Source organism: Mycobacterium sp. 852014-52144_SCH5372336, from assembly GCF_001665615.1.
GTDB classification, from domain to species: domain Bacteria; phylum Actinomycetota; class Actinomycetes; order Mycobacteriales; family Mycobacteriaceae; genus Mycobacterium; species Mycobacterium neumannii_A.
In genome coordinates, this window is the sequence record NZ_LZSW01000047.1 from 450,830 (window position 1) to 506,080 (window position 55,251).

Annotated in this window: 61 protein-coding genes and 2 tRNA genes (2 of these 63 only partly in view); 33 read left to right on the forward strand and 30 right to left on the reverse strand. The window is 67.6% G+C overall.

Translation table 11 applies throughout. The features are described from left to right. A protein-coding gene (locus tag A5759_RS12890; protein WP_068198083.1) for a DAK2 domain-containing protein crosses the window boundary here: on the reverse strand, positions 1-265 show its 5' end (the start). The gene continues 1,376 nt to the left of window position 1, outside the view; 265 of the gene's 1,641 nt are visible here — the first part of the coding sequence; it begins with the start codon at positions 263-265; its stop codon lies beyond the left edge, outside the window. Positions 266-512: 247 nt separating this feature from the next. Here A5759_RS12890 and rpmB point away from each other — a divergent pair, with 247 nt between their 5' ends. Both rpmB and A5759_RS12900 read left to right on the forward strand, forming a co-directional pair. Continuing rightward, a complete protein-coding gene (gene rpmB, locus A5759_RS12895; protein WP_064398602.1) occupies positions 513-704 on the forward strand; it encodes a 50S ribosomal protein L28 in 192 nt (63 codons plus the stop codon). A gap of 43 nt (positions 705-747) precedes the next feature. Then, positions 748-1,077: a hypothetical protein gene (locus tag A5759_RS12900; protein ID WP_068198085.1), complete on the forward strand. Its 330-nt coding sequence runs from the start codon at positions 748-750 to the stop codon at positions 1,075-1,077. Between the two features lie 2 nt (positions 1,078-1,079). Here A5759_RS12900 and A5759_RS12905 read toward each other — a convergent pair whose 3' ends face one another. Genes A5759_RS12905 through A5759_RS12915 form a run of 3 tightly spaced genes read right to left on the reverse strand, consistent with a single transcriptional unit; the run spans position 1,080 to position 3,019 of the window. Beyond that, positions 1,080-1,763 (reverse strand): uracil-DNA glycosylase, encoded by a 684-nt coding sequence (locus tag A5759_RS12905; protein WP_068198087.1) that lies wholly within the window; start codon positions 1,761-1,763, stop codon positions 1,080-1,082. After that, a complete protein-coding gene (locus A5759_RS12910; protein ID WP_068198089.1) occupies positions 1,760-2,050 on the reverse strand; it encodes a DUF1330 domain-containing protein in 291 nt (96 codons plus the stop codon). Before A5759_RS12910 ends, A5759_RS12905 begins: the two co-directional genes overlap by 4 nt. A gap of 15 nt (positions 2,051-2,065) precedes the next feature. Continuing rightward, positions 2,066-3,019 (reverse strand): thiamine-phosphate kinase, encoded by a 954-nt coding sequence (locus A5759_RS12915; protein WP_068198091.1) that lies wholly within the window; start codon positions 3,017-3,019, stop codon positions 2,066-2,068. 118 nt (positions 3,020-3,137) lie between these two features. On the opposite strand from A5759_RS12915, the gene A5759_RS12920 reads away from it, so the two are divergent. Next, positions 3,138-3,380: an Lrp/AsnC family transcriptional regulator gene (locus A5759_RS12920; protein ID WP_068198355.1), complete on the forward strand. Its 243-nt coding sequence runs from the start codon at positions 3,138-3,140 to the stop codon at positions 3,378-3,380. A gap of 9 nt (positions 3,381-3,389) precedes the next feature. Then, positions 3,390-3,956: a DUF3515 domain-containing protein gene (locus tag A5759_RS12925; RefSeq protein WP_068198094.1), complete on the forward strand. Its 567-nt coding sequence runs from the start codon at positions 3,390-3,392 to the stop codon at positions 3,954-3,956. A 28-nt stretch (positions 3,957-3,984) separates the two neighbouring features. On the opposite strand, the gene A5759_RS12930 is transcribed toward A5759_RS12925, so the two are convergent. The 3 genes from A5759_RS12930 to A5759_RS12940 all read right to left on the reverse strand — a co-directional run bounded on the left by A5759_RS12930 (position 3,985) and on the right by A5759_RS12940 (position 7,288). Then, positions 3,985-5,139: a D-alanine--D-alanine ligase family protein gene (locus A5759_RS12930; protein ID WP_068198096.1), complete on the reverse strand. Its 1,155-nt coding sequence runs from the start codon at positions 5,137-5,139 to the stop codon at positions 3,985-3,987. A gap of 61 nt (positions 5,140-5,200) precedes the next feature. Beyond that, a complete protein-coding gene (locus A5759_RS12935; protein ID WP_068198099.1) occupies positions 5,201-6,304 on the reverse strand; it encodes a cystathionine gamma-lyase in 1,104 nt (367 codons plus the stop codon). A gap of 3 nt (positions 6,305-6,307) precedes the next feature. Further along, on the reverse strand, positions 6,308-7,288 hold the full coding sequence (locus A5759_RS12940) for an NAD(P)H-dependent glycerol-3-phosphate dehydrogenase (RefSeq protein ID WP_094292317.1): 981 nt from the start codon (positions 7,286-7,288) through the stop codon (positions 6,308-6,310). A gap of 62 nt (positions 7,289-7,350) precedes the next feature. Here A5759_RS12940 and cofC point away from each other — a divergent pair, with 62 nt between their 5' ends. The 3 genes from cofC to A5759_RS12955 all read left to right on the forward strand — a co-directional run bounded on the left by cofC (position 7,351) and on the right by A5759_RS12955 (position 11,241). Then, entirely contained in the window at positions 7,351-7,995 is a 645-nt protein-coding gene (cofC, locus tag A5759_RS12945) for a 2-phospho-L-lactate guanylyltransferase (protein ID WP_068198103.1), read from the forward strand. Between the two features lie 54 nt (positions 7,996-8,049). Beyond that, a complete protein-coding gene (locus tag A5759_RS12950) occupies positions 8,050-10,239 on the forward strand; it encodes an RNA degradosome polyphosphate kinase (RefSeq protein ID WP_068198105.1) in 2,190 nt (729 codons plus the stop codon). Positions 10,240-10,317: 78 nt separating this feature from the next. Then, positions 10,318-11,241, forward strand: a complete 924-nt coding sequence (locus A5759_RS12955) for an NUDIX hydrolase (protein ID WP_068198108.1) — start codon at positions 10,318-10,320, stop codon at positions 11,239-11,241. A 126-nt stretch (positions 11,242-11,367) separates the two neighbouring features. Here the strand turns inward: A5759_RS12955 and A5759_RS12960 are convergent, their stop codons facing one another. The 3 genes from A5759_RS12960 to leuC all read right to left on the reverse strand — a co-directional run bounded on the left by A5759_RS12960 (position 11,368) and on the right by leuC (position 14,261). After that, on the reverse strand, positions 11,368-12,000 hold the full coding sequence (locus A5759_RS12960; RefSeq protein WP_068198115.1) for an HU family DNA-binding protein: 633 nt from the start codon (positions 11,998-12,000) through the stop codon (positions 11,368-11,370). Between the two features lie 189 nt (positions 12,001-12,189). Then, entirely contained in the window at positions 12,190-12,786 is a 597-nt protein-coding gene (gene leuD, locus A5759_RS12965; RefSeq protein WP_066844926.1) for a 3-isopropylmalate dehydratase small subunit, read from the reverse strand. A 14-nt stretch (positions 12,787-12,800) separates the two neighbouring features. Next, entirely contained in the window at positions 12,801-14,261 is a 1,461-nt protein-coding gene (gene leuC / locus A5759_RS12970) for a 3-isopropylmalate dehydratase large subunit (RefSeq protein ID WP_068198119.1), read from the reverse strand. Between the two features lie 38 nt (positions 14,262-14,299). On the opposite strand from leuC, the gene A5759_RS12975 reads away from it, so the two are divergent. Further along, positions 14,300-15,001, forward strand: a complete 702-nt coding sequence (locus A5759_RS12975) for an IclR family transcriptional regulator (protein WP_066844930.1) — start codon at positions 14,300-14,302, stop codon at positions 14,999-15,001. Between the two features lie 33 nt (positions 15,002-15,034). Here the strand turns inward: A5759_RS12975 and A5759_RS12980 are convergent. The 4 genes from A5759_RS12980 to A5759_RS12995 form a co-directional block, all read right to left on the reverse strand. Next, positions 15,035-15,107, reverse strand: a tRNA-Glu gene (locus tag A5759_RS12980). 62 nt (positions 15,108-15,169) lie between these two features. Continuing rightward, positions 15,170-15,244, reverse strand: a tRNA-Gln gene (locus A5759_RS12985). A 118-nt stretch (positions 15,245-15,362) separates the two neighbouring features. Next, entirely contained in the window at positions 15,363-16,838 is a 1,476-nt protein-coding gene (gene gltX / locus A5759_RS12990) for a glutamate--tRNA ligase (RefSeq protein WP_068198122.1), read from the reverse strand. Beyond that, entirely contained in the window at positions 16,838-17,647 is an 810-nt protein-coding gene (locus tag A5759_RS12995) for a fumarylacetoacetate hydrolase family protein (protein ID WP_068198124.1), read from the reverse strand. The genes gltX and A5759_RS12995 overlap by 1 nt, the downstream gene beginning before the upstream one ends. A gap of 116 nt (positions 17,648-17,763) precedes the next feature. Between A5759_RS12995 and A5759_RS13000 the strand changes: the two genes are divergently transcribed. After that, the gene (locus A5759_RS13000) at positions 17,764-18,969 is read left to right on the forward strand and encodes an MFS transporter (protein ID WP_068198129.1); all 1,206 of its coding nucleotides are present in this window, start codon (positions 17,764-17,766) and stop codon (positions 18,967-18,969) included. A gap of 248 nt (positions 18,970-19,217) precedes the next feature. Here the strand turns inward: A5759_RS13000 and A5759_RS13005 are convergent, their stop codons facing one another. Both A5759_RS13005 and serA read right to left on the reverse strand, forming a co-directional pair. After that, on the reverse strand, positions 19,218-20,228 hold the full coding sequence (locus tag A5759_RS13005; RefSeq protein WP_068198357.1) for a 3-isopropylmalate dehydrogenase: 1,011 nt from the start codon (positions 20,226-20,228) through the stop codon (positions 19,218-19,220). Between the two features lie 8 nt (positions 20,229-20,236). Beyond that, a complete protein-coding gene (gene serA, locus A5759_RS13010; RefSeq protein WP_068198131.1) occupies positions 20,237-21,823 on the reverse strand; it encodes a phosphoglycerate dehydrogenase in 1,587 nt (528 codons plus the stop codon). A 78-nt stretch (positions 21,824-21,901) separates the two neighbouring features. On the opposite strand from serA, the gene A5759_RS13015 reads away from it, so the two are divergent. The 11 genes from A5759_RS13015 (at position 21,902) to A5759_RS13065 (ending at position 31,547) form a co-directional block, all read left to right on the forward strand. Then, entirely contained in the window at positions 21,902-23,332 is a 1,431-nt protein-coding gene (locus A5759_RS13015) for an NAD(P)/FAD-dependent oxidoreductase (protein ID WP_068198132.1), read from the forward strand. A 194-nt stretch (positions 23,333-23,526) separates the two neighbouring features. Further along, positions 23,527-24,591 (forward strand): polyprenyl synthetase family protein, encoded by a 1,065-nt coding sequence (locus tag A5759_RS13020; protein ID WP_156616898.1) that lies wholly within the window; start codon positions 23,527-23,529, stop codon positions 24,589-24,591. Next, positions 24,591-26,099 carry a phytoene desaturase family protein gene (crtI, locus tag A5759_RS13025; protein WP_068198141.1) on the forward strand — a complete coding sequence of 503 codons (1,509 nt, stop codon included), beginning with the start codon at positions 24,591-24,593 and terminating at the stop codon, positions 26,097-26,099. Before A5759_RS13020 ends, crtI begins: the two co-directional genes overlap by 1 nt. After that, complete coding sequence (locus tag A5759_RS13030; RefSeq protein WP_068198147.1) at positions 26,096-27,043, forward strand: phytoene/squalene synthase family protein; 948 nt, start codon at positions 26,096-26,098, stop codon at positions 27,041-27,043. The genes crtI and A5759_RS13030 overlap by 4 nt, the downstream gene beginning before the upstream one ends. Positions 27,044-27,045: 2 nt before the next feature. Then, complete coding sequence (locus tag A5759_RS13035; protein ID WP_068198150.1) at positions 27,046-27,390, forward strand: lycopene cyclase domain-containing protein; 345 nt, start codon at positions 27,046-27,048, stop codon at positions 27,388-27,390. Further along, positions 27,387-27,716, forward strand: a complete 330-nt coding sequence (locus tag A5759_RS13040; protein WP_068198153.1) for a lycopene cyclase domain-containing protein — start codon at positions 27,387-27,389, stop codon at positions 27,714-27,716. Before A5759_RS13035 ends, A5759_RS13040 begins: the two co-directional genes overlap by 4 nt. Continuing rightward, positions 27,713-28,444 carry a class I SAM-dependent methyltransferase gene (locus A5759_RS13045; RefSeq protein ID WP_068198157.1) on the forward strand — a complete coding sequence of 244 codons (732 nt, stop codon included), beginning with the start codon at positions 27,713-27,715 and terminating at the stop codon, positions 28,442-28,444. Before A5759_RS13040 ends, A5759_RS13045 begins: the two co-directional genes overlap by 4 nt. Next, positions 28,441-29,952 carry an FAD-dependent oxidoreductase gene (locus A5759_RS13050; protein ID WP_068198159.1) on the forward strand — a complete coding sequence of 504 codons (1,512 nt, stop codon included), beginning with the start codon at positions 28,441-28,443 and terminating at the stop codon, positions 29,950-29,952. Before A5759_RS13045 ends, A5759_RS13050 begins: the two co-directional genes overlap by 4 nt. Continuing rightward, positions 29,949-30,956: a DUF5914 domain-containing protein gene (locus A5759_RS13055; protein ID WP_068198162.1), complete on the forward strand. Its 1,008-nt coding sequence runs from the start codon at positions 29,949-29,951 to the stop codon at positions 30,954-30,956. Before A5759_RS13050 ends, A5759_RS13055 begins: the two co-directional genes overlap by 4 nt. 38 nt (positions 30,957-30,994) lie before the next feature. Beyond that, positions 30,995-31,204, forward strand: coding sequence for a DUF2945 domain-containing protein (locus A5759_RS13060; RefSeq protein WP_064398548.1), 210 nt, complete (start codon positions 30,995-30,997; stop codon positions 31,202-31,204). Between the two features lie 4 nt (positions 31,205-31,208). After that, positions 31,209-31,547, forward strand: a complete 339-nt coding sequence (locus A5759_RS13065) for a DUF3140 domain-containing protein (RefSeq protein WP_231984622.1) — start codon at positions 31,209-31,211, stop codon at positions 31,545-31,547. Here A5759_RS13065 and idi read toward each other — a convergent pair. Both idi and A5759_RS13075 read right to left on the reverse strand, forming a co-directional pair. Further along, on the reverse strand, positions 31,508-32,065 hold the full coding sequence (idi, locus tag A5759_RS13070) for an isopentenyl-diphosphate Delta-isomerase (RefSeq protein WP_068198168.1): 558 nt from the start codon (positions 32,063-32,065) through the stop codon (positions 31,508-31,510). The two genes, A5759_RS13065 and idi, sit on opposite strands and share 40 nt — an antisense overlap. An 83-nt stretch (positions 32,066-32,148) precedes the next feature. Continuing rightward, a complete protein-coding gene (locus tag A5759_RS13075; protein WP_068198170.1) occupies positions 32,149-32,985 on the reverse strand; it encodes a MerR family transcriptional regulator in 837 nt (278 codons plus the stop codon). Between the two features lie 133 nt (positions 32,986-33,118). Between A5759_RS13075 and A5759_RS13080 the strand changes: the two genes are divergently transcribed. Further along, positions 33,119-33,556, forward strand: coding sequence for a hypothetical protein (locus A5759_RS13080; RefSeq protein ID WP_066844987.1), 438 nt, complete (start codon positions 33,119-33,121; stop codon positions 33,554-33,556). A 57-nt stretch (positions 33,557-33,613) separates the two neighbouring features. Here the strand turns inward: A5759_RS13080 and ilvC are convergent, their stop codons facing one another. From ilvC to A5759_RS13095, 3 genes are read right to left on the reverse strand one after another with little or no spacing between them, the layout of a single operon-like run. Beyond that, positions 33,614-34,615: a ketol-acid reductoisomerase gene (ilvC, locus tag A5759_RS13085; RefSeq protein ID WP_197506030.1), complete on the reverse strand. Its 1,002-nt coding sequence runs from the start codon at positions 34,613-34,615 to the stop codon at positions 33,614-33,616. Between the two features lie 51 nt (positions 34,616-34,666). Continuing rightward, positions 34,667-35,176 carry an acetolactate synthase small subunit gene (gene ilvN / locus A5759_RS13090; protein ID WP_066844993.1) on the reverse strand — a complete coding sequence of 170 codons (510 nt, stop codon included), beginning with the start codon at positions 35,174-35,176 and terminating at the stop codon, positions 34,667-34,669. Next, a complete protein-coding gene (locus A5759_RS13095; RefSeq protein ID WP_068198172.1) occupies positions 35,176-37,044 on the reverse strand; it encodes an acetolactate synthase large subunit in 1,869 nt (622 codons plus the stop codon). Before A5759_RS13095 ends, ilvN begins: the two co-directional genes overlap by 1 nt. Positions 37,045-37,350: 306 nt before the next feature. On the opposite strand from A5759_RS13095, the gene A5759_RS13100 reads away from it, so the two are divergent. Beyond that, positions 37,351-37,698 carry a PH domain-containing protein gene (locus A5759_RS13100; RefSeq protein ID WP_082962098.1) on the forward strand — a complete coding sequence of 116 codons (348 nt, stop codon included), beginning with the start codon at positions 37,351-37,353 and terminating at the stop codon, positions 37,696-37,698. Here the strand turns inward: A5759_RS13100 and A5759_RS13105 are convergent. After that, positions 37,695-38,522 (reverse strand): DoxX family protein, encoded by an 828-nt coding sequence (locus A5759_RS13105; RefSeq protein ID WP_066845163.1) that lies wholly within the window; start codon positions 38,520-38,522, stop codon positions 37,695-37,697. The two genes, A5759_RS13100 and A5759_RS13105, sit on opposite strands and share 4 nt — an antisense overlap. Positions 38,523-38,661: 139 nt before the next feature. Here A5759_RS13105 and A5759_RS13110 point away from each other — a divergent pair, with 139 nt between their 5' ends. Next, the gene (locus A5759_RS13110; RefSeq protein ID WP_068198360.1) at positions 38,662-39,783 is read left to right on the forward strand and encodes a PQQ-dependent sugar dehydrogenase; all 1,122 of its coding nucleotides are present in this window, start codon (positions 38,662-38,664) and stop codon (positions 39,781-39,783) included. A 21-nt stretch (positions 39,784-39,804) separates the two neighbouring features. Here the strand turns inward: A5759_RS13110 and sugE are convergent, their stop codons facing one another. Then, a complete protein-coding gene (gene sugE, locus A5759_RS13115) occupies positions 39,805-40,122 on the reverse strand; it encodes a quaternary ammonium compound efflux SMR transporter SugE (RefSeq protein WP_066845005.1) in 318 nt (105 codons plus the stop codon). Positions 40,123-40,128: 6 nt separating this feature from the next. Next, complete coding sequence (locus A5759_RS13120; protein ID WP_068198361.1) at positions 40,129-40,869, reverse strand: SDR family NAD(P)-dependent oxidoreductase; 741 nt, start codon at positions 40,867-40,869, stop codon at positions 40,129-40,131. Positions 40,870-40,970: 101 nt separating this feature from the next. Between A5759_RS13120 and A5759_RS13125 the strand changes: the two genes are divergently transcribed. Next, complete coding sequence (locus tag A5759_RS13125; protein ID WP_068198179.1) at positions 40,971-41,576, forward strand: TetR/AcrR family transcriptional regulator; 606 nt, start codon at positions 40,971-40,973, stop codon at positions 41,574-41,576. 75 nt (positions 41,577-41,651) lie between these two features. Here A5759_RS13125 and gatB read toward each other — a convergent pair whose 3' ends face one another. From gatB to gatC, 4 genes are all read right to left on the reverse strand, one after another. Beyond that, complete coding sequence (gatB, locus tag A5759_RS13130; RefSeq protein ID WP_068198181.1) at positions 41,652-43,154, reverse strand: Asp-tRNA(Asn)/Glu-tRNA(Gln) amidotransferase subunit GatB; 1,503 nt, start codon at positions 43,152-43,154, stop codon at positions 41,652-41,654. Between the two features lie 23 nt (positions 43,155-43,177). Next, on the reverse strand, positions 43,178-44,209 hold the full coding sequence (locus A5759_RS13135; protein WP_068198184.1) for an ATP-dependent 6-phosphofructokinase: 1,032 nt from the start codon (positions 44,207-44,209) through the stop codon (positions 43,178-43,180). A 78-nt stretch (positions 44,210-44,287) separates the two neighbouring features. Continuing rightward, positions 44,288-45,751 carry an Asp-tRNA(Asn)/Glu-tRNA(Gln) amidotransferase subunit GatA gene (gene gatA, locus A5759_RS13140; protein WP_082962099.1) on the reverse strand — a complete coding sequence of 488 codons (1,464 nt, stop codon included), beginning with the start codon at positions 45,749-45,751 and terminating at the stop codon, positions 44,288-44,290. 14 nt (positions 45,752-45,765) lie between these two features. Further along, positions 45,766-46,065 carry an Asp-tRNA(Asn)/Glu-tRNA(Gln) amidotransferase subunit GatC gene (gene gatC / locus A5759_RS13145; RefSeq protein WP_068198190.1) on the reverse strand — a complete coding sequence of 100 codons (300 nt, stop codon included), beginning with the start codon at positions 46,063-46,065 and terminating at the stop codon, positions 45,766-45,768. An 80-nt stretch (positions 46,066-46,145) separates the two neighbouring features. On the opposite strand from gatC, the gene A5759_RS13150 reads away from it, so the two are divergent. The 6 genes from A5759_RS13150 (at position 46,146) to A5759_RS13175 (ending at position 50,505) form a co-directional block, all read left to right on the forward strand. Continuing rightward, positions 46,146-46,802, forward strand: a complete 657-nt coding sequence (locus A5759_RS13150) for an amino acid-binding protein (protein ID WP_068198365.1) — start codon at positions 46,146-46,148, stop codon at positions 46,800-46,802. Positions 46,803-46,881: 79 nt separating this feature from the next. Further along, entirely contained in the window at positions 46,882-47,499 is a 618-nt protein-coding gene (locus A5759_RS13155) for a DUF4178 domain-containing protein (RefSeq protein WP_068198192.1), read from the forward strand. 6 nt (positions 47,500-47,505) lie between these two features. Further along, on the forward strand, positions 47,506-48,009 hold the full coding sequence (locus A5759_RS13160; protein WP_068198195.1) for a DUF2617 family protein: 504 nt from the start codon (positions 47,506-47,508) through the stop codon (positions 48,007-48,009). Then, entirely contained in the window at positions 48,006-48,440 is a 435-nt protein-coding gene (locus tag A5759_RS13165; RefSeq protein ID WP_068198368.1) for a DUF4247 domain-containing protein, read from the forward strand. The genes A5759_RS13160 and A5759_RS13165 overlap by 4 nt, the downstream gene beginning before the upstream one ends. 35 nt (positions 48,441-48,475) lie before the next feature. Beyond that, positions 48,476-48,931: a DUF350 domain-containing protein gene (locus A5759_RS13170; RefSeq protein ID WP_068198197.1), complete on the forward strand. Its 456-nt coding sequence runs from the start codon at positions 48,476-48,478 to the stop codon at positions 48,929-48,931. Then, positions 48,928-50,505, forward strand: coding sequence for a polyamine aminopropyltransferase (locus tag A5759_RS13175; RefSeq protein WP_068198198.1), 1,578 nt, complete (start codon positions 48,928-48,930; stop codon positions 50,503-50,505). The genes A5759_RS13170 and A5759_RS13175 overlap by 4 nt, the downstream gene beginning before the upstream one ends. Positions 50,506-50,509: 4 nt before the next feature. Here A5759_RS13175 and A5759_RS13180 read toward each other — a convergent pair whose 3' ends face one another. Together A5759_RS13180 and ligA are read right to left on the reverse strand one after the other, a co-directional pair. Beyond that, complete coding sequence (locus A5759_RS13180; RefSeq protein WP_064416829.1) at positions 50,510-50,764, reverse strand: hypothetical protein; 255 nt, start codon at positions 50,762-50,764, stop codon at positions 50,510-50,512. Between the two features lie 79 nt (positions 50,765-50,843). Further along, positions 50,844-52,928, reverse strand: coding sequence for an NAD-dependent DNA ligase LigA (ligA, locus tag A5759_RS13185; RefSeq protein WP_156616911.1), 2,085 nt, complete (start codon positions 52,926-52,928; stop codon positions 50,844-50,846). An 80-nt stretch (positions 52,929-53,008) separates the two neighbouring features. Here ligA and A5759_RS13190 point away from each other — a divergent pair, with 80 nt between their 5' ends. From A5759_RS13190 to A5759_RS13200, 3 genes are all read left to right on the forward strand, one after another. Then, a complete protein-coding gene (locus A5759_RS13190) occupies positions 53,009-53,413 on the forward strand; it encodes an MmcQ/YjbR family DNA-binding protein (RefSeq protein WP_068198203.1) in 405 nt (134 codons plus the stop codon). 38 nt (positions 53,414-53,451) lie between these two features. Beyond that, positions 53,452-55,059, forward strand: a complete 1,608-nt coding sequence (locus A5759_RS13195; protein ID WP_068198205.1) for a 4-coumarate--CoA ligase family protein — start codon at positions 53,452-53,454, stop codon at positions 55,057-55,059. Positions 55,060-55,196: 137 nt separating this feature from the next. Continuing rightward, on the forward strand, positions 55,197-55,251 hold the start of the coding sequence (locus A5759_RS13200) for a site-specific integrase (RefSeq protein WP_197506022.1). It continues 380 nt past the right edge of the window; only the first 55 of its 435 coding nucleotides appear in the window; the start codon lies at positions 55,197-55,199; the stop codon falls past the right edge of the window.

Sequence of the window (55,251 nt, forward strand, 5' to 3'; positions counted from 1 at the left end):
GGATCACGCCCGAGTTGCCCCGCGCCCCGTGGATGGCGCCGCGTGCCAGCGCCGCCGCGACTTCGGCGACGTCGTCGGCGCCGGCCAGCGCCTCGGCTTGCGCCCACGCCGAACGCATGGTGAACAGCATGTTCGTGCCGGTGTCGGCGTCGGCGACCGGGAACACGTTGAGCCGGTTGATCTCGTCGGTATGGGTGATGAGGTCACCAACCGCGGTATGCGACCACTTCTGCAGCATCGAGGCATCGAGCAGTCGAGCCGACATGCTTAACCTCCGCAGAAATGTGACGCTCCACGCACCCCGCCGTGCCGGTCAGCCTAGCGATTGCACCTGACAGCCCCGGCACGACGTTCTCGCCGGTCGGTCGCCTGGGCCAGGCTCGCACACAGCGCGGGACGGCATTTTGGCGTTCGCTGCGGCTGCCGGTATCCTGGTCAGGTTGTCGGGTCGAGCCGCGCCGGTCGCGGTGCCGCGACCCGGACCCCACGTACTGATCTGAGGAGTTCTGCATATGGCTGCCGTGTGCGATATCTGCGGGAAGGGACCCGGCTTCGGCAAGTCGGTCTCGCACTCCCATCGCCGGACCAGCCGTCGCTGGGATCCCAACATCCAGACCGTGCGCGCCGCCCGCCCCGGCGGCAACAAGCAGCGCATGAACGTGTGCACGTCGTGCATCAAGGCCGGAAAGGTCTCGCGCGGCTGACACGCCGCGATTGCCGCGACCGGCGACCGGGTAGTCGTGCTGCATGACCTCTCGTGCAGCTGCAAGATCCGCCCTGACCGCGCTGGCGTCCGGATGTGCGCTGGCCTTGCTGACCGCGTGCGGCGGCGGTGATTCCGCCGGCGACGAGACCACCACTACGTCGACGACATCGCCCACCACGTCGGTGGAAGTGACGGTGGAGACGAGCGCGCCGGAGACCACCGCACCGTCGCCGGAACTGCCGACCACCACCGAGGGCGAGGGCACTGACGGGGGGACCGTCGAGGTTCCGGTGCCCGACGTCCCGTCGCCGCCGGCGATTCCGTCACCTCCGCCGATTCCCTCGCCGCCGCCGATTCCGGGCGTCGGATAGCCTTAGGGAAGCCGCCAGTCGATCGGCTCGGCGCCCATCTTCTCGAGCAGTTCGTTCGCGTGGCTGAACGGTCGCGAGCCGAAGAAGCCGCGCGACGCCGACAGCGGCGACGGGTGCGGAGACTCGATCGCCACGCAGTCGGCTCCGTCCAGCATCGGTTTCAGCGTCGAGGCGTCGCGACCCCACAGCACCGCGACCAACGGCTGCCCGCGCGCGACTAGCGCGCGAATCGCGCACTCGGTCACCGCTTCCCAACCCTTACCGCGGTGCGACGCAGGCGTGCCCGGTCGAACGGTGAGCACCCTGTTGAGCAACATCACCCCGCGTTCGGCCCACGGCGTCAGGTCACCGGTGGACGGGGCGGGGTGGCCGAGGTCGCTTCCATACTCCTTGAAGATGTTCTCCAGGCTGCGCGGCAGCGGCCGCACCTCGGGCGCCACCGAGAAACTGAGGCCGACGGCATGACCGGGCGTCGGGTAAGGGTCCTGTCCGACGATCAGTACCCGCACCCTGTCCATCGGAAAGGTGAACGCGCGCAACACGTTCTGACCTGCGGGCAGATATCCGTTTCCGGCGGCCAGTTCGGCGCGGAGAAACTCGCCCATCTGTGCGACCTGACCCGCGACCGGTTCCAGCGCCGTGGCCCAGCCCTGCTCGACGAGCTCGTGCAGCGGCCGCGCCGTCATACCAAGCCCTCGATCAGCAACACCACCGAATCAGCGCCGGCCCGGCGGTCCTTCGAGATCTCTTGATACTCGGGCGAGTTCGCCCAGTCCCGAAACGAAGGCTCATCGGGAAACGACATCAACACGACCTTCTCGCGGTCCGACTCGCCCTCCAGAATCTGCGGCGACTCGTCGGCCGCGAGCAGCGTCCCCGAATACCGGTTGAAGACCTCAAGGAAACGGGCTTGGTAGCGGTTATAGGCCGCACGGTCCGTGAACCTCAGCTGGGCGATGGCGTACACGGTCACGAGTCGACACCCTAACTAGTCGAACGACTGCCACCCGGCATTCCCCTGCCAGGCCGCGCCGTCGACCGACACCCGCTCCGGACCCTCCTGCACGCGACCGATCTCCCTCCACCCGGACGGCAGCGTCCCCGGGAACGTCGCGACCAGCGCATGGTCCTCGCCACCGCCGAGGATCCACGCCCACGCGTCGGCGCCGACCGCTTCGGCCGCGCCTGCGAGCACGTCGCGGTCCGCGGTCAATGCCGTGGTGGACAGGTCGATGCTGACGCCGGACGCCTCGGCGATGTGGCCCAGGTCGGCCAGCAGTCCGTCGGATACGTCGGTCATCGCGGTCGCGCCGCTTTCGGCGGCGATGCGGCCCTGACCGTAGGGCGGCCGCGGCGCGAGATGGCGCTGACGTAATTCGTCGAACCGCTGAATATCGTTGCGCCACAGATTGAATCCGGCGGCCGAACGACCGATGTCACCAACGATGGCCACCACGTCGCCGGGTCGTGCCCCGCTGCGGCGCACCGGCTCGCGGCGGTCGAGATCACCGAGCGCCGTCACCGAGATCACCCATTGCGGCGCGCTGACGAGGTCACCGCCGACGATGCCCGCGCCCATCGACTCGGCCTCGCGCCACATGCCGTCGGCCAGTTGCAGCGCCTGGTGCGCCGGCGTATCCGGGGGTGCTCCGAACGCAACCACAAACGCGGTCGCACGTGCGCCCATCGCCTCGATGTCGGCGGCGTTCTGCGCGATCGCCTTGCGCCCCACGTCATACGGCGTCGACCAGTCCAACCGAAAGTGACGCTCGGCCACCAGCATGTCGGTGCTCACGACGGCCTTAACGTCGGGTGCGAACAGCACCGCGGCGTCGTCGCCCGGCCCCAGCGCGACGGCGTCCGGCTGGCGGCGCCCGGCCACCAATCGCCGGATCACGGCAAACTCACCCACTTGCGCCAGGGTTTCGGCGTCGGACGCCATGTCACCTCCCGTCGCGGCCGCACCTCATTCGTTTCGTGCGGCCTGAACACCGGCCGCACCTGCGGTACGTTAAGCGCCTGCGGCGTGGAGTCTATGCAGCGATGTGGAGGAACAGCGGGTGGTCGAGGCTTTCATGCTGATTCAGACCGAGGTGGGCCGCGCCGAGGTCGTCGCCAAACAACTCGCCGCGCTTCCCGGTGTGGTTTCCGCGGAGTCCGTGACGGGACCGTACGACGTGGTCGTGCGCGTGGGCGCCGACACCTTGGCCGATCTGAAAGCCACCGTGGTTCCCAATGTTCAACAGGTGACCGGTATCACCCGCACGCTGACCTGTCCGATCGACAACGGGGCGCCTCTCTAGAGTTGGACCGTGGCTTCGCAGACCGGTGACGGGCCGCCGCGGGCGCTGCTGATCGCCGCGCTGGTGGTGGCGGTCGCGGCGGTTGTGGCGATTCTGGTGATCGCCGCGCTGCGCCAGAATCCCGAGGAGCAACAGGCGGTGCCGTTGGTGCCGGTGCCCGCCCCGCAGGCCACGAGCGCCGAATGCGCCGACCTGATCGCCCAACTGCCGGACAAGCTCGGCGATCACACCCGCGCACCGCTGGCCGATCCCGCACCTGCCGGTGCGGCGGCGTGGCCGGCCGAGGGTCAGGGCGAACCGATCGTGCTGCGCTGCGGGGTGGAACGGCCCACGGAATTCGTCGTCGGTGCGCCGGTGCAGGTGGTAGACGACGTGCAGTGGTTCCGGGTGGCTGAGGCCGGCGTCGATGACGCGGGCGCCGAACAGGCGCGCAGCACGTGGTACGCCGTCGACCGCGGCGTGTACGTCGCCCTGACGCTGCCGCAGGGCTCCGGTCCGACACCGATTCAGCTGCTGTCCACGGTCATCGCCGAGTCGCTTCCGGCCAAGCCCGTCGCTCCCGCGCCGGTGCGTTGATCCTGCGCTGGGCCGCAGGTAACACCCGTCAGCGCAGACCGGTGCCGCGTTTAAGTGCGGTTTCGACCATCGTGGCCAGCAGGGTCGGGTAGTCGACGCCGCTGGCGGCCCACATCTGCGGGTACATCGAGATGGTGGTGAACCCCGGCATGGTGTTGAGCTCGTTGATCACGGGCCCGTCATCGGTGAGGAAGAAGTCGACGCGGGCCAGCCCCTGACAGTCGATCGCGTTGAAGGCCTGAATCGAGAGCCGTCGCACCGCCTCGGCAACCTCGTCGTCGACTTTGGCAGGGACGTCCAGTTCGGCGGCGTCCTCGAGGTATTTCGTCGCGAAGTCGTAGAAGCCGTCCTCGCGGCCGCGTACGCCTGCGACCCGGATCTCGCCGAGCGCGCTGGCCTCGATCCGGCCGTCGGGGAATTCGAGCACGCCGCATTCGAGTTCGCGCCCGGGCACCGCGGCTTCGACGATCACCTTCGGATCGTGACGGCGGGCCTGTTCGATCGCCGACGGCAGCTGATCCCACGCCGTGACCCGGCTGACGCCGATCGACGACCCCCCGCGCGCTGGCTTCACGAAGACGGGCAGGCCGAGCCGCTCGCGAGCCTCGAAAGCCAAGGTTTCCTGGCGGGGCCGCAGCACTTCGTGATCGCCGATCGGCAGGCCCGCGGCACCCAGCAGCTTCTTGGTGAACTCCTTGTCCATGCCCACCGCACTGGCCAGGACACCCGCCCCGACATAGGGCACCCCCGCCAACTCGAGCAGCCCCTGGATCGTGCCGTCTTCGCCGTACGGACCGTGCAGCACCGGGAAGACCACGTCGACCGCCGCCAGCATCTCCCCCGCCCCCTGGCCCAGCGACAGCAGTTGGCCGCCGCGGCCCGGATCGGCAGCCAGGGCCAATTCCGTACCCGACGCGGCGGTCACCTCCGGAAGTCGGCCGTCGGTGATCGCAAGGCTGTCCGGCTGCGCGTCGGTCAACATCCAGGCCCCTTCCGGGGTGATGCCGACGGCGACGACTTCGAACCGCTGCGGATCGAGGTTGCGCAGGATGCTGCCTGCGGATACGCAGGAGATCGCATGCTCGGAGCTGCGTCCGCCGTAGACGACGGCAACCCGGACGCGTCCGGTGCTCCTGTCCGATGTCGCCGGCCGGGCGGCTCCGGGCTCATGGCGGGCAGTCACAACCTAGAGAGGCTACCGCCCGCGTCGGCGGCCGGTTGTCCGGCGATGGCCCGTGGCGGTGTCAGCCCAGTGCCTGCTCGATGTCGGCGATCAGGTCGTCGGTGTCCTCGATCCCCAGCGAGATGCGCGCGAACCCGTCGCTGACGTCGTCGCCCCAGCGGGCGCGGCGGTCCACCGATGTGTGAATTCCGCCGAAACTCGTCGATGCGATCAGCAGCACGCTGCGCTCGACCAGGCTGTGCACAGCCGCAGCGTCGGCCAACTCCACGGCGATCAGGCCGCCGAACCGTTTCATCTGCGCGCACGCGATGCGGTGCGACGGATCGTCGGGCAGACCGGGATAGCGCACGGCGCGCACGGCGGGGTGGGCGTGCAGCGCCACCGCGAGCGCCGCCGCGTTGTGGCACTGCCGTTCGAAGCGCAGGCCGGCGGTGCCCAGGCTGCGCATCAGCAGCCACGCCTCGAAGGCGCCGAGGATGGCACCGGAGTGGAGTCGTTCGCGCGCCACCTCGGCCATCAGGTCGGTGTGCGCGCTCGCGACATAACCGGCGAGCAGATCGCTGTGGCCCGACAACGCCTTGGTCGCACTCGCGACGACCACGTCGGCGCCCAGCGAAAGCGGTTGCTGACCGAAGGGGGTGGCGGTGGTGTTGTCGACGACGAGCGTGGCGCCCCGGCTACGGCACTGCAGCGCGAGCCGGTGCAGATCCACTACATCCAGGCCCGGATTGGCCGGGCTCTCGGCCAGTACGACGTCCGCGTCCGCCGATGCCGCACACATCTCTTCGGTGGCGGCCTGCACCACCGTAACTCCTTGCTTGGCAAGGTATTCCGACGCGTACCGGCGGACTTGATAGTAGCCGTCGGCGGGCACGACGAGCTTATGTCCCGGCTTGGCGAGCACCCTCAGGACGGACGTGATCGCGGCCATCCCCGATCCGAAGGCCAGCGCGGACGGGGCCGCCTCCAGTTGCGCGAGCGCCGACTCGAGGTGGCGCCAGGTCGGATTCGAGCTCCGCCCATAGGAATCCGGGACGTCCGACGGATCGGATGACAAGTGGAAGGTGGACGCCGGGACCGGTGACGGTGCCACGGCCTGCCCCGGAACAGCTTCCGAGGCAACGGATTTGACGCTGCGAGTGGAGTCCCCGTACTGACCGTCCACCGGTCACTCCGGTTTGGTGCTGCGTCCGAGCAACAGGACGACGGCCTCGTCGACCGAGAGACCCCTGTGGCATACCCGGAATACGGCGTCGGTCAGCGGCATCTCGACGTCGTAGCTCTCGGCCAGCGCCAGCACCGATTGGCACGACGCGACGCCTTCGGCGACGTGGCCACCGGTGGCGAGCATCGCCGATTCCATTGTGCCGCCCTGGCCCAGGCGCAGCCCGAACGTGCGGTTACGCGACTGCCCGGATGTGCACGTCGCGACGAGGTCACCGACGCCGGCCAAGCCCGCGAGGGTCGCGGGCTTGGCGCCCAACGCGATTCCCAACCGCATGATCTCGGCCAGCCCACGAGTGATGATCGCCGCGGCGGTGTTCTCCCCCAGTCCGACCCCGGCCGCCATGCCGGACGCGAGCGCGATGACGTTCTTGCACGCACCACCGACTTCGGCGCCGATCACGTCGGCATTGGTGTACGGCCGGAAGTACGCCGTCGAAAGCGCCCGTTGCAATGCGACGGCCCTTCCGGAGTCACTGCAGGCGACCACGGTGGCCGCCGGTTGTTCGTCGGCGATCTCGCTGGCGAGGTTGGGACCGGAGACCACCGCAACGCGTGCCGGGTCGGCACCGGTCACCTGGATGATCACCTGGCTCATGCGCATGAGCGTGTCGAGTTCGATGCCCTTGGCCAGGCTCACCAATGTGACTTCGTCGTCGATCAGCCCCGACCACTGTTCGAGATTGGCCCGAAGCGTCTGGGCGGGCACCGCGAACAGCACCGTGCATGCGCCGTTGAGCGCCTCGGCCGCATCGCCGGTCGCCCTGATGGTCTTGGGCATTTCGGTGTCACCGAGATATCCGGAGTTGCGATGGGTGTCGTTGATCTCGTCGGCGACTTCTTGGTGACGCGCCCACAGCGTCACCTCGTTGCCCGCATCGGCAAGGACCTTCGCCAGTGCGCTCCCCCACGCACCGGCACCCATCACCGCCGCCTCGACCACGCCTTCAGCCTAACCCCCGCCGGACTGCTGGCAGGATGACGCACATGAGTGGGTCACCGGATGCCGAGATCGCATTGGTGATCGCGGTAAAGCGCCTGGCCGCGGCCAAGACCCGGTTGGCCCCCGTCTTTTCCGCAACCACCCGCGAGAAGGTCGTACTGGCGATGCTGATCGACACGATCACCGCCGCGTCGGCGGTTTCGGCCATCGGCTCGGTCACGGTGGTCACACCTGACGAAGTCGCCGCCGAGGCGGCGGGTCGACTCGGCGCGCGGGTGCTCACCGACCCGACCCCCGACAGCCACCCCGACCCGCTGAACAACGCGATCGCAGCCGCCGAAGCCGAAGTCCGTCATGAGACACCGAACGTCGCTGTGTTGCAAGGTGATCTGCCCGCATTGCAAGCCCATGAGCTGACCGCGGCCGTTGCCGCGTCCCGTAAACACCCACGCAGCTTCGTCGGCGACCGGCACGGCACCGGTACGTCGGCGTTGTTCGCGTTCGGGGTCGCCTTGAACCCGCAATTCGGCGCCGACTCCGCTCAACGCCACCGGCGTTCCGGCGCGCTCGAGCTCACCGGTGCGTGGCCGGGACTGCGCTGCGACATCGACACACCCGACGACCTGCTGGTGGCGCGCCGGCTCGGCGTCGGCGCGGCGACGACGGCGGCCATCACCGATTCGAGATGAACCGTTCAACTGCGCGCTGGCACGAAGACCGTTGGATAGGGGATCATCGCAGGCATGACGAAAGCCGGGATCGAGGTTCGCGACAGCGACGGTGAACCGCCGCCGCCGAGCATCCGGACGTTGCCGTCGGACTCCGGTAACTCGGCGCCCGAAGCCCCTCCCGCGGCGACCGCCCCCGCCGTCGAGAACGCGCTGCCCGAAGACCGCTACCTGAACCGCGAGCTGAGTTGGCTCGACTTCAACTCCCGGGTACTGGCATTGGCCGCCGATACGTCGCTGCCGCTGCTGGAACGGGCGAAGTTCCTTGCGATCTTCGCCTCGAATCTCGATGAGTTCTACATGGTCCGCGTCGCCGGACTGAAACGCCGCGACGAAATGGGGCTGTCGGTGCGCTCCGCCGACGGGCTCTCACCCCGTGAACAGTTGCGTCGAATCAACGAGCGAACCCAGCACCTCGCCGACCGGCACGCGCACGTATTCCTCGATTCGGTGCGCCCCGCGCTGGCCGACGAAGGCATCGTGATCGTCACGTGGGCCGAACTCGACGAGGCCGAACGCGCACGGTTGTCGACGTACTTCCACGAGCAGGTGTTCCCGGTGCTGACGCCGCTCGCCGTCGATCCGGCCCACCCGTTCCCTTTCGTGAGTGGCCTGAGCCTGAACTTGGCGATCACCGTCAAACATCCCGACGACGGTGGGCAGCACTTCGCCCGAGTCAAAGTGCCCGACAACGTTGAACGGTTCGTCGAACTGGCCGCCCGCGAAAGCGATGCCAGCATCGTTCGCTTCCTTCCGATGGAGGAACTGATCGCGGCGTTCCTTCATGTCCTGTTCCCCGGGCTGGAGATCGTCGAGCACCACGCGTTCCGCATCACGCGCAACGCCGATTTCGAGGTCGAGGAGGACCGCGACGAGGACTTGCTGCAGGCCCTCGAACGGGAACTTGCGCGGCGCCGATTCGGTTCCCCGGTCCGGCTGGAAGTCTCCGACGACATGACCGAGGGCATGCTCGAGTTGCTGTTGCGCGAACTCGACGTCGCCCCGGGCGATGTCATCGAGGTGCCCGGGTTGCTCGACCTGTCCTCGCTGTGGCAGATCTACGGCCTCGATCGTCCTGCACTCAAAGACCGGCCGTTCGTGCCTGCCACCCCGCCGGCGTTCGGCGAGCGCGAGACTCCCAAGAGCATCTTCTCGACGCTGCGCGACGGCGACGTGCTGGTGCACCACCCGTACGACTCCTTCTCCACCACCGTGCAGCGCTTCATCGAACAGGCCGCGGCAGACCCCAACGTGTTGGCGATCAAGCAGACCCTGTACCGCACCTCCGGCGACTCGCCAATCGTCAACGCGCTCATCGACGCTGCGGCGGCGGGTAAGCAGGTCGTCGCGCTCGTCGAGATCAAGGCCCGGTTCGACGAGCAGGCCAACATCAAGTGGGCACGTGCGCTGGAGCGTGCGGGCGTGCACGTCGTGTACGGGCTGATCGGACTCAAGACTCACTGCAAGACTTGTCTGGTGGTGCGCAGGGAGGGCTCACTGATCCGGCGCTACTGCCACATCGGCACCGGCAACTACAACCCCAAAACCGCGCGGCTGTATGAGGACATCGGGCTGCTGACCGCCGCACCCGACATCGGCGCCGATCTCACCGATCTTTTCAACTCGCTGACGGGCTACTCGCGCAAGGACTCCTACCGCAACCTTCTCGTCGCCCCTCAGGGGGTCCGCCGGGGCATCATCGAGCGCATCGAACGGGAGATCGTCGCCACCCGCGACGGCGCCGAGGGGCGGATCAGGCTGAAAGCCAACGCGTTGGTGGACGAGCAGGTCATCGATGCGCTGTACCGCGCGTCGCAGGCCGGTGTGCGGGTCGAGGTGGTGGTCCGGGGTATCTGCGCGCTACGACCCCATGCCCCTGGATATTCGGACAACATCGCCGTCCGATCGATCCTCGGCAGGTTCCTCGAACACTCGCGGATCATTCACTTCCGCGCGATCGACGAGTTCTGGATCGGCAGCGCCGACATGATGCACCGCAATCTGGACCGGCGCGTCGAAGTGATGGCCGAAGTCAAGGATCCGCGGCTCAAGGCGCAACTGCACGACATCTTCGAATCGGCGATGGACCCCTCGACCCGGTGCTGGGAGTTGGGCGTCGACGGTAAGTGGACGGCGTCACCGCAGGAGGGCCACACGGTCCGCGACCACCAGGTCTCGTTGATGGAACGCCACCGGCAACCATGACGGAATTCCTCAACGTCAGGAACTTTCAGCATTGTCGTCGTGGGCCGCGGGTGCCCAGAATGATCTGCAGGAGTTGAGGTGCCGAAGCGGACATCCGAGACCGGCTCCGATGCGGAGACGATCCTGGCCGGCGGGGCGGTGTTGTGGCGGCCCGACGGAAATCCCGATGCGCCGGAAGTCGCCCTGATTCACCGCCCTCGGTACGACGACTGGTCGCTGCCCAAGGGCAAGGTGGACCCCGGCGAGACCGAGCCCGTGACCGCCGTCCGTGAGGTGTGCGAAGAGACCGGGTACACCGCACATCTGGGCCGGCGACTCAGTTCGGTCAGCTATCCCGTCGAGGGCGGTAAGAAGAAGGTGCGCTACTGGGCGGCGCGCATGGTCGCCGGGGAGTTCCGCCCGAACGACGAGGTCGACGAGCTCAAGTGGCTACCCGTCCCGGCGGCGATCAAACAGCTCGATTATCGACACGACCGAAAGGTGCTGCGCCACTTCGCGAAGTATCCGGCCGACACCAAGACCGTGCTGATCGTCCGCCACGCCACCGCGGGCAGCAAGTCCCGGTTCAAGGGTGACGACCGCCAACGACCCTTGGACAAGAACGGTCGGGCGCAGGCGGAGTCACTGGTCGGGATGCTGCTCGCCTTCGGTGCCGACCGGCTGTTCGCGGCGGACCGAGTGCGCTGTGTATCGACGTTGGAACCACTGGCACAAGAACTCGGGACGTCGATCCAGCGTGACGAGCTGCTGACCGAGGAGGCTTACGCGGAGAACCGCAAGGCCGCCCGGCAGCGCTTCCTCGAGATCGCCGACACCGCTGGCACGCCGGTGATCTGCACTCAGGGCAAGGTCATTCCGGACCTTATCGAATGGTGGTGCGAGCGCGACGGCGTGCGGCCCGACAAGTCGCGCAATCGCAAGGGCAGCACCTGGGTGATGTCGCTTCACAACGGTCGGTTGATTGCGGCGGACCACATGGGCAGCCCGCTGGCCGTGAAATGACGCCCACACGTTGAATGCAAATTCCGGCGGACTCCCGCTCGGAAAGATTGAGCCGTAGATGTTTTGGTGGGGATGAAACGCGAACACGCCGTGGGTCGCGCAGACCCACGGCGTGTCCGGTCGAAACTACTTGCGCCCGCGCTTGGCCGGCGCCTTCTTGGCGGCCGACTTCTTGGCTGCGGTCTTCTTGGCCGGTGCCTTCTTGGCCGCCGACTTCTTGGCCGGTGCCTTCTTCGCCGCCGACTTCTTGGCCGGTGACTTCTTGGCGGCGGTCTTCTTGGCTGCCGTCCGCTTCGTCGCGGCCTTCTTGGCCGGTGACTTCTTAGCGGCGGTCTTCTTGGCTGCCGTCCGCTTCGTCGCGGCCTTCTTGGCCGGTGACTTCTTGGCGGCGGTCTTCTTGGCTGCCGACTTCTTGGCCGCCTTGCGGGCACTCCCCGCCGTAACGCCTCTCTTCACTGCTGGTCCTTCCGCCGGGAGGCGCTGCGCCCCAGAGACAACGGCTTTGAACTGAGCGCCGGGCCGGAATGCCGGCACAGAGGTGGGCTTCACCCGAACGGTCTCGCCGGTGCGCGGATTACGCGCGACGCGTGCTGCGCGGCGGCGCTGTTCGAAAACGCCGAAGCCGGTAATGGTGACGCTGTCACCCTTGTGCACCGCACGCACGATGGTGTCAACGACATTCTCCACCGCGGCGGTGGCCGACCGACGATCCGAGCCCATTTTCTCCGTGAGTACGTCGATGAGCTCTGCTTTGTTCATGCATAACCTCCGGAAACCAGTGGTCCTCTTTGGACCGACTAGAGGACACGGTAAACCCATTCCCCATTGATTTCCAAGAGCCACGCGCAGTTTCAGGCGAAGCCAGCGAACTTTCTTGCCCCCCTTGACCTCCAGAGGGGCCCCCGAGAACCGGGTCCAGTGACGGTGATTTCGGCTTACCGAGCGCCGTTATCCGGCCGGCAGAGTCCGCGGTTTCCAGTCCGGCCTGCGCGATTCATAAGCCGCGATATCATCGCATTTGCGCAGCGTAAGACCTATATCGTCGAGTCCGGAGAGCAATCGCCAAGCCGTATAGTCGTCAATTCTGAACGGCACCATGACCGTTCCTGCGGCGATGGTTCGATCTTGAAGATTCACAGTGATTTCCAGGCCTGGCTGCTGCTCGATGAGCTTCCATAAAATTTCCACATCATCTTGCGGAATTTCGGCCGCCAGAAGCCCGGCCTTGCCCGCATTGCCCCGAAAGATGTCGGCGAAGCGGGACGAGATGACGACCCGGAAGCCGTAATCCATCAGCGCCCACACGGCATGTTCGCGTGACGAACCGGTGCCGAAATCGGGGCCGGCGACCAATACCGAACCTTTGTCGAACGGGGGCAGGTTCAATACGAACGACGGGTCGTTGCGCCAGGCGGCGAACAAGCCGTCCTCGAAACCCGTTCGTGTAACTCGCTTCAGGTAGACCGCCGGGATGATCTGATCGGTGTCGACATTCGACCGACGCAGGGGGACGCCGATGCCGGTGTGGGAATGGAAAGCCTGCACGGGTTCTGCTCCTATCAGTCGGTCAGGTCTGCGGGCGAGGACAACGTGCCACGCACCGCGGTGGCCGCCGCGACCGCGGGAGACACCAGATGTGTCCGGCCGCCCTTGCCTTGCCTGCCCTCGAAATTCCGGTTGGAGGTCGACGCACAACGTTGACCCGGTGACAGCTGGTCGGGATTCATGCCCAGACACATCGAGCAGCCCGCCTGACGCCACTCCGCTCCCGCAGCGGTGAAGATGTCTCCGAGCCCTTCGGATTCGGCCTGCATCCGCACGCGCATGGACCCGGGCACGATCAACATGCGCACCCCGTCAGCGACCTTGCGTCCGCGCAGCACGTCGGCGGTCACCCGCAGATCCTCGATACGGCCGTTGGTGCACGAACCGACGAAGACGGTGTCGACCGTGATGTCACGCATCGCGGTGCCGGGCCGAAGGTCCATGTAGGCCAACGCCTTTTCGGCCGCTTGGCGCTGCCCCTCGTCGAATATCAATTCCGGGTCGGGCACCGAATCGGACAGCGGCACCCCCTGGCCCGGGTTGGTGCCCCACGTGACGAACGGGCTCAGGGTCGAGGCGTCGATGTAGACCTCGGTGTCGAATTCGGCACCCTCGTCGGTGCGAAGGTTGCGCCATGCGGCGACCGCTTCGTCCCACTGTCGGCCCTGTGGGGCGTGCGGACGCCCGCGCAGAAATTCGAACGTCGTGTCGTCCGGTGCCACCATGCCGGCCCGCGCACCGGCCTCGATGCTCATGTTGCAGATCGTCATCCGGCCCTCCATCGACAGCGATTCGATGGCGCTGCCGCGGTATTCGATGACGTGCCCCTGTCCTCCGCCGGTGCCGATCTTGGCGATCACCGCGAGAATGATGTCCTTGGCGCTCACTCCGTCGGGAAGTTCACCGTCGACGTTGACCGCCATGGTCTTGAACGGGCGCAAGGGAAGAGTCTGCGTGGCGAGTACGTGCTCGACTTCCGAGGTACCGATCCCCATCGCCAGCGCGCCGAACGCACCGTGCGTGGAGGTATGGCTGTCGCCACACACCACCGTCATCCCGGGCTGCGTCAATCCGAGCTGCGGTCCGATGATGTGCACGATGCCCTGCTCGGCATCACCCATCGGATGAAGCCGGATACCGAACTCTTCGCAGTTGCGCCGAAGGGTCTCCACTTGTGTGCGCGAGACGGGGTCGGCGATCGGCTTGTCGATGTCGACCGTCGGCACGTTGTGGTCCTCGGTGGCGATGGTCAGATCCGGTCTGCGTACCGGGCGCCCCGCCAACCGCAGCCCGTCGAATGCTTGCGGGCTTGTCACCTCGTGGACGAGATGAAGGTCGATGTAGATCAGATCGGGTTCGCGCGCAGCGCCCTCGCCGCCACCTTCGACGACGACGTGGTCGGCCCACACCTTTTCGGCCAACGTGCGCGGTGTGTCACCGCGGCCGCGGGCGGCACTGGAAACATCGGTGGACATCTTGACTATCTCACAATCTGGGACGCTAGTATCTCCTTGTGAGACAGGATAGCGGCATCGGCGTATTGGACAAAGCCGTGGGTGTGCTGCACGCGGTCGCCGATTCGCCCTGCGGGCTCGCCGAACTGTGCGAGCGCACGGGTTTACCGCGTGCCACAGCACATCGTCTTGCCGCGGGCCTGGAAACCCACCGCTTGCTGGCACGCAACGGTGACGGCCGCTGGCGGCTCGGTCCCGGCCTGACCGAGTTGGCCGGACAGGTCAACGATCCGCTCGTGGCCGCAGGAGCGGTGGTGCTGCCCCGGTTGCGCGAGATCACCGGCGAGAGCGTGCAGCTCTACCGCCGCGAAGGCACCTCGCGGATCTGCGTCGCGGCGCTGGAACCGCCTGCCGGGCTGCGGGATACCGTGCCGGTCGGCAGCACGCTCCCGATGACGGCGGGCTCTGGCGCCAAGGTCCTGTTGGCGTATGCCGACGCGGCCACCCAGCAGGCCGTCCTCCCGAACGCCAAGTTCACCGATCGCACTCTGGCCGAGGTGCGCAAGCGCGGCTGGGCGCAGAGCGCCGCCGAACGCGAACCGGGTGTGGCCAGTGTCTCGGCTCCGGTGCGTGACGGACGCGGCGTGGTCATCGCCGCGGTATCGGTGTCCGGACCGATCGACCGGATGGGCCGGCGGCCGGGTGCGCGGTGGGCCGCCGATCTGTTGGCCGCTGCCGACGCCCTGACCCGGCGCCTGTGAGATGTGACGCAGTTTCGCAGACCGCGAAATCTGTACCCCCGATGGGATTCGAACCCACGCTACCGCCGTGAGAGGGCGGCGTCCTAGGCCGCTAGACGACGGGGGCTAGAACTGGTTTCCGGATCGCCAGCATATCTCAGCGAGATTTGTCGGCCTAATCACGGTGGTTGGCTGGGGTACCAGGACTCGAACCTAGAATGGCTGAACCAGAATCAGCTGTGTTGCCAATTACACCATACCCCATCGGCAGTCCGTAACCGCAGGTCACGGGCTTATTTCGGCCCCCTTGCGCGGCGGGCGGAACCCATCGCGCGCGGTATCGGACCGACGTGCAGACTACCAAAGATTTTCAACGCGCTTTTCACGCCTCGGCTTCCGCGGCGGCTCGTTCGCGGCCGGCTCGTAGCCGGTCCAGGCTGCGTTCGCGCCCCAGCAGGTCAAGCGATTCGAATAGCGGCGGGCTGACCGAAGCGCCCGTGGCGGCGACGCGGATCGGGCCGAACGCCTTGCGCGGCTTCAGTCCGAGGCCGTCGAGCAGCGCCTCCTTGAGGGCCGCCTCAATCGCCGGAGTGGTCCAGTCGCCGACGTTCTCCAGTGCGCCCAGTGCGGCGTCGAGCACCGCGACCGCCTCGGGCTTCAACTCCTTGGCCGCCGACTTCTCGTCGAGCGTGAACTCCGCGTCGTTGAGGAACCGCAACAGGTCCCACGCGTCACCGAGCACCACGATGCGGGTCTGCACGAGCGCGGCGGCTTCGGCGAACCGGTCGTCGTCGAGGCCCGTGTCGTGACCGTGCTCGGCGAAGTACGCGCTCAGACGGGCCCTGAACTCCTCTTCGCTCAGCATCCGGATGTGTTCTGCGTTCAGCGCGTCGGCCTTCTTCTGGTCGAACCGCGCCGGATTCGAGTTGACGTCGGCGACGTCGAAGGCGGCCACCATCTCGTCGAGGCTGAAAACGTCCCGGTCCTCGGCGATTCCCCACCCCAGCAGGGCCAGATAGTTCAGCAGGCCTTCCGGAATGAAACCGCGCTCGCGATGCAGAAACAGGTTCGACTGGGGATCGCGCTTGGACAGCTTTTTGTTGCCGTCCCCCAGAACGCTTGGCAGATGCGCGAACTCGGGAATCCGGTCGGCCACGCCGAGCCGCATCAGCGCCTGGTAGAGCGCGATCTGGCGCGGGGTCGACGACAGCAGGTCCTCACCGCGCAGCACGTGGCTGATCTTCATCAGCGCGTCGTCGACCGGATTCACCAAGGTGTACAACGGCTCCCCGTTGCCGCGGGTCAACGCGAAATCGGGTACCGATCCGGCCGGGAACGTCGTTTCTCCGCGCACGAGATCGCGCCAGCCGATGTCCTCGTCGGGCATCTTCAACCGCACCACGGCGCGCCGGCCCTGGGTGCGGAATTCCGCCTTCTGTTCCTCGCTCAGGTCGCGGTCGTAGTTGTCGTAGCCCAATTTCGGATTACGCCCCGCGGCCAGATGACGCGCTTCGACTTCCTCAGGCGTGGAGAACGACTCGTAGGCGTCACCGGCCTGTAAGAGCCGGTTGATCACGTCGCGGTAGAGATCGAGCCGCTGCGACTGGCGGTACGGCCCGTAGGGACCACCGACTTCGGGGCCTTCGTCCCAGTCGAGTCCGAGCCAGCGCAGCGCGTCGAGTATCGCGCGGTAGCTCTCCTCGGAATCGCGCGCCGAGTCGGTGTCCTCGATGCGGAACACAAAGGTGCCGCCGGTATGGCGCGCGTACGCCCAGTTGAACAGTGCGGTGCGGATCAGGCCGACGTGCGGCGTACCCGTGGGTGACGGACAGAACCGCACCCGGACATCACTTGTCATCACTTCCCTTTGCGCACAACCGGATTCGTCAACGTTCCGATACCTTCGACGGTGATGCTCACGGTGTCGGAGTGTTCGATCGGGCCGACACCCTCCGGTGTCCCGGTCAGGATCAGATCGCCCGGCAGCAAGGTCATCACCCGGGAGATCCATTCCACGATCGCGCCGACGTCGTGGATCATCATCGACGTCCTGCTGTTCTGCTTGACGACGCCGTTGACCTCGGTGCGGATCTCCAGGTCCGCGGGATCGACGTCGGTGACGATCCACGGCCCGACGGGGCAGAACGTGTCATACCCCTTCGCGCGGGTCCATTGGCCGTCCTTGCGCTGCTGATCGCGGGCCGAGACATCGTTGGCGATCGTGTATCCCAGGATGTTCTCCGCGGCGCGCGCGGCCGACACGTCCTTGCACGGTCTGCCGATGACCGCCGCCAACTCACCCTCAAAGTGCACGGGATCGGCGTCGGCGGGTAACTGAATCGGCACGTTCGGTCCGACGATCGCCGTGTTGGGTTTCATGAAGATGATCGGGTCGTCGAACGTGGGGGGTTCCGAGCCGTCCCCGGCGGTTGCGGCCATCTCGGCGATGTGGGCGGCGTAGTTCTTCCCCACGCACACCACCTTGGTCGCAAGGATCGGGGCGAGCAGGCGCACGTCGGCCAGCGGCCACTGTCTGCCCGTGAACTGTGGATTACCGAACGGGTGCTCGGCGATCTCCCTCGCGATCGCCTGGGCGGGATCGTCGAGTGGACCCTCGACGCTGACGAAGGCGACACCATCAGGGCTGGCGATTCGGCCAAGGCGCATGGCGTTCAGCCTAGTAGTCGGCCCAGAAGCGGCGGCCGACCGCTCCCACGACAGCTTCGTCTCGGTATCTGAGATACAGATTCAGCATGGTGAGATCACTATGCCACGATGGACCGATGTCCGCCGAGTCGCTCAGCACCGCCCGGCGTTGGTCGTTACTGTGTATCGCGCTGGCAGCGACGACGAGCGCCAACGTGTTCATCAACGGCGTGGCGTTTCTCATCCCGACACTGCACAGCGAGCGGGGCCTCGACCTCGCGGCGGCCGGCCTGCTTTCCGCGATGCCGGGCTTCGGGCTGGTGATCACGCTGATCGCGTGGGGCTATGTCGTCGACCGTTACGGCGAGCGTCTTGTGCTGACGGTCGGGTCTGTGCTGATATCGGCGGCGGCGTTCGCGGCCGCCTCCTCCGAATCCCTGGTCGCCGTCGGCGCTTTCCTCTTTCTCGGCGGCATGGCGGCCGCGAGCAGCAATTCGGCCAGCGGGCGGTTGGTGGTCGGCTGGTTTCCGGTCGAACGACGCGGTCTGGCCATGGGGATCCGGCAGACGGCCACCCCGTTGGGCGTCGGGTTGGGCGCGCTGGTGATCCCGCGGCTGGCCGAAAGCCACGGTGTGACTGGCGCGTTGCTGTTTCCCGCGGCGGTGTGCGCGGTGTCGGCGCTGGTGTGCTTGGTCGCGGTGATCGACCCGCCACGACCGCCGCGTTCCGAGGCGCCGATCGAACATCTCACGAACCCCTATCGGGGATCATCGGCGTTGTGGCGGATCCACGCCGTCTCGGTGTTGCTCGTCGTGCCGCAGGCGATGGTGTGGACTTTCACGCTGGTGTGGTTGATGTCGGAGCACGGCTGGTCGGCAGGCTCGGCGGGTCTCATCGTCATGGCGGCCCAATTGCTCGGCGCCGCCGGACGCATCGCGGCGGGGTACTGGTCGGACCGGTTGGGTCAACGGCTTCGTCCGATCCGTGCGATCGCCGCCGCCGCGGCGCTGTCCATGGGGGCCCTCGCGCTGTCGGACTGGCTGAGCTCTCCGGTCGCGGTGGCGGCGATGGTGGTCGCCTCGGTGATCACGGTGTCCGACAACGGTTTGGCGTTCACCGCCATCGCAGAGATCGCCGGGCCGTTCTGGAGCGGCCGCGCCCTGGGCACCCAGAACACGGCCCAGCATCTGGCATCGGCCGTCGCGGCCCCCACGTTCGGGGCGCTGATCGGGGTTGCCGGTTATCCGGCGGCGTTCGCCGTCTGCGCGCTGTTCCCGCTGGCGGCGATACCGATCGTGCCCGCCGATTCCTCGGGATCGCCGGAACCTGCGCGGGGACTGTGATTCGACGATGGGAGTTTCGCGCGCGGCTGTTCACACTGATGTCATCAGTCTCTCCCGGAACCACTGCTGCCCTTGCCCACCTACGAGCGAATAAGTCGCTGGGAGCGAATTATTCGCTCAGAGGTGGGCAGTAAGGGAGGCAGTCCCCGGTGCTATCTGAGCGGGGTATCTGAGCGCCCGAGCGTCAGGCGGCCGTGACTGGGAAAATCGGTGCCGAGCTACAGGGTGCCGAGCTACAGGGTGCCGAGCTATAGAAATCCCGCGATCCGGTCGCCGATCGCGGTGGTGGACAGCTTCTCGTCACCGCGCGTGGCCAGATGCTGCTCGACGGCCTTATCGACGCGCGCGGCAGCGTCGGCTTCGTTGACGTGTGCCAGCAGCAGTGCGACCGACATGATCGCAGCGGTCGGGTCCGCGATTCCCTGGCCCGCGATATCGGGGGCGCTGCCGTGCACAGGTTCGAACATCGACGGATTGGTGCGGGTGGCATCGATGTTGCCGCTCGCCGCGAGGCCGATTCCGCCACACACCGCGGCGGCGAGATCGGTGACGATATCGCCGAACAAATTGTCGGTGACGATCACATCGAAACGGCCGGGATCGGTGACGAGGTGGATGGTCGCCGCGTCCACGTGCTGGTAGGCGATCTCGACGTCACCGAAGTCGGCGGCGACCTCCTGAACAGTGCGCCACCACAACGCGCCCGCGAAGGTCAGGACATTGTTCTTGTGCACCAGGGTCAGGTGCTTGCGACGCTGCTGGGCACGGACGAACGCGTCCGTCACGACGCGACGCACACCGAAGGCGGTGTTGACGCTGACCTCGGTGGCGATCTCGTGCGGTGTGCCCACGCGGATCGCACCGCCGGTTCCGGTGTAGGGACCCTCCGTGCCTTCCCTTACGACGACGAAGTCGATGTCGGGGTTGCCCGCCAGGGGGCTGTTAACCCCGGGGTACAGCCGGCCGGGGCGAAGGTTGATGTGGTGGTCGAGCGCGAACCGGATCCGTAGCAGCAGACCGCGTTCGAGCACGCCGCTGGGTACCGACGGGTCCCCGATCGCGCCGAGCAGGATCGCGTCGTGCCCGCGCAGTTCGTCGAGCACGGAGTCGGGCAGCACCTCACCGGTGGCGTGGTAGCGGCGCGCGCCGAGGTCGTAAGGCGTCTTGTGCACGCCGGGAAGCACCGCGTCGAGTACCTTGACGGCCTCCCCGACGACCTCCGGGCCGATCCCGTCACCGGCGATGATCGCCAGCTTCATGGCCGAAATCACGACAGATCAACCACTTCCAGCATCATCGCGCCGACTTCATCGGCGATCGTGGACCGGACCTCGGAGGGAACATCACGGTCGATGCGCAGCAGGATGGTCGCGCCGGGACCTTCGGCGTCCTCGCTCAACTGGGCGGCGTGGATGTTGATGCCCGCCGATCCGAGGATGGTGCCGATCTTGCCGAGCGTGCCCGGCTGGTCGACGTAGTTGATGATCAGGTAGACGCCCTCGGCCCGCAGATCGAAGTTGCGCCCGTTGATCTGGACGATCTTCTCGACCAGTTGGGTACCGGTCAGCGTGCCTGCGACATTGGCGGTCGTCCCGTCGGCGTAGACGGCCCGCACGTCCACCACGCTGCGGTGGTTGGGACTCTCGCTCGCGGTGCTGATCTCGGCCTGCACCCCCCGCTCGGCGGCGAGCGCGGGGGCGTTGACGAATGTGACGGGGTCTTCGATGATCGCTGAGAACAGCCCGCGCAACGCCGAAAGGCGAAGCACCTCAACGTCTTCGGCGGCAAGCTCACCCTTGACCTGCACCGCCAGCGACACCGGAAGCTCGTCGCACAACACTCCGACCAGCAGGCCGAGCTTGCGGACGAGGTCCAGCCACGGCGCAACCTCCTCGCCGACGACTCCCCCGCCGACGTTGACCGCGTCGGGAACGAACTCCCCGGCCAGGGCAAGCTTCACGCTGGCCGCGACGTCGGTACCCGCCCGGTCCTGCGCCTCGGCGGTGGACGCGCCCAGATGCGGGGTCACCACCACCTGCGGCAGGTCGAACAGCGGGCTTTCGGTCGTGGGCTCGCTGGCGAACACGTCGATGCCTGCCGCGCGCACATGACCTGAGCGCACCGCTTCGGCCAGTGCGTCCTCGTCGATCAAACCGCCGCGGGCGGCGTTGACGATGATCACGCCGGGCTTCGTCTTGGCCAGCGCCTCCTTGCCGATCAGTCCCGCGGTCTCCGGTGTCTTCGGCAGGTGCACCGAGATGAAGTCCGCGCGCTCCAACAGCTCGTCGAGGCTCAGCAGCTCGATGCCGAGCTGTGCGGCGCGGGCCGCCGAGACATACGGGTCGTAGGCGACGACGTGGGTGCCGAACGCGGCCAGGCGCTGGGCCACCAGCTGACCGATGCGGCCAAGGCCGACGACGCCGACGGTCTTGCCGTAGATCTCGGTGCCCGAGAACGACGAGCGTTTCCACGTGTGCGCGCGCAGCGACGCATCGGCGGCCGGGATCTCGCGCGCCGCGGACAGCAGCAGGGCCATGGCGTGCTCGGCCGCGCTGTGGATATTCGAGGTCGGCGCGTTGACGACCAGCACGCCCCGGGCGGTGGCGGCGTCCACGTCGACGTTGTCGAGGCCGACTCCGGCACGGGCGACGATCTTGAGCTTGGGCGCGGCGGCGAGCACCTCGGCGTCGACGGTCGTCGCGGAGCGCACCAGAAGCGCGTCGGCATCGGCCACCGCGGCCAGCAGCTTCGGCCGGTCCGGACCGTCGACCCAACGGACTTCCACCTGGTCACCGAGGGCGGCGACCGTCGATTCGGCCAATTTGTCGGCGATCAATACAACGGGCAGACTCACGCGGTCAGCCTAATGGGCTTGAATGTTGGGGTGGTGGGTGGGAGAACCGCAGGCGTGGTGGGTGGGAGAACCGCAAGCGTGGATGTCACCGTCGTCGGCAGCGGACCCAACGGTTTGGCGGCAGCCGTCGTCTGTGCCAGGGCCGGGTTGTCGGTGCAGGTGTTCGAGGCGCAGCCGACCCTCGGAGGTGGGGCCCGCACACTTGCCGACCCGGAGTTTTCCGGCGTCTCCCACGACATCTGTTCGGCCGTTCACCCGCTCGCGCTGGCGTCGCCGTTCCTGGCCGAATTCGACCTGCCCGCTCGTGGCGTGAGCCTGCGGGTACCCGAGGTCTCCTACGCCAATCCACTTCCCGGGGCGCGCGCCGCGATCGGTTACCACGACCTCGACCGGACCGTCGCGGAGCTCGAGCACGGGCACTCATGGCGCAGGTTCTTCGGCCCCATGGTCGAACGCGACGACGCCGTTCTCGATCTGCTGCTCGGCGACAAACGCTCGGTGCCGAGCAACCCGATTGCCGCGGTCCAGGTGGCGAGCCGGCTGCTCGAACAGGGCACGCACGCGTGGGGCGCACTCAAGGGTGACGATGCGCGCGCATTGTTCAGCGGCGTTGCCGCACATGTGATCTCGCAAATGCCCTCGTTGGTGTCGGCGGGCGGGGGCCTCATGTTGGCCACGCTCGCACACACCGTCGGCTGGCCCATCCCCGTCGGCGGAAGCCAGGCCATCGTCGATGCGCTGATCGCGGACCTCCGTGCTCACGGTGGTGTGATCACGGCCGGCCAGGAGGTCACCGAACCACCCGAGGGTGTCGCACTCTTCGACACCGCACCCACCGCGCTGGCCCGCATCTACGGCGACAAGCTGCCCCGTCGCTACGCAAAAGCCTTGCAGCGATATCGATTCGGCCCCGGCGTGGCCAAGGTCGACTTCGTGCTCTCCGAGGATGTGCCGTTCACCGACGAGCGGTTACGACAGGCGCCCACGCTGCACATGGGTGGCACCCGCGAGCAGATGGCTCACGCCGAACGCGAGATCGCCGCAGGGCGGCACCCCCAGTGGCCGATGGTGCTCGCCGCGCAGCCACACCTGGAGGATCCCGGCCGCATCGACGCCCAGGGCCGACGGCCGTTGTGGAGCTACGCGCATGTCCCGAACGGATCGACCGTCGACCAGGCCGAGCGGGTCACCGACATCTTCGAGCGCTTCGCGCCCGGCTTCCGCGACATCGTGGTGGCCGTGCGATCCGTTCCCGCCGCACGCCTGGCCGACCACAACGCCAACCTGGTCGGCGGCGACATCGGCGTCGGCGGCAACACCCTTATTCATGCGCTGGCGGGTCCGACCCCTCGACTCAACCCCTGGACCACACCCATCCCCAAGGCGTACCTGTGCTCGTCGGCCACGCCGCCCGGGGGCGGGGTGCACGGCATGGCCGGTTATTTCGCCGCGCGCACGGTGCTGCGGCGCGAGTTCGGCATCAAGACGATGCCTGCGCTGTCTCCCTGAGCCCGGAACCCGGTACGTATCGATGCAAATTCGATGCGTAGGTGCGGCGAGAAGGGGTACCCCGGTTGAGTTCGACCGATTCGGGTACCTGTCATCGCATCGAGTGAAGGGAACGCTGCTTGAGCGGGATCAACGGAAACACGCAGACCCCGCTCCTGTCGGTGTCAGACCTCACCGCTCCCCCCAGAGGGCTCATGACCACGGCATTTCCGGTATGGCGCGACGCCATACGCAGTGAGGTGCTTCGGTCACTGGCCGATTTCGTCAAGACACGCTGCGCCGACGACCTCAAGTCGGCCGGAGTCGATATCGCCGCCGACGTCCTGCAGGATTTCGTCGACGGCGGAAAGTGCGTCCGCTCGACTTTCGTCTACCTGGGCTGGTTGTCCAACGCCGACGACGATCCCGGTGCGTTGCGGGCGGCGGCGAGCTTCGAGTTGCTGCATGCGTTCGCCCTGCTGCAGGACGACGTGATGGACGGCTCCGCGCTGCGCCGCGGGCGACCCTCTGCTCATGTCAGGTTCGCGCAGTGGCACCGCGAGCGGGCGATGTCGGGTTCACCCGAACGTTTCGGCGAGGCCGCGGCCGTCCTTCTCGGTGATCTGTGCCTGGTGTGGGCTGCACAGATGCTGCGGGAAAGCGGTGTCGGGGAGGCTGCGCTGGCGCGTGGCTGGCACAGATACGACGCGATGCGCACCGAACTCGCCGTCGGCCAGTTCGCCGACCTGGTCAACGACGCCGCCGAATTCCCCGAGTGGGAACGGGTTCTCGACGTGATGCGGCGCAAGTCCGGCAACTACACCGTGCGCAGACCGCTCGAGATCGGCGCCGACATGGCCGGATGCCCGGCCGGTGTGCTGACGTTGCTCGGCCAGTACGGCGAAGCGGTCGGTGAGGCCTTCCAGTTACGCGACGACGTCCTCGGCATCTTCGGGTCTCCCGAGATCACCGGTAAGCCGGCAGGCAGTGACCTCTTCGAGCACAAGGCGACCAGCGTCGTGGTGGCCGCCTACGGCCTCGCCGACGCGAACCATCGCCGCGAGCTCACCCACCTGATGAGTGCCTCCGATCTGGATCACGAGGACATCCGCCGGTGGCGCGAGCTGATCGTCGCGACCGGCGCACTGGAATGGGTTGAACAGCTGATCGATTCGCGGCTCAACCGAGCGCTCGAGCTGATCGACACGAGGCAACTGGACCCATTGATCCGCACCGCGCTGGCCGACATGGCCGCCGCCTGCACCGAACGGGCCGCGTGATGCGCACCGTCGCGGGCCGCACCGACCACGTCGTCGTGGTCGGCGCCGGACTGTCGGGACTGTCGGCGGCGCTACAGCTCGCCGGGCGCGGGCGCACCGTCACGGTCCTCGAACGCGGACACTATCCGGGCGGGCGCGTCGGTCGCGCCGACATCGACGGCTACCGCCTCGACACCGGGCCGACCGTGCTGACGATGCCCGACATCATCGACGACGCCTTCGCCGCCGTCGGCGAGAACACCGCGGACCGACTGGACCTGATCACCGTCGATCCCGCCTACCGCGCGTCGTTCGCCGACGGCAGCTCGCTGCACGTACGCGCCGAAGCCGACGCGATGGCCGCCGAGATCGAGGGCTTCGCAGGCCGCGACCAGGCGGACGGCTATCTGCGCCTTCGCGATTGGCTGGCCAAGCTGTACCGCGTCGAGTTCGACGGGTTCATCGCCGCGAACTTCGACTCACCGCTTTCGCTGCTGACACCGCAGCTCGCCCGGCTGACCGCCATCGGCGGCTTCCGGCGCTGGGACAGGATGGTGCGCCGCTTCATCAGCGATGAGCGACTGCAGCGGGTGTTCACCTTTCAGGCGTTGTACGCCGGTGTGCCGCCGCACCGGGCGCTGGCGGTGTACGCCGTGATCGCCTACATGGACACGATCTCCGGCGTGTACTTCCCCCGCGGCGGTGTGCGCGCGCTGCCCGACGCGCTGGCCGCGGCCGCGACCGATGCCGGCGTCGAGTTCCGTTACGATTCGGCGGTTTCGGCGTTGGAGCACACGGGCGACCGGGTGGTCGCGGTGCATACCGAGGGCGGTGACCGGATCACCGCCGACGCGGTGGTAATGACCACCGAACTGCCCGACACGTACCGGCTGCTCGGTCGCACGCCGCGGCGTGCGCTGCCGCTGCGGCCCGCCCCGTCGGCGGTGGTGGCCCACGTCGGCTGCCGCACCGTGAGCCCGGACGTCGGACACCACACGATCGTTTTCGGCGACGAGTGGCGCAAGACGTTCACCGACATCATCGACGACGGGCGCGTGATGTCGGATCCGTCGCTGTTGGTGACCCGCCCCACCGCCGGGGACCCGTCGCTGGCGCCGGCAGGCCGGGACCTGCTGTACGTCCTCGCCCCCGCACCCAATCTGGCAGTGGGACACATCGATTGGGCATCGACGCGCGACGATTACGTGCGCCAGATGATGGACGTGGTGAGCTCACGGCTCCCCCAGGTGGGGGTCGACCCCGAGGTGCTGCACGTCGTGGATCCCGCGGACTGGGCGCGTCAGGGAATGGCCGCGGGAACTCCGTTCGCGTTGGCCCACACGTTTGGCCAGACCGGCCCCTTCCGTCCCGCCAACACCGTTCGCGGCGTCGCCAACGTGGTGTTGGCGGGGTCGTCGACCGTCCCGGGAGTCGGCGTTCCGACCGCGCTGCTGTCCGGGCGGCTGGCGGCCGACCGAATCACCGGCCCGCCAGTCCGGCGGGCCCGTAGCCAGGTGGTGCAAGCATGATCGGTTCCGAACTCGACGCTGCGGGCGTACACGACCCGGCACTGCGCGACGCCTATCGCCGTTGCCGCACGATCAACGCCGAACACGGCCGCACCTTCTTTCTGGCCACCCGGCTGCTGGCGCCCGAACAGCGTCCCGCCGTGCACGCGCTGTACGGCTTCGCCCGCCGCGCCGACGACATCCTCGACGACTTCGATCCCGTCATCAACATGGATGAGCGCGCCGATCAGCTGCAGCGCCTGGCCACCCAGCTGTTCAACCGGCTCGCGCAGGGCAGCTGCGACGACGGGGATCCGTCGCTGGCCGCGGTGGTGCACTGCGCCCGGCGGTACGGCATCCCGTGGGAGCTGTTCGACGACTTCCTCGGCTCCATGCGCATGGACCTGAGCGTCACCGACTATCCCGACCGGGCCGCCCTCGATCGCTACATGTACGGCTCGGCCGAGGTGATCGGTTTACAGCTTCTTCCCGTACTCGGCACCGTCGGCCCACGCGAGGAGGCCGCGCCGTATGCGGCGGCACTGGGAAAGGCGTTCCAGCTCACCAACTTCCTGCGTGACATCGACGAGGATCTCGAGCGCGGCCGGGTCTATCTGCCGGCCGACGAACTGGCCGCATACGGGGTCGACCGGGATGTGTTGACCTGGTGCCACGAGAACCGTCGCACCGACGCGAAGGTGCGCCGGGCGCTGGTGGAACAACACGCCATCAACCGGCGCGTGTACGACTTCGCGCGGCGCGGCATCGCTCATCTGAGCCCGCGGTCGCGCCCGTGCGTGTCAGCGGCGCTGACCCTGTATTCCGAAATCCTCGACCGTATAGAGCAAATCGATTTCGCCGTATTCAGCCAGCGCGCCACCGTGGGCACCGGTCGCCGCATCCGCGTCGGATGCGCCGGACTGGTCAAGGCGTGGAGGGCGCGTCGTCAGGAACCCAAGGCGTGACGATGGACAACTGGCATTACCTGTTGGTTCTGGCCGCCTGCCTGGTGATCACCGCGCCGTTGGAGATCTTCGGCGACGGCGTTTACCGGCAGGCGCGCCGGGCCGCCGCCGCGATTCTGCCCGTGGCCGCGGTGTTCGTGCTCTGGGATGTGATCGCCATCTTCGCCGACGTGTGGACCTACAACTCGAAGTACGTCACCGGGATCGACATTCCCGGCGTGATGCCGATCGAGGAACTGCTGTTCTTCATCGTGATCCCGCTGTGCGGATTGTTGACCTACAACGCCGTCACCACGATCCTGACGTGGTTGCAACGGACGCGGGATCGTGTGGAGCAGGCCAAATGACCGGACTCGGCTACACGGTGCCCGCCGTGCTCGGGGTGATCGCCGTGTGCGCCCTGGAATTGGGCGTGCTTCGCACCGGGCTGTTCCGCAAGCCCGCGTACTGGATCTCGATGGCGATCGTGCTCGGTTTCCAGATACCGGTCGACGGTTGGCTCACCAAGCTCAGCGCACCGATCGTCATCTACGACGAACGGCACACCAGCGGCATCCGGTTCCCGTTCGACATCCCGGTCGAGGACTTCCTTTTCGGCTGGGCGCTGGTCACCGCGGTGCTACTGCTGTGGGAACGGCAGCGGCTGCGCTCACAGAGGAGGAACGCGTCGTGAAAGTCAATGCGGGCCGTGACGCCGGTGACCCCGCTGATGTCCCCGCCGCGTTCGACGAGGGGGCACCGGCCTACGACACGCTGGTCGACTCCAATCCCGGATACCATGAGCACCTTCGCATTTCGGCACAGCGGATGCGGTTGCCCGATGACAGTCGCGGGCTGCGGTTGCTGGACGCCGGTTGCGGCACCGGCGCGTCCACCGCGGCGCTGCTGTCGGTGGCGCCGCACGCCGAGATCGTCGGCGTCGACGGCTCTGAGGGCATGCTGGCCGAGGCGCGGACCAAACAGTGGCCCGACTCGGTGCGGTTCGTCCACAGCCGCATCGAGGACCTCGCCGCCGCCGGCGTCAGCGGTCCCTTCGACGGCATCTTCGCCGCCTACCTCATCCGCAACCTGCCCGACCCCGACGCGCAACTGCGCGAGTTCCGCACGCTGCTGCGCCCGGGAGCGACGCTGGCGGTTCACGAGTACTCCGTGCGCGACTCGCGGCTGGCGACCGCGGTGTGGAACGCCGTGTGCGCCACCATCATCATTCCGAGCGGGCGTCTCCGCAGCGGTGACGCCTCGCTGTACCGGTACCTGCGGCGCAGCGTGAACCGCTTCGACGGTGCCGCGGACTTTCGGGATCGCCTGCGCCGCAACGGCTTCACGGCCGTACACAGCGAGACGATGCCGGGCTGGCAACGCAACATCGTGCACACGTTCCTCGCCGAGGCGCCCCGATGACCGACCCGCAACGCACCACCCACCCCGCACCACCGCCCGACGCGGGGGTGCCTTTCGACAAACCGCACGTGGTCGTCGTCGGCGGGGGCATCGCGGGCCTGGCGGCGGCCACCGGTCTCGCCGAACGCGGTGTGAGCGTCGACGTCCTCGAACGCGAGACGTACCTCGGGGGTCGTGTCGGTGGGTGGACCGATTCGCTCGACGACGGCTCTCCGGTCGCCATGAACCGCGGCTTCCACGCCTTCTTCCGCCAGTACTACAACCTTCGAAACCTGTTGCGCCGCATCGATCCAGCGCTGGGCATGCTCACCGCCGTCTCCGACTACCCCCTGGTCGACGCGCACGGTAGACGCGACACCTTCCGGGGCCTGCCGCAGACGCCACCATGGAATGCGTTGGCTTTCGCGCTGCGCAGCCCCACCTTCCGGCTTCGCGACCTGGTGCGGCTCAACGCCCGCGCCGCAGCACCCTTGGCCGCGGTGTCGGTCCCCGAGATCTATGACCGCCTGGACCACGTCGACGCCGACACCTTCCTTCGCGACATCAACTTCCCCGAACCCGCTCGCCACCTGGCCTTCGAAGTCTTCTCGAGGAGCTTCTTCGCCGAGCCGACCAACCTCTCGGCCGCCGAACTGGCAACGATGTTCCACATCTATTTTCTGGGCTCCAGCGAGGGCTTGGTGTTCGACGTCGCAGGTGCGAACTTCGACACGGCGCTGTGGGAACCGCTGCGCGCCTACCTGCAATCGCTGGGAGTCCGCATCCACACCGGTGTGTCGGTGACCGAGGTACGCACCGGTGACCGGTTCGCGGTGCACTCCGACGTCGGCGACCCGCTCGAGGCCGACGGGGTCGTACTGGCCGCCGATGTCTCCGGCCTGCAGCGCATCGTCGGTGAATCGGCATCGCTCGGCGACGACGAATGGCGGTCCCGGATCGCCGCAATGGGCACGGCCGCACCGTTCGTCGTGCAGCGACTGTGGTTGGACCGGCCCGTCGATCCGGACCGTGCGGCATTTCTCGGGACGGGCGGCCGACCGCCGCTGGACAATGTGAGCGTGCTGGACAGGTACGAACGGGAGGCGGCGACGTGGTCGCGCCGAACCGGCGGCTCGGTGGTGGAGCTGCACGCGTACGCGGTGACCGACGGAAAAGACGACGTGCTCGAGCGGTTACCGGTGCGGATGGCCGAACTGTATCCCGAAACCGCCGATGCGAAGATCGTCGGCGAACGGGTGCTGTGCCGTCAGGACTGCCCGCGTTTCGCCCCCGGCGACTTCGAACGCCGCCCCACCGTCTCGACGCCGCAGCCCGGCCTGGCACTGGCCGGAGACGGTATCCGCATCGACCTGCCGGTCGCGCTGATGGAGCGGGCCGCCACCACCGGATGGTCGGCGGCCAACCTACTGCTGAAGCGCTTCGGCTTGACCGGCCACGACCTCCAGACGGTGCCCACCCAGGGTCGCTTCGCCCCCCTGCGGCGACTGGCCGAAAGGCAGTACGCATGACCATGCTCGCCGAAATCAAGGCACGGTTGGCGAAAACCACGCCGTTTCAACTGCTTCCGCGCACCACGTGGTCCGGCCAGCGGCCGACGTTCGACGATGCCAAGCCGTCGCTGATCCACAGCGCGCTGCGCCGCTCACAGCGCAGGCCGAGCGGAAACTGGTATGCGTTCGCGGCCAGCGACACCATCGGCAAGCGACCCGTCAGCGCCACGGTCGGTGGAGTCGAACTGGTCGCCTGGCGCGGCACCGACGGCAGTCTCGCGGTCGGCCCGGCAGCCTGCCCGCACCTCGGCGCCGACCTGTCCACCGGGATCGTCGAGTGCGGGACGTTGGTCTGCCCGTGGCACGGACTGCGCTTCGACGGCGGCCGAACCTGGAGCTGGCGGCCCTACCCCGCCCACGACGACGGTGTGCTCGCATGGGTGCGGCTGGACGCAATCGGCGGCGAAACCCCCACGGAGGCACCGATATTGCCGAGGCGACCCGACGGGCCGCGGCTGTCGGCGGTGACGCGGTTGGTCGGCACCTGCGAGCCCAGCGACGTGATCGCCAACCGGCTCGATCCGTGGCACGGGGCGTGGTTTCACCCGTACTCGTTCACGCGGCTGGACGTACTGTCGGCGCCGGCGGCCGACGACGATCTCCCTGAAGACGCCGACCGCTTTCTGGTCGCAGTCACCTTTCGCATCGGGCGGCTCGGCGTCCCGGTGATCGCGGAGTTCACCACACCGGAGCCGCGCACCATCACCATGCGCATCATCGACGGCGAAGGCGCGGGGAGCGTGGTCGAGACGCACGCGACCCCGCTTGGTCCCGACCGCGACGGCGTGCCCCGCACCGCCGTCATCGAGGCAGTCATCGCCCATTCCGACCGTCCGGGATTCGCGCACGCGCTTCGGGGCGCTCCGATGATCGCCCCGTTCATGCGATATGCGGCCACCCGCTTGTGGCGTGACGATCTGGCTTACGCCGAACGGCTTTACCGGCAGCGCTCCCGGGGTTGAGCCCGTATTGCGTCGGGTCGCCCGGGTATACCGCCGAGATGAGCAAGGACATCCGCAAGGGCGACAAGGTGCAGTGGAAGAGTCACGGCACCACCGTCACCGGGACGGTCGAAGAGAAGATCACCTCGGACACCGAGGCCGCGGGTCGCACGGTGCGCGCCGACTCCGACAACCCGCAGTACCGGGTGCGCAGCGACAAGAGCGGCCGCGACGCGGTGCACAAGCCGGAATCGCTGAAGAAGAAGTAGCGTCGTGGCCGACACCCCCGACGATCGCGCCGCGACCTACGCCGAGTTCACCGACACCGTCAACATGACCGCCGGTGAACTCGAGAAGTGGCTCCAGACAGCGCAATCCAAGGATGTCGGACAGAAGTCCGACGGCGGGGAGTCGACCGGCCACGCGAGCGGCAGGCGCATCGTCGAGTTGCTGCGCAAGAGGAAATCAGAGTTGGACGACGACGATTACGCCCACATGCGCAAGGTCGTCGGATATGCGCGCCGCCATCTGGCCCAGCGGCCGAACGGCGACATCGAGGACTCGGCGTGGCGCTACTCGCTGATGAACTGGGGCCACGACCCCTTCAAGTGAGGCTCGTCGAGCAGAGGTATCTGCTCCATGGCCCATGGGCTGATCGACCACGGCAACCCGACCGCCGAGCGCAGCTGATCCCAGGAGACCCACATCCACTCCATGACCTCGCCCGGATCGGGCCGCAACCGCCCGTCACAGCGGGCGAAGAACACCGGACAGATCTCGTTCTCGACCGTGCCGTCGGCGGCGACCGCGCGGTACCGGAAGTCGGGCAGCACACACACCGGGGCTTGAATCGATATGCCCAACTCCTGGCCGGCGCGGCGGCGCACCGCATCCTCGACCTGCTCCCCGGGTGCCGGGTGCCCGCAGAACGAGTTGGACCACACTCCCGGCCAGGTCGTCTTGTTCAGCGCGCGACGGGTCAACAGCACCCGACCGTCGGCATCGAACAGATAGCACGAAAAACCCAGGTGAAGCGGGGTCGCCGCGTGGTGGACACTCGTTTTGGCGGCGCTGCCGATCTGCCGCCCCTCTTCGTCGAGAAGGACGACGCACTCACCGGTCGTGGCCATGGTCGTCGGTGTGCTCACTGCAGACACCTCATGTGTGTACCCAAATCCGCCGGGCTAACCGACGCATAGACGATGCAACCCGGTCATGAGGCACCAACACACCAATCGACGGCCTCACGCAGGCTGTGCACGCGCGTGGCCGAGCCGACGCCGGCCGCCGCGTCCCACCCGGTGCCGCCGAGCGCGACGTCGGTTTCCGCGCTGGCCGCTGCGACCATATCCATGTCGGCAGTATCGGGGGTGTGTGACCACAGCACCACCCGGGCGGACGGCGTCACCCTGCCGATCGCCTCGGTCAAGGCCGCGACCGGAACGTCGGCGCCGAGCATCAGCGCACCGCGCCCACGTTCGACGAGGGCGGCGCGAAGCGCTTCGAGCGGCAGGACATGCGCTTCGCGCGCGGTACAGGCCAGGATGACCGCTGTCGAGGCGTCGATGCGCATGAGCGGGGCTGCGTGCAGTGAGCGCGACACCGCCCACGACAGCGCATGTTCGACGTCGACGCAGCCGCCGTTCTCGTCCTGCTGGGTCACGACGGCCGCGAACGCCGGCCGCACCATCAGGTCCCATGTGTCGACAACCCCGAAGTGACGCAGGTGGGTTTCCAGGAGCCGACCCAACGCGGCGAGGTCCAGTTCGAATGCGGCCGACAGCAGCGCCTCGACATCGCCGCGTCGCGGAGCGACGGACCCGGACGCGAGGCGGGCCGCGCTGCGGGCGCTGGTGCCCTGCCCAATGAGCTGGTGCATGTGCTGCACGACGGCGATGTCGTTGTCGCTGTAGAGCCGGTGTCGTCCGGGGCGGTGCTGCGATGGCCCGACCCCGTAGCGCTGGCTCCAGCTGCGCAGCGTCGCAGTCGGCACGCCGACGCGCTCGGCCACCACGCGGACGGTGTACCGCGGTGTGTCAGCGTCATTCATGGGGCCTGCTCACTGGGGTTTCGGCCTAGCGAGGGTTCACCGATCGCGCGCCGGGCAAACCATCAATGCGAAAGCGATGCATCCGTTCGTTATGTGGACATGGCTGCGGCTCGAAGCGGGTACTTGTAGCCCCATGACCGATCAGCAGAAGGACGAACAGCACAGCCGCCCCGAGGGACTCGACGACGCGACCGTCGAGGCGGTCGGCGGGGTCTCGGAGGCATTGGAGTGGGTGGAACGCGCACGCGGACATCTGTATTCGTTCCACCAGCTGATGGGTCGCGCAGACCTGCTGCTGGGCGAGGCGTGTGACAAGTTGCGCGACGCCGGCCACGACGGTGTCGCCGAACGTCTGGAGTCCGAACTCGTCGGCCGCAACGTGCTGTACGGCCGCTGGACGTTCCAGATCGTCGAGGACTTCGACGACAGCTACTGGTCGGTGTTCCGCGACCACGAACGCCAAGTGCGCGACGAGCTGCAGCAGGGCCGCAGGCACGTGTTCGAGTCCGAAATGAAGGAGCGGCGCCGCACCCAGGGTCGCCCCGGGCACGAGCACCGCCCCGACGAGTAGTGATTTCGGTGTCGTCGGTGGCGCTGAGCGCAACTAACTACACCGAAATCGCCGGAGTTAGGCCGTCTCGGTGATGGGCCGGTCCACCCAGCTCATCAGGTCGCGCAGCTTCTTGCCGGTCACCTCGATCGGATGCTCCGCGTTCTTCTTGCGCAGGCCCTCGAGCTCCTTGTTACCGCCCTCGACGTTGGCGACGAGTTTCTTGACGAAGGTGCCGTCCTGAATCTCTTTGAGAATGGTGCGCATCCGCTCCTTGGTGTCGGCGTCGATCACCCGCGGCCCGGAGAGGTAGCCGCCGAACTCCGCGGTGTCGGACACCGAGTAGTTCATCCGCGCGATGCCGCCCTCGTACATCAGGTCGACGATCAGCTTGAGCTCGTGCAGCACCTCGAAGTACGCCAGCTCCGGCGCGTAACCGGCCTCGACCATCACGTCGAACCCGGTCTTGACGAGTTCCTCTGTGCCGCCGCACAACACGGCCTGCTCACCGAACAGGTCGGTCTCGGTCTCGTCCTTGAACGTGGTCTTGATGACGCCTGCGCGGGTGCCGCCGATACCCTTGGCGTACGACAGCGCAAGCGCCTGGCCCTCGCCCTTGGGGTCCTGATCGATCGCGATCAGACACGGCACGCCCTTGCCGTCGACGAACTGCCTGCGCACCAGATGTCCCGGACCCTTCGGGGCGACCATGCCGATCGTGACGTTGGCCGGCGGCTTGATCAGATCGAAGTGGATGTTGAGGCCGTGGCCGAAGAACAGCGCGTTGCCGTCCTCGAGGTTGGGTTCGATGTCGTTCGAAAAGATCTCGGCCTGTGCGGTGTCGGGCGCCAGCAACATGATGACGTCGGCCCACTTGGCGACCTCGGCGGGCGTGTCGACCTCGAGCCCCTGCTCGGCGACCTTCTCACGCGACTTCGAGCCCTCTTTGAGGCCGACCTTCACCTCGACGCCGGAGTCGCGCAGGCTCAGCGAGTGCGCGTGACCCTGGCTGCCGTAGCCGATGACGCCGACCTTGCGTCCCTGGATGATCGACAGGTCCGCGTCGTCGTCATAGAACATCTCTACTGCCACTGAATTTCCTTATCTACTCACTTGGTTTGGCGATTTGGGTTACTTGGTGGTCCCGATGCTGCGCGGGCCGCGCGACAGCGACACCACACCGGACTGCACGATCTCGCGGATTCCGAAGGGCTCCAACACCCGCAGCAGCGCCTCGAGCTTCTCGGGCGTACCGGTCGCCTCGACCGTCAGCGACTCGGTCGACACGTCGACGACCTTGGCGCGGAACAGGTTCACCGCCTCGATGACCTGACCGCGGGTCGACGCGTCGGTGCGCACCTTGATCAGCGCGAGCTCACGCGAAACCGAGTTCTCTTCCTCCTGCTCGACGATCTTGATCACATTCACCAGCTTGTTGAGCTGTTTGGTGATCTGCTCCAGCGGCGCTTCGTCCACGCTGACCACGATCGTCATCCGCGACATGTTCTTCTGCTCGGTCGCACCGACCGCCAGGGACTGGATGTTGAAGCCGCGCCGGGAGAACAGCGACGCGACGCGCGCCAGGACACCCGGTTTGTCCTCGACCAGAACCGACAGCGTCTGCGTAGCGTTGGTACCCATCAGGCGTGGCCTTCTTCCGGATCGTCGAACAGCGGGCGGATGCCGCGCGCGGCCTGGATCTCGTCGTTGCTCGTGCCCGCCGCGACCATGGGCCACACCTGGGCGTCTGCGCCGACGATGAAGTCGATCACCACGGGACGGTCGTTGATCTCGCGGGCCTGCCGAATCACGTCCTCGACGTCTTCGGCTCGCTCGCAACGCAATCCGACGCATCCGAGCGCCTCGGCCAGCTTGACGAAATCGGGGATGCGCCGCGAGTGCGTGGCCAGATCCGTTTGGCTGTACCGCTCTTCGTAGAACAGCGTCTGCCACTGGCGCACCATGCCGAGGTTGCCGTTGTTGATCAGCGCCACCTTGATCGGCGCACCCTCAACGGCACAGGTGGCCAGCTCCTGGTTGGTCATCTGGAAGCAGCCGTCGCCGTCGATGGCCCACACCTCGGCCTCCGGGCGGCCGAACTTGGCCCCCATCGCCGCGGGGACGGCGTAGCCCATGGTGCCCAGGCCGCCGGAGTTCAGCCATGTCTTCGGCTTCTCGTAGGAAATGAACTGCGCGGCCCACATCTGGTGCTGGCCGACGCCTGCGACGTACACGGCGTCGGGACCGGCCATCTTGCCCAGCGTCTCGATGACGTACTCCGGTGAGAGGCTGCCGTCGCTCTGCGGCCCGTAACTCAGCGGGTAGGTCGCCTGCACACCTCCCAGGTACTCCGTCCAGTTGTCGATCGTGATCGCGTCGGCGGTGCCGTCCCGGCGCAGGGCCACGACCAGATCGGCGATGACGGCCTTGACGTCACCGACGATCGGCACGTCGGCGTGGCGGTTCTTGCCGATCTCGGCGGGGTCGATGTCGGCGTGGATGACCTTGGCCTCCGGCGCGAAGGAATCCAGCCGCCCGGTCACCCGGTCGTCGAACCGGGTGCCCAGCGCGATCAGCAGGTCGCTGCGCTGCAGGGCGGCCACCGCGGACACCGTGCCGTGCATTCCGGGCATGCCCATGTTCTGCGGATGGCTGTCGGGGAACGCCCCGCGCGCCATCAGCGTGGTCACGACCGGAATTCCGGTCAGCTCGGCCAGCTCCAGCAGTTCCTCAGTGGCCTCTCCGCGGATCACCCCGCCGCCGACGTAGAGCACCGGCTTGCGTGCGGCGGCGATCAGTTTGGCGGCCTCGCGGATCTGACGGTTGTGCGGTTTGGTGTTCGGCTTGTAACCCGGCAGGTCGATGCGCGGCGGCCAGCTGAAGGTGCACTGCCCCTGCAGAACGTCCTTGGGGATGTCGACCAGCACCGGCCCGGGGCGGCCCGAGGCCGCGATGTGGAACGCCTCGGCGATCGCCTGCGGGATCTCGTCGCCGCTGCGCACCAGGAAGTTGTGCTTGGTGATCGGCATCGTGATGCCGGAGATGTCGGCCTCCTGGAACGCATCGGTGCCGATCAGGCCGCGCCCCACCTGACCGGTGATCGCCACCACCGGAATCGAGTCCATGTGCGCGTCGGCCAACGGCGTCACCAGGTTGGTCGCGCCGGGCCCCGACGTGGCCATCATCACGCCGACCTTGCCGGTCGCGTGGGCGTAACCACTGGCGGCATGCCCGGCGCCCTGCTCGTGACGGACCAGGACGTGGCGCAGCTTCTTGGAGTCGAACAGCGGGTCGTACACCGGCAGCACCGCCCCGCCGGGGATCCCGAAGATGGTGTCGACGTCGAGTTCCTCCAGCGACCGGATGACTGCCTGTGCGCCGGTCATCTGTTGCGGCTCAGTGCGTTTGGCCGGTGCGGGCGCAGATTTGGCCGTCGGGTGGGTGGCATGTCCGTCGTCGGGCACGGTTGCCGCCACCTGCTCCAGCGGTCGGGTTGTTGGTGCGCTCACGGTGTTCGTTCTCCTAAATCCTTCTTCGGATCCGTCTCTAGGGTCTCAAATTCGGTGGTCGGGCAAGAAAAAACCCCCGTCAGCTGGGTTGCTGTACGAGGGTCGCGCGCTGATGCCGGAGTTATGCCCGAGTAAGGGCGAGCGCGGCATCAACGCGCTTCCCGATTACTACGAGCAACCCCTGGGCCTGCATAACCGTCGACGGTAGCCTCTGCACTGGTCACAGGTCAAATTGCGGCACGGTGCGAAGATGGCGGGGTGAGTTCGAACGCCGCTCCCGCTCCCGTCGTCATCCGGATCTCTCCCATGGCGCATTTCGCCGTCGCCTTTCTGGCGTTCAGCATGCTTTCGCTGGTTCTGGCGGGCCTCACCTGGGTGGCGGCCCTGTTGATCATTCCGATCGTGTTGTCGGTGTTCGTCGCGCGCTACCGCACCGTCGCCGACCGCGATCAGGTGACCGCGCGCACGCTGTTGGGCAGCGAGACCGTCGGCTGGGGCGACATCGACGGCCTGCGCTTCGGCAAGGGGTCGTCGGCTTACGCCCATTTGAAGGACGGCAGAGACCTGCGGTTGCCCGCGGTGACGTTCGCGACGTTGCCGCTGTTGGCCGAGGCCAGCGAGGGGCGTGTGCCCAATCCGTACGCGAAGGATTAAGCGAACGGGTTGCCGCCGTTGAGCAGCACCCAGATCGCCACACCGGCGCCCGCGCCGAGCACCAGCGCGCCGAGCGATCCGAGGAAGGGCCGGCGTGCCCAACCGCGTCCGGCGTCGAATCCGTACCGGCCGGGGCCCGTCAACACCAGCGCGGCCACCGCGCAGGTCAGAAACACGTTGTACTCGTGTCCGTCGGTGAGGAAGTCCGACAGGCGCGCCTCCTCGTGGGCGACCATCGCCTCGGCCAGTACGCCGGTCACCAGGTACGCCAGCGCGCCGGCGGCGGCCACCGGGGTGAAGAGACCCAGGATGAGCAGCACGCCCGCGGCGATCTGCCCGAAGGCGCCGACGTAGGCCAGGATGTCGGCATAGCGGAAGCCCATATCGGACAGCTGGGCTTCCCATCCGCCCAGCCCGGGCCCGCCCCACAGCCCGAACGCCTTCTGCAGGCCGTGGCCGATGAACAGGGCACCGACTGCGAGGCGCAACAGTAGAAGGCCGAGGTCGAGCGTGCCGCGGCGCTCCGGTGCGGCGCGGAACGGATCGGGGCCGATCTCCGCCGGATCGGCCGAGTAGTCGAGTGCGTGCCTGCCGCCGGGCTGCACGTACGGCAGCGGCTCGGGATCGTTGAGCAGTCCGAAACCGGTGGAGACCGGCGCGCCGCTGTTCGAGTCGTAGTGCGGGATCGCGGTGGTCTCGAAGTCGCCGGCGTAGTTGGCCGACGGGAGATCGTCTTCGGGGTCGACCAGGCTCGCCGACGCTGGCCGCCCGGCCGCGTCGTCGGGCCGCTGCCAGGCGCGTGGGTCATTGGAATGACTGGTCACCATGCCAGCGTAAGTGCTTGTCACCCGGTAGCCGGGTATTGGCGCGGTGCTTTAGGGGCCTTAATTCGCCGACGGTTCGGAGCGCGTCCCAGCGGGTGTGCGTGGCGAACACATCCGAATGATCCGTAACCTGGCTCGCATGAAACTGCGCCGGCCGATGCGGAGTGCGCTCGCCGTGGCGTGCGCGGCGTTGCTCGTCGGGTCCGGCTGTGCGCGATTCGACGATCTGCAGTCGCAACCGTTCACCACTGAGCCCCAGCTCGAGCCCGGTCCGACGTCGTCACCGCCGCCACCGCCGCCGCTGCCCCCGACGCCGTTTCCGAAGGAGTGCCCGGCGCCCGGCGTCATGCAGGGTTGTCTGGAAAGCACCAGCGGCCTGATCATGCTGCCCGACAGCCAGTCGGCCCTGGTCGCCGAGCGCACGACCGGCGTGGTCAAAGAGGTCTCGGTGCGGGCCGAGCCCAAGGTCAAGACGACGCTGCCGGTCGACGGCTCGGGTGATGGCGGGCTGTTGGACATCGTGCTGTCGCCGACCTATCAACAGGACCGGCTGATGTACGCCTACGTCAGCACCCCCACCGACAACCGCGTCATCCGCATCGCCGACGGCGACATCCCCAAGCCGATCCTGACCGGCATCCCGAAGGGCGCCACCGGCAACACCGGCGCGTTGATCTTCACCAGCCCGACGACGCTGCTCGTGCAGACCGGCGACGCGGGCAATGCCGCCGATGCCGCGAACCCTGGGTCGCTGGCCGGAAAGGTGTTGCGGATCGAGCAGCCCACCACGGTCGATCAGGCCCCGACGACGACCGCCCTGTCGGGTCTGGGCGCCGCGGGCGGCATGTGCCTGGACCACTCGGACGGGTCGCTGTACATCACCGACCGCGCCGCATCCGGTGACAGGTTGCAGCGCATCACCAAGGACTCGAAGACGTCCACGGTGTGGACCTGGCCCGACCGGCCCGGTGTGGCGGGCTGCGCCGCTCTCGACGGGTCGGTTCTGGTCAATCTGGTCAACACCAAGCAGACGGTCGCCGTGCGGCTCGCTCCCGAAACCGGTGCGGTGACCGGCGATCCCGAGGTGGTGCGCCAGGACCAGCACGGCCACGCCTGGGCATTGGCCATGTCGCCCGACGGCAACATCTGGGGCGGCACGATCAACAAGACGGCGGGCGATGCCCAAAAACTCGACGACGTGGTCTTCCCACTGTTCCCGCAGGGCGGCGGCTTCCCGCGTAACCCGGCGGACAACACCTGATCGACTGCGCGGCACGGACCTTCAGCTCTCGACGATGCGCAGGCCGATGATGCCCACGACGATCACGGCGAGAAACGCCACGCGCGCCGCGCTGGCCGGCTCACCGAGCAGGAACACTCCCGCGACCGCGACACCGACGGCGCCGATGCCCACCCAGACCGCATAACCGGTGCCTGCGGGCAACTGACGAAGTGCCAGGGTCAGCAGGACGAAGCTGAGCAACGCGGCGCCGACGCCGAGCACGCTGGGGCCCAGCCTGCTGAACCCCTCGGACTGCTTGAGCGCGATCGCCCAGACGATCTCGAGCAGCCCCGCGACAACCAGGATCAGCCACGCCATCGCGGGTCACGCATTCGTTCCACCGTCGACGGTGAGAACCGCGCCGGTGATGTTCGATGCACCCGGACCCGCAAGGAACGCAACGGAATCGGCGATGTCGTCGGCGGCGGCGTAGCGGCCGAGAGCGCTGAGCGCGCGCTGCTCGTCGGCGCCGGCCGCGTCGGCGGGGTTCATGTCGGTGTCGGTCGAGCCGGGCTGCACGAGGTTGACGGTGATGTCGCGTGCCCCGAGGTCGCGCGCAAGGCCTTTGGTGAACCCGATGAGCGCGGCCTTGCTCATCGAGTAGAGCGTGACCCCTGCAGAGGGCACCCGCTCGGCCAGATTGCTTCCGATGCTGATGATCCGGCCGCCGCCGGGCATGTGCCGCACCGCAGCCTGACTGGCCAGGTACACCGCACGGGCGTGGATGGCGAGTGTGCGGTCGATCTCCTCGACCGATACCGCCTCGATAGGACCGTAGGGAAAGACGCCCGCGTTGTTGACCAGGATGTCGAGCTTGCCGAACTGAGCACCGGCCTGCTCGACGGCCGCAGGCACGTCGTCGGCGGAGGCACTGTCCGCGCGGATCGCCAGGCCGCGCCTGCCGCGCGCGGCGATCCCGTCGACGACCTCGTCGGCTCGCTCCTTGGACCGCGCGTAGGTGATGGCGACGTCCGCACCCCGTTCGGCGAGGCGGGCCGCGATGGCCGCCCCGATCCCCCGGCTGCCGCCCGTGACCAGCGCCGACTTCCCTTCCAAATCCGACATCTCGACCGCCTCTTTATGTATCGTTCGATACATAATTATCCGGCCTGCGTATACTTGTCAACGATTTCTTTGCCGTTCGATACAGAAGGGGGTGCGAGGGCATGGCGTCACGCGGCCGACCACGCACCTTCGATCGCACTGAAGCCCTGGAACGCGCCATGAAGGTGTTCTGGCAGCACGGTTACGAGGGCACGTCGATGAGCGACCTGACCGCGGCGATGGGCATCAATTCGCCGAGCCTGTATGCGGCGTTCGGGTCCAAGGAGGAGCTGTTCCGCGAGGCGGTCGCTCGCTACGACCAGACGCTGGGCGCCACCGCGGCAGCCGAGTTGCGCGATCGGCCCACCGCACGTGAGGCCATCGCCGCGGTGCTGCGCCACCACGCCGAGGTGTTCTGCGATCCGGACAAACCCCGCGGCTGCATGATCGTGCTCGCCGCCACCACCTGCACCGAACGCACTCGTTCAGTGCACGAACACCTCGCCGAGTGGCGCGTCGCCACCGAGGACGCCTTCCGCACCCGGGTCGACCGGGGGATCGCCGACGGCGACGTCCCGGCCGGAGCCGACGCCGCGACCATCGCCGCGTTCTACAACACCGTGAACCATGGGATGGCGATACAAGCCCGCGACGGCGCGGACCGAAAGAAGTTATCGGCGATCGCCGAAGCGGCCATCGCAGCTTGGGAGGGCCTGACCGGGTCCTGACACGCCGCCATGCTTCCAGAATGCAGCCAGGGCCGTGGTCGAGCTTCGCGCACGACCCTGTGTGCAGTTTCGGTGCTAGCTGCAGGCCGCCAAAACCAGCTCGCGCACCCGTGCCGCGTCGGCCTGTCCCTTGGTGGCCTTCATCACGGCGCCGACGATCGCGCCCGCGGCCTGCACCTTGCCGCCCCGAATCTTCTCGACGATGCCGGGATTGGCCGCCAGCGCCTCGTCGACGGCGGCCTGCAACGCCGAATCGTCGCGCACAACCTCCAGCCCACGACCCTTCATCACCTGCTCGGGTTCGCCCTCGCCGGCCAACACGCCCTCGACCACCTGCCGGGCGAGCTTGTTGGACAGCTTGCCGTCGTCGACGAGCTTGACGACCGCGGCCACCTGCGCGGGCGTGATCGCGAGTGCGTCCAGCTCCACACCGGCTTCGTTGGCCTTCTGCACCAGAAAGTTTCCCCACCACGCGCGGGCCGCGTCGCTGGATGCGCCCTGTTCGACGGTGGCGGCGATCAGGTCGAGCGCACCGATGTTGACGAGGTCGCGCATCACCTCGTCGGAAATTCCCCAATCGTCCTGAATCCGCTTGCGGGACAGCCACGGAAGCTCGGGAATCGTCGCCCGCAACCGCTCGATCCACTCCGCATCGGGTGCCACCGGCTCGAGGTCGGGCTCGGGGAAATACCGGTAATCCTCGGCGGTTTCCTTGCTGCGTCCCGGTGAGGTGTACCCGTCTTCGTGAAAGTGCCTGGTCTCCTGGGTGATTCGACCGCCCGACTCGAGAACCGCTGCCTGGCGGCGCATCTCGTAGCGGACGGCGACCTCGACGCTCTTGAGCGAGTTGACGTTCTTGGTTTCGGTTCGGGTGCCGAACTCCTTCTGCCCCTTGGGTTTGAGCGAGACGTTGGAGTCACAGCGCATCGAACCCTGGTCCATGCGAACATCGGAGACGCCGAGGCCGCGCAGCAGATCCCGCAGCGCCGTCACGTAGGCACGGGCGATCTCGGGGGCGCGCTCGCCGGCGCCTTCGACCGGCTTGGTGACGATCTCGATCAGCGGCACACCGGAACGGTTGTAGTCGATCAGCGAGGTCGTGGCGCCTTCGATGCGGCCCGTCTCGCTGCCGAGGTGGGTCAGCTTGCCGGTGTCCTCCTCCATATGGGCGCGCTCGATGTCGACCCGCCAGGTCGAACCGTCGTCGAGCGGCACGTCGAGGTAACCGTTGATCGCGATCGGCTCGTCGTACTGGCTGATCTGGTAGTTCTTCGGCATGTCCGGATAGAAGTAGTTCTTGCGGGCGAACCGGCACCACGGCACGATCTCGCAGTTCAGCGCGAGCCCGATCCGGATCGCGGACTCGACGGCCTTCTCGTTGAGCACGGGCAGCGACCCGGGCAGTCCCAGGCAGACGGGGCACACCTGAGTGTTGGGTTCGGCGCCGAACTTGTTGGCGCAACCGCAGAACATCTTGGTGGCGGTGGACAGTTCGACGTGGACTTCCAAACCGAGCACGGGCTCGTAGCGCGCGACGACGTCGTCGTAGTCCAGCAGGTCGGCGGTCGCAGCAGTCATGACCCCGATCCTAGTAAGCGGGCTCAGCCGAAGAACTCCGCGGCGTCGTCGTACCGGCTCTGCGGGACGAGCTTCAGCTGGCGGGTGGCGTCGGCGAGCGAGACGCGGCCGATCTCCTGGCCGCGCAGCGACACCATCATCCCGTACTCGCCCGCGTGCGCGGCGTCGGCGGCGTTGACGCCGAAGCGCGTGGCCAGCACGCGGTCGAAGGGCGTCGGCGTGCCGCCGCGCTGCACATGACCCAGCACCGTGACCCGCACCTCTTTGTTGATCCGCTTTTCCACCTCGAAGGCGAGCTGCTGCGCGACGCCGGTGAAACGTTCGTGGCCGAACTCGTCGACTCCGCCCTGCCGCAGCTGCATCGACCCCTCGGCCGGCTTCGCCCCTTCTGCCACCACGCAGATGAAGTGCGAATCACCGCGCACGAAGCGCTGTTTGATCAGTCGGCAGACCTCTTCGACGTCGAAGGGCTGTTCGGGGATCAGCGTCATGTGCGCACCGGACGCCAACCCTGCATTCAACGCGATCCACCCCGCGTGGCGTCCCATCACCTCGACGAGCATCACGCGCTGGTGTGATTCCGCGGTGCTGTGCAACCGGTCGATGGCCTCGCTGGCCACCCCGAGCGCAGTGTCATGTCCGAATGTGACATCGGTGCAGTCGATGTCGTTGTCGATGGTCTTCGGCACGCCGACGACGGGAACGTTCTCCTCGGAGAGCCAGTGCGCGGCGGTCAGCGTGCCCTCGCCGCCGATCGGGATCAGAACGTCGATGCCGTTGTCGTCGAGCGTCTGCTTGATCTGGTCGAGCCCGGCGCGCAGCTTTTCCGGATGCACGCGGGCGGTACCGAGCATCGTGCCGCCCTTGGCCAGCAACCGGTCGTTGCGGTCGTCGTTGGCCAGTTGGACGCGACGGTTCTCCAGCAGGCCGCGCCAGCCGTCCTGGAATCCGACGACCGACGAGCCGTAGCGCACGTCGCACGTGCGCACCACGGCCCGAATGACCGCGTTCAGTCCGGGACAGTCACCGCCACCGGTCAGCACTCCGATCCGCATGGCTACATCCTCCCCGAGCGCGCGGATGTTTGCGCCCTCTGTCGGCGTTTGCGTCCAACAAACGTGCGCTCGCGGCCCCTAATCCGCCGTCGACAGCGGCCCGCGTGCCGCCTCGTAGGCCGCGCCGACGCGGTACAACCGGTCGTCGGCCAGCGCGGGCGCCATGATCTGCAGTCCGACGGGCAGCCTGTCGTCGGGTGACAGCGCCGAAGGCACCGACATTCCGCAGTGGCCCGCCAGGTTCAACGGCAGCGTGCACAGGTCGAACAGGTACATCGCCAGCGGGTCGTCGACCTTCTCCCCCAACGGGAATGCCGTCGTCGGCGTCGTCGGCGAGATCAACACGTCGACCTTCTCGTATGCCTCGTCGAGATCGCGCGCGATCAGCGTGCGCACCTTCTGCGCCTGGTTGTAATACGCGTCGTAGTACCCCGCCGACAGCGCGTAGGTGCCAATCATGATGCGACGCTTGACTTCCGGTCCGAAGCCGGCGGCACGAGTCAACGCCATGACTTCCTCGGCGCTGTGCGTGCCGTCGTCACCGACGCGCATCCCGAAGCGCATCGCGTCGAAGCGCGCGAGGTTGCTCGAGACCTCAGATGGAAGGATCAGGTAGTAGGCCGGCAGCGAGTAGTCGAAGTGCGGGCAGTCCACCTCGCTGACCTCGGCGCCCAGCGCGGTCAGCTGTTCGACGGCGGCGTTGAACGACTCCAGCACACCGGGCTGGTAGCCGTCGCCACGCAACTGCTTGACCACTCCGATCCGCACGCCCGCCAGGTCGCCGGCCGCTCCGGTCCGTGCGGCGCTGACGACGTCGGGCACCGCGGCGTGGACCGACGTGGAGTCCTTCGCGTCGTGCCCGGCGATCACCTGGTGCAGCAGTGCGGTGTCAAGGACGGTGCGCGCGCACGGGCCGCCCTGGTCGAGTGAGGACGCGCAGGCGACCAGCCCGTAGCGCGACACGGTTCCGTAGGTCGGTTTGACGCCGACCGTCGCAGTCAGCGCGGCGGGCTGGCGGATCGAACCACCGGTGTCGGTGCCGATTGCCAATGGCGCCTGGAACGCCGCCAGCGCTGCGGCGCTTCCCCCTCCGGAGCCGCCGGGCACGCGCTCGACGTCCCACGGATTGCGCGTCGGCCCGTACGCGGAGTTCTCCGTGGACGACCCCATCGCGAACTCGTCCATGTTGGTCTTGCCGAGGATCGGCAGGCCGGCAGCACGCAGCAGCATGGTGACGGTCGCGTCATAGGGCGACGTCCAACCCTCGAGGATCTTCGATCCGCAGGTCGTGGGCATGTCGGTGGTGGTGAAGACGTCCTTGAGCGCCACCGGGACCCCGGCCAGCGGCGAGGGCAGATCCTCGCCGGCCGCGACGGCCGCATCGACGCGCGCGGCGGCCTCCAGCGCACGCTCCTCCGCGACGTGCAGGAACGCGTGGTAGCGGTCGTCGGTCGCGGCGATCTGGTCCAGGTGTGCCTGGGTGACCTCCGTCGACGACACCTCTTTTGCGGCGATCTTTTCTCCGAGCGTCGCGGCGTCCATCCGGGTGAGATCGCTCACTGCGCCTCCCCCAGGATCCGCGGCACCGCAAACCGGCCCTCGGCCGCCTTGGGCGCCTGGGCCAGCGCCTCCTCCTGCGTCAGGCACGGCTCGACGGTGTCGGGCCGGAACACGTTGACGTCGGTGAGCGGGTTCCCGGTCGGTTTGACCCCTTCGACGTCGACGGACTGGATTTGGCTGACGTGACCGAGGATGGCGTCCAACTGGCCGGAATAGCTGTCCAGCTCGTCTTCGGTCAGGGCGAGGCGGGCCAGACGCGCCAGATGGGCTACCTCGTCTCGGGAGATCTGCGACACGACAAGCAAGCCTAGTCATCGCCGTTGCGGCCGCCGAGGCCGGAATGCCCGCGCCCTCGCGCTGTGCAAAAGTGTTGCGCGTGCCTACGTACCTGCTGCGGGTCCAGTTAGAGGACCGGCCCGGCAGCCTCGGCTCCCTTGCCGTGGCGCTCGGGTCGGTGGGCGCCGACATTCTGTCGCTCGACGTGGTGGAACGTTCGGCCGGCTACGCCGTCGACGATCTCGTGGTCGAACTGCCCGCCGGCGCCATGCCGGACATGCTGATCACCGCCGCCGAACAGATCAAGGGTGTCCACGTCGACTCGGTCCGGCCGCACACCGGCCTGCTCGAGGCGCATCGCGAACTCGAGCTCATCGACCACATCGCGGCGGCGCACCGCAAGGACAAGTTGCAGGTCCTGGCCGACGAAGCGCCTCGGGTGCTGCGGGTGGGTTGGGCCACCGTGATGCACCTGACCGACGGCGGGCCGCAACGTGTCGTCGGCAGCCCGGGCGCCCCCGAGACGCAGGCGGCAGAAATCCCGTGGCTACCACTCAACCGGGCCGAGGCCCTCGACGGCGACGCCGCGTGGGTGCCCCAGGTCTGGCGCGATATGGCGACCACCCTGGCCGCCGCCCCGCTCGGCGATCCGCGCACCGCGGTGGTGCTGGGCCGCCCCGGCGGGCCGCAGTTCCGGCCATCCGAGGTCGCCAGATTGGGTTACTTGGCGGGCATCGTCGCCACGATTCTGCGCTGAGTTCACGCGGTCGGGCGGCTGTTACGGTTGGCCGCAATCCCATCAACCGCACCGCTCAACGTCGACCGGAAGGTTTCGCGTGGAAACGCTGCTGATCGTGCTGGCCGCCATCCTGCTCATCGCGGCGATCGTCGTGCTGGTGAAGGCACTTCAGCGGCCGAAGACGCCGAAGACCCCGACCACGCGGGAAGATCCGCTCAAGTTCGCCGCCACCATGCCGCAGTTCGGCCCGCGCCAACTCGGACCCGGCGCGATCGTCTCCCACGGCGGCATCGACTACGTGGTCCGCGGCTCGGTGACGTTGCGCCAAGGCCCGTTCGTCTGGTGGGAGCATCTGCTGGAAGGTGATTCCGATTCGGAGCCGCTGTGGTTCAGCGTCGAGGAGGACGAGGGCCGACTCGAGTTGGTGATGTGGACACGACGCAAGGATGCGGCACTGCAGCCGGGCGGCGAACTCGCCGTCGACGGAATCGCCTATCGCGAGACCGAACGCGGCAGCGCGTCGTTCACCACCGAGGGCACCACCGGACTGCCCGCGGGTGGGGAGATGGAGTTCGTCGACTACGCGAACGCCGACGAGACATCGCTTCTCGGGTTCGAACGCTGGGCTTCCGACATGCCGTGGGAAGTGTCGACCGGCAAGCCCGTGCGAGCCGGCGAGCTGACGGTCTACCCCGCGCCGCCGCCCAGCGAATAGGAAACCGTGCCCTTTCACCGACTGGTTGTGACTCCGGCTGACGTGTCCGGCAGGGGACTTCGGCTGGCCTTGAATGCGTGCGTGCCGACGCCGCTGGCGGCGTGCTCGCTGACCCATCCCGCCGACGGCGCGTTGGTGCTCGGCGTGCTCGGCGCGTCGCACGTGGTCACCGTCGAGCAATCCGAACACACCTTCTCCGAAGAGGTTTCGTGTACGGCGCGCACGGATGCCGAGCTTCCGGGCCGCGCCGAAGCGCCCGGATACCGGATCGAGTCCCGGACGGAAGCGTGTGGCGAGGCGGAGTTTCGCAGGCTCGCGCAGATGCTGCGGGTCAGTTGTGAGCGCGAGCGTGGCTGGCTGGGTGGTGCGTTCCCGGGTGACGACGCCGCACTGACCGCGCTGGCCGCCGAACCGGACGGGTCCGGATGGCGCTGGCGGACATGGCATCTGTACCCCGACCGAGCCGCGGGCGGCACCGTCGTCTACACCCGCAGTCGGTGGCGACCGTGAGCAGAACCGCGATGTTCTGGCTGGCCGGCGGGCTGGCCGTGGCGGGGATCGCATGCCTGGTTCTCGGGATCTCGTTGCAGAACCGCGACATTCGTACATATGTGGCTGAGAACTACGCCGCGTACTCGCACGGTTCGGAGGCCAGCAGCTACGAGTGCAGCGGGTCGCCCAGCGACGTGGCCGACCGTCTTGCCGACTATCGGGCTCCCGAGGCGCGGGCCACCGATCGCGGCATCGAGTACCTGCGATATGACGACGACATCGTGATCATCGGGCCCGACGGCAACCGACCATGCACGATCCGGGTCGAGGACGTTCGCGGCAGCAGATACAGCGGGGGCGCCTTCATCTTCCTCGGGCCCGGGTTCTTCCCCGGTGCACCGGCGGGGGGCGCGGGCGGTAGCTCCGGCGGCCCGGGTGGAACGAAATGACGCGCGCACCAGAGCCAATCAGGTAAGGAGAAACCATGGATCTGGCGGTCGAATTCGGCAGCATCAGCGGCGAGAGCCTCGCCCAGAATGTGGTCGCAGCGATCCTGTACTTCCTGGTGGGTGTCGGCGTCCTGGCAGCCGGATTCGCCATGGCCGACTTGCTGACCCCGGGGAACCTGCGTCGGTTGGTGTTCGTCGAGCGGCGGCCCAACGCCGTCGCGGTCGCATCGGGAATGTATGCAGCCCTGGCCATCGTGGTGATCTCGGCGATCGTGGCCAGTTCCAACGAACTGGGCCAGGGGCTCGTCGACGCGGCGGTGTACGGCCTCGTCGGCGTTGTGCTGCAAGGACTGGCGCTGATCGTGCTGGAAGTGGTGGTGCCCGGGCGTTTCCGAGACCTGATCACCGAGGAGCGGCTGCACCCGGCCGCCATCGCGACCGCCGTGACGCTGCTCGCCGTGGGAGGGGTGAACGCCGCCGCGCTGTCATGACGGCGACCGAACACGACGCACCCGCACCGCGGCTGGCCGGATCGGTCCGGCGGTGGCGCGCGGTGTTGTTCGCGGCCGTGGCGGCGTGCGCGGCGTGCGGCATCATCTACGAACTGGCGCTGCTGACCCTGTCGACCAGCCTGCACGGCGGGGGCATCGTGGCGATGTCACTGATCGTCGCGGGCTACGTCGCCGCGTTGGGAGTCGGTGCGCTGCTGGTGAAGCCGTTGCTGCACCGTGCCGCTGTCACGTTCATCGCCGTCGAGACGACGCTGGCGATCGTCGGCGGGTTGTCCGCGGCCGCACTGTACGTCGCGTTCGCTTTCGTTGGCGGCTCGCTGTGGGTGCTCGCGATCGGCACCGCCGTGATCGGCTGCCTTGTCGGCGCCGAGGTGCCGTTGCTGATGACCCTGCTGCAGCGTGGACGCACCGCGGGCGCCGCCGATACCGGTCGGGTACTGGCCAACCTGAACGCCGCCGACTACCTCGGCGCGCTGATCGGCGGGTTGGTCTGGCCGTTTCTCCTACTGCCGCAGCTGGGCATGATCCGGGGCGCCGCCGCCACCGGGATCGTCAACCTCGTCGCGGCGGCCGTCGTGGCGGTGCTCCTGCTGCGACGCATCGTCACTACGCGCGAACTGGCGGTGTCGCTGACGGTGCTGGCGGCCGCGCTGGCGCTGCTTGTCACGCTTCTGGTGCGCGCCGACGGCATTCAGACCTCGACCCGCCAGCGCCTCTACGCCGATCCGATCATCGCCCACGAGCAGTCGGCGTACCAGGAGATCGTCGTCACCCGGCGCGGTGACGACGTTCGGCTGTATCTCGATGGCGGACTGCAGTTTTCGACTCGCGACGAGTACCGCTACACCGAGAGCCTGGTCTACCCCGCACTCGGTGGCGACCCTCGCTCGGTGTTGATCCTCGGTGGCGGTGACGGCCTGGTGGCACGTGAAGTGTTGCGAGACGAGGACATCGAGACAATCGTGCAGGTGGAGTTGGACCCCGCTGTGGTCGAGGTCGGGCGTACTACGTTGCGTGACGCGAACGCCGGCGCCCTGGACGATCCGCGGGTGCAGGTGGTCATCGACGACGCGATGACATGGCTGCGTGCGGCCCCCGGAAACGTCGAGTCCGGCGGCTTCGGCGCGGTGATCGCCGACCTGCCCGACCCGGACAACCCGGCGTTGGGACGGTTGTATTCGGTGGAGTTCTACGCCTTGATCGGCCGCGTTCTGGCGCCGGACGGTCTGCTGGCCGTGCAGGCGGGCAGTCCCTTCTCGACCCCGGCCGCGTTCTGGCGCACGGTGTCGACGATCCGTGCCGCCGGCTACTCGGTGACCCCGTATCACGTGCACGTGCCGACATTCGGCGACTGGGGATTCGTCCTGGCGCGCCGGGGCCCGACGGCGCCGAAGCCGACGATCCCGGCCGACGCCCCGCCGCTGCGCTACCTCGACCAGCGGACGCTGGATGCCGCCACCGTGTTCGGCGGCGACATCCGGCCCCAGTCGTTGGAGCCCTCGACGCTCGACCACCCGCGCGTCGTCGACGACGTGCGGCGTGGATACCGCTGACCCGTCAGCCGCCCGCAGGCACCGGCCAGCGGTCGTTGACGTCGGCGTTGGTGTCCTTGCGGGCACAGTGCGCGCAACAGAAGATCGCTTCTTCTGTCTCGATGCCGTGACCGAGGATTCGGCACCCGCAGTGGGCACACTCCGGAGCCAGTTGGACCGCCGCGCACTCGACGCTGTCGAACGTCGCGCTGCGGCCGTCGGGCCACGTCACGGTGAACGCCTTGTCGTAGTCGTTGCCACAGGTATCGCAGATCGCCATCACAACTCCTTGTCGATTCGCCCAGTCGAGTGCCCGGTGAGCGGGGCCGACAAACGCAGCCGTAGTCACAAGCAGCGACTCAGACGCCGTCGGGCCCGTTCTGCAACAACCGGGCGAACCCGTCCTCGTCGAGGATCGGCACGCCCAACTCGACGGCCTTGTCGTACTTCGAACCCGGCGAATCACCGGCGACCACGTACGCCGTTTTCTTCGACACGGAGCCGGCCGCCTTGCCACCGCGGGCGACGATCGCCTCCTTGGCCTCGTCACGTGAGAAACCGGCCAACGACCCGGTGACCACGATCGACAACCCCTCCAAGGTCCGTTCGATGCTCGCGTCGCGTTCGTCGGCCATCCGCACGCCCGCGGCACGCCATTTGTCCACGATCGCCCGGTGCCAGTCGACGGTGAACCACTCGGTCACCGCGGCCGCGATCGTCGGGCCCACGCCTTCGACAACCGACAGCTCCTCCTCCGAAGCCGCCATGACGGCGTCGAGGCTGCCGTACTCGGTGGCCAGTGCGCGCGCCGCCGTCGGCCCGACGTGCCGGATCGACAACGCGACGAGCACCCGCCACAGCGGTTGGGATTTCGCCTTGTCCAGGTTGGCCAGCAGGCGTTTACCGTTCGCCGATAGCTGTCCGTTCTTGGTGGTGAACAGGTCGGTGCGCAGCAGGTCCTCTTCGGTCAGCGTGAACAGGTCGCCCTCGTCGGTGATGACGCCGGCCTGCAGCAGAGCGGTGCCCGCCTCATAGCCCAGACCCTCGATGTCGAACGCGCCGCGGCCGGCGACGTGAAACACGCGCTCGCGCAACTGCGCCGGACAGGACCGGGTGTTGGGGCAGCGGATGTCGGCGTCACCCTCCTTGGCCGGCGCGAGCTTGGTCCCGCACTCGGGGCAGTGGGTCGGCATCACGAACTCGCGTTCGGAGCCGTCGCGCAGATCGACGACCGGGCCGAGCACCTCGGGGATCACGTCACCGGCCTTGCGAATGACCACCGTGTCGCCGATGAGCACACCTTTGCGCTTGACCTCCGAGGCGTTGTGCAGCGTGGCCTGGCTGACCGTCGAGCCGGCCACCTTGACCGGTTCCATCCACGCGAACGGCGTGACCCGGCCGGTGCGCCCGACGTTGACCCTGATGTCGAGCAGCTTGGTCTGCGCCTCCTCGGGCGGGAACTTGTAGGCGACGGCCCAGCGCGGCGCCCGCGATGTGGAACCGAGCCTGCGCTGCAACGAGACGTCGTCGACTTTGACCACGACACCGTCGATTTCGTGTGCGACGTCGTGGCGGTGTTCGCCCCAGTAGGCGATGCGTTCGGTGACCGCGTCGATTCCCGTCACCTGGGCGGTGTGCTCGGAGACCCGCAGCCCCCAGGCGGCCAGGGCGCGATAGGCGTCGTGCAGGGTCTTGGGCCGGTAACCCTCGGCATGGCCCACGCCGTGACAGATCATCCGCAGCTTGCGGCGCGCGGTGACGGCGGGGTTCTTCTGCCGGAGCGAACCCGCGGCGCTGTTGCGTGGATTGGCGAACGGTGGCTTACCGTCCGCGACCAGGCCGGCATTGAGTTCCTCGAAGTCGGCCACCCGGAAGAACACCTCTCCGCGTACCTCGAGAACCTTCGGCAGCGGGAATTCATCGCTCTGCGTGAGCTTTTCGGGCACATCGTCGATGGTGCGGGCGTTCAGCGTGACGTCCTCACCGGTGCGGCCGTCACCGCGGGTTGCCGCGCGCTCCAGCCGGCCCTCGCGGTACACCAGGGCCAGCGCCACGCCGTCGATCTTGAGTTCGCACAGGAAGTTCGCCTCCTGCAGCACGTTCGGGCCGAGCTCACTTTTGAGCCGGCCGACCCATGCGGCGAGCTCGTCGGGCGTGAACACGTTGTCCAGGCTCAACATCCGCTCGAGGTGTTCGGCGGAGGCGAAGTCGGTGGAGAAGCCGGCCCCTCCGACCAACTGCGTCGGCGAGTCCGGGGTCCGCAGTTCCGGGTGGTCGTCCTCGAGTGCCTGCAGTTCGCGCAGCAGCGTGTCGAACTCGGCGTCGGTGATGATCGGCGAGTCCCGCACGTAGTAGCGGAACTGGTGCTCACGCACCTCGTCGGCGAGCTCTTGCCAGCGACGACGCACGTCGGCGTCGGGGGCGTCTCCGGCCTGTGCGGCCAGCGCGTCTTCCGCACCCTTGGAGGTCACCTTCGCAGGCTAACCGAGCGGCCCGACAGCACCGCACCGTTACCCTGGGCACCATGCCGCACCCGATCATGTTCCGCGACGACGACCCGGTGCTGGCGCGGGTACGGACAATGGCGCTGGCGTTCCCCGAGGCTTACGAGAAGGTCTCGCACGGACGGCCCGCGTTCTTCGTCGCCAAGATGTTCGCCATGTACGGCGGCAGCGTCAAACCGGCGACTAAGGGCGACTACATTCAGTACCCGCAGTCGATCCTGGTCAAGGTCGACGACGGTGAACGCCAGGCGCTGCAGCAGGACGCCCGATTCTTCTCGCCCGCCTACCTCGCACCGTCGGGGTGGCTCGGGCTCGACCTGTCCGCAGACAAAAAGATCGACTGGGACGAGATACGCGAGCTGATCGACGCGTCGTTCCGATTGACCGCGCCCAGGAAACTCGTCAAACAGCTCGACGAAGGCTGAACAGGTAGCAGGCAGGCCATGATTCGATCGGAGACGCCATGAGTTTTGCGAGCCCCTTCCCCGAGGTCGACATCCCGTCCACCAGCGTCTACGACTACTTGTTCGGTGATATCGCAGAAGACGACCTCGACCGCGTCGCGCTTGTCGACGCGAAATCGGGGCGCGAAACCACCTACCGCGAAACGATCGCGCGCGTCGACGCGTTCGCCGGTGCGCTCGCCGGACGCGGGATCGGCGTCGGCGATGTGGTCGGCCTGCTCTCACCGAACAGCTCGGGATTCGCGGTCGCATTCCACGGCATCCTGCGCGCGGGCGCGACGGCCACGACCGTCAACGCGTTGTTCACCGCCAAGGACATCGCCAAGCAGTTGACCGACTCGAACGCCAAGCTGCTCGTGACGGTGTCGCCGCTGCTGGCCCAAGCCCAGGAAGCGGCCGCGGCGGTCGGCATTCCCGACGACGGGCTCATCGTGCTCGACGGACCCGGCCTGTCCTCCGACGGGCATCCCAACGCCGCCGACCTCATGGGGCCGGGCCATCCACCACCCGAGGTGAGCTTCGCGCCCTCATCGCACTTGGCGGTGCTGCCCTACAGTTCGGGAACGACCGGAAACCCGAAGGGCGTCATGCTCACCCACCGCAACCTGGTGGCCAACGTCGCCCAGATCCGGCCGCTGCACGGCATGGTCGCCGACGACATCGTGTTGGCCGTTCTGCCGTTCTTCCATATCTACGGGATGACCGTGCTGCTCAATGCGGCACTGCACGCCAGGGCCCGGCTGGTCATCATGCCGAGCTTCGATCTCGGCGACTTCCTGGGCAACATCCAGGACCATGCCTGCAGCATCGCGTTCATCGCCCCGCCCGTCGCGGTCGCGCTGGCCAAGCATCCGCTGGTCGACGAGTACGACCTGTCGTCGCTGAATGTGGTGATGTCGGGTGCGGCCCCCTTGGACGCCGACCTCGGCCACGCTGTCGCCGAGCGGTTGGGCTGCCGCGTGATCCAGGGTTACGGCATGAGCGAGCTCAGCCCGGTCAGCCACATCACGCCCTTCGACGGCGGCCAACACGAGATGAACATGGTGGCCCCGCTCAGCTCGGTCGGCTGGACGGTGTCGAACGCCGCGTCGAAGATCGTCGACCCCGAGACCGGTGACGAGATCGACCCGCCCACGGAGGGTCTCAGCGAAACCGGCGAACTCTTGTTCAAGGGTCCCAACGTGATGGCGGGCTACCTCGGCAACGAGAAGGCCACCAAGGAGACCATCGACGACCAGGGCTGGTTGCACACCGGTGACCTCGCACAGGTCGACGCCGATGGCTGCGTCTACATCGTCGACCGGCTCAAGGAGCTGATCAAGTACAAGGGCTATCAGGTGCCGCCCGCCGAGCTGGAGGCCGTGCTGCTGACTCATCCCGACATCGCCGACGCGGCCGTGGTCGGAGTCGTCGACGCCGATGGCGAAGAGGTACCGAAGGCGTTCGTGGTCAAGCGATCCGGAGCCGAGCTGAGCGAGCAACAGGTGATCGAGTTCGTCGCGGGCGAGGTGGCTCCCTACAAAAAGGTCCGCCAAGTGGCGTTCATCGACGCGGTGCCGAAATCGGCGTCCGGCAAGATCCTGCGCAAGGACCTTAGACAGAGCTAGAACAATATCTATGCTTTGAAATGCGCATTCAGAGCACTGGCGCGTCATCTGGACATGCACAGCGCTCCCACGCAAGATCCTGATATGGCGACTGACAGCTCCCCCTGACCGATCTGCTGACCTCATGGGAGTTGGCCTTGCAGGCTCAGCACAAGGCACCGCCGACGTTGAAGAAGTATTTGACCGGCGCAC

Coding starts and splice junctions, on each gene's coding strand:
- rpmB (WP_064398602.1), top strand. CDS start 513: ATGGCTGCCGTGTGCGATATCTGCGGGAAGGGACCCGGCTTCGGCAAG.
- A5759_RS12900 (WP_068198085.1), top strand. CDS start 748: ATGACCTCTCGTGCAGCTGCAAGATCCGCCCTGACCGCGCTGGCGTCC.
- A5759_RS12905 (WP_068198087.1), bottom strand. CDS start 1,763: ATGACGGCGCGGCCGCTGCACGAGCTCGTCGAGCAGGGCTGGGCCACG.
- A5759_RS12915 (WP_068198091.1), bottom strand. CDS start 3,019: ATGGCGTCCGACGCCGAAACCCTGGCGCAAGTGGGTGAGTTTGCCGTG.
- A5759_RS12940 (WP_094292317.1), bottom strand. CDS start 7,288: ATGGGTGCCGGTGCGTGGGGGAGCGCACTGGCGAAGGTCCTTGCCGAT.
- cofC (WP_068198103.1), top strand. CDS start 7,351: ATGAGTGGGTCACCGGATGCCGAGATCGCATTGGTGATCGCGGTAAAG.
- A5759_RS12950 (WP_068198105.1), top strand. CDS start 8,050: ATGACGAAAGCCGGGATCGAGGTTCGCGACAGCGACGGTGAACCGCCG.
- A5759_RS12960 (WP_068198115.1), bottom strand. CDS start 12,000: ATGAACAAAGCAGAGCTCATCGACGTACTCACGGAGAAAATGGGCTCG.
- leuC (WP_068198119.1), bottom strand. CDS start 14,261: ATGTCCACCGATGTTTCCAGTGCCGCCCGCGGCCGCGGTGACACACCG.
- gltX (WP_068198122.1), bottom strand. CDS start 16,838: ATGACAAGTGATGTCCGGGTGCGGTTCTGTCCGTCACCCACGGGTACG.
- A5759_RS12995 (WP_068198124.1), bottom strand. CDS start 17,647: ATGCGCCTTGGCCGAATCGCCAGCCCTGATGGTGTCGCCTTCGTCAGC.
- A5759_RS13000 (WP_068198129.1), top strand. CDS start 17,764: ATGTCCGCCGAGTCGCTCAGCACCGCCCGGCGTTGGTCGTTACTGTGT.
- A5759_RS13005 (WP_068198357.1), bottom strand. CDS start 20,228: ATGAAGCTGGCGATCATCGCCGGTGACGGGATCGGCCCGGAGGTCGTC.
- A5759_RS13020 (WP_156616898.1), top strand. CDS start 23,527: ATGACCACGGCATTTCCGGTATGGCGCGACGCCATACGCAGTGAGGTG.
- crtI (WP_068198141.1), top strand. CDS start 24,591: ATGCGCACCGTCGCGGGCCGCACCGACCACGTCGTCGTGGTCGGCGCC.
- A5759_RS13030 (WP_068198147.1), top strand. CDS start 26,096: ATGATCGGTTCCGAACTCGACGCTGCGGGCGTACACGACCCGGCACTG.
- A5759_RS13035 (WP_068198150.1), top strand. CDS start 27,046: ATGGACAACTGGCATTACCTGTTGGTTCTGGCCGCCTGCCTGGTGATC.
- A5759_RS13040 (WP_068198153.1), top strand. CDS start 27,387: ATGACCGGACTCGGCTACACGGTGCCCGCCGTGCTCGGGGTGATCGCC.
- A5759_RS13050 (WP_068198159.1), top strand. CDS start 28,441: ATGACCGACCCGCAACGCACCACCCACCCCGCACCACCGCCCGACGCG.
- A5759_RS13055 (WP_068198162.1), top strand. CDS start 29,949: ATGACCATGCTCGCCGAAATCAAGGCACGGTTGGCGAAAACCACGCCG.
- A5759_RS13060 (WP_064398548.1), top strand. CDS start 30,995: ATGAGCAAGGACATCCGCAAGGGCGACAAGGTGCAGTGGAAGAGTCAC.
- idi (WP_068198168.1), bottom strand. CDS start 32,065: ATGGCCACGACCGGTGAGTGCGTCGTCCTTCTCGACGAAGAGGGGCGG.
- A5759_RS13075 (WP_068198170.1), bottom strand. CDS start 32,985: ATGAATGACGCTGACACACCGCGGTACACCGTCCGCGTGGTGGCCGAG.
- A5759_RS13080 (WP_066844987.1), top strand. CDS start 33,119: ATGACCGATCAGCAGAAGGACGAACAGCACAGCCGCCCCGAGGGACTC.
- ilvC (WP_197506030.1), bottom strand. CDS start 34,615: ATGTTCTATGACGACGACGCGGACCTGTCGATCATCCAGGGACGCAAG.
- ilvN (WP_066844993.1), bottom strand. CDS start 35,176: ATGGGTACCAACGCTACGCAGACGCTGTCGGTTCTGGTCGAGGACAAA.
- A5759_RS13100 (WP_082962098.1), top strand. CDS start 37,351: ATGGCGCATTTCGCCGTCGCCTTTCTGGCGTTCAGCATGCTTTCGCTG.
- A5759_RS13110 (WP_068198360.1), top strand. CDS start 38,662: ATGAAACTGCGCCGGCCGATGCGGAGTGCGCTCGCCGTGGCGTGCGCG.
- sugE (WP_066845005.1), bottom strand. CDS start 40,122: ATGGCGTGGCTGATCCTGGTTGTCGCGGGGCTGCTCGAGATCGTCTGG.
- A5759_RS13120 (WP_068198361.1), bottom strand. CDS start 40,869: ATGTCGGATTTGGAAGGGAAGTCGGCGCTGGTCACGGGCGGCAGCCGG.
- A5759_RS13125 (WP_068198179.1), top strand. CDS start 40,971: ATGGCGTCACGCGGCCGACCACGCACCTTCGATCGCACTGAAGCCCTG.
- gatB (WP_068198181.1), bottom strand. CDS start 43,154: ATGACTGCTGCGACCGCCGACCTGCTGGACTACGACGACGTCGTCGCG.
- A5759_RS13135 (WP_068198184.1), bottom strand. CDS start 44,209: ATGCGGATCGGAGTGCTGACCGGTGGCGGTGACTGTCCCGGACTGAAC.
- gatA (WP_082962099.1), bottom strand. CDS start 45,751: ATGGACGCCGCGACGCTCGGAGAAAAGATCGCCGCAAAAGAGGTGTCG.
- A5759_RS13170 (WP_068198197.1), top strand. CDS start 48,476: ATGGATCTGGCGGTCGAATTCGGCAGCATCAGCGGCGAGAGCCTCGCC.
- A5759_RS13175 (WP_068198198.1), top strand. CDS start 48,928: ATGACGGCGACCGAACACGACGCACCCGCACCGCGGCTGGCCGGATCG.
- A5759_RS13180 (WP_064416829.1), bottom strand. CDS start 50,764: ATGGCGATCTGCGATACCTGTGGCAACGACTACGACAAGGCGTTCACC.
- A5759_RS13190 (WP_068198203.1), top strand. CDS start 53,009: ATGCCGCACCCGATCATGTTCCGCGACGACGACCCGGTGCTGGCGCGG.
- A5759_RS13195 (WP_068198205.1), top strand. CDS start 53,452: ATGAGTTTTGCGAGCCCCTTCCCCGAGGTCGACATCCCGTCCACCAGC.